At 69.7% G+C, this 56,335-nt stretch carries 52 protein-coding genes and 9 pseudogenes (1 of these 61 cut by a window edge); 34 read left to right on the top strand and 27 right to left on the bottom strand.

The features are described 5' to 3' along the window. The 4 genes from putP to IF67_RS0114360 form a co-directional block, all read left to right on the top strand. Positions 1-833: the 3' portion of a sodium/proline symporter PutP gene (putP, locus tag IF67_RS0114375; protein ID WP_037839383.1), read on the top strand. The gene continues 667 nt to the left of window position 1, outside the view; 833 of the gene's 1,500 nt are visible here — the last part of the coding sequence; the start codon falls outside the window, past its left edge; its stop codon occupies positions 831-833. A gap of 259 nt (positions 834-1,092) precedes the next feature. Then, positions 1,093-1,725 (top strand): hypothetical protein, encoded by a 633-nt coding sequence (locus IF67_RS0114370; protein ID WP_234341096.1) that lies wholly within the window; start codon positions 1,093-1,095, stop codon positions 1,723-1,725. Then, on the top strand, positions 1,722-3,035 hold the full coding sequence (locus IF67_RS0114365) for a sensor histidine kinase (protein ID WP_030985660.1): 1,314 nt from the start codon (positions 1,722-1,724) through the stop codon (positions 3,033-3,035). The genes IF67_RS0114370 and IF67_RS0114365 overlap by 4 nt, the downstream gene beginning before the upstream one ends. Before the next feature lie 164 nt (positions 3,036-3,199). Next, on the top strand, positions 3,200-5,266 hold the full coding sequence (locus IF67_RS0114360) for a SpoIIE family protein phosphatase (protein WP_030985658.1): 2,067 nt from the start codon (positions 3,200-3,202) through the stop codon (positions 5,264-5,266). A gap of 142 nt (positions 5,267-5,408) precedes the next feature. Here IF67_RS0114360 and IF67_RS0114355 read toward each other — a convergent pair whose 3' ends face one another. The 3 genes from IF67_RS0114355 to IF67_RS0114345 all read right to left on the bottom strand — a co-directional run bounded on the left by IF67_RS0114355 (position 5,409) and on the right by IF67_RS0114345 (position 6,893). Beyond that, positions 5,409-6,053, bottom strand: a complete 645-nt coding sequence (locus IF67_RS0114355) for a LysE family translocator (protein ID WP_030985656.1) — start codon at positions 6,051-6,053, stop codon at positions 5,409-5,411. A gap of 363 nt (positions 6,054-6,416) precedes the next feature. Further along, the gene (locus IF67_RS0114350) at positions 6,417-6,644 is read right to left on the bottom strand and encodes a DUF6480 family protein (protein ID WP_030985654.1); all 228 of its coding nucleotides are present in this window, start codon (positions 6,642-6,644) and stop codon (positions 6,417-6,419) included. A gap of 57 nt (positions 6,645-6,701) precedes the next feature. Further along, positions 6,702-6,893 (bottom strand): hypothetical protein, encoded by a 192-nt coding sequence (locus IF67_RS0114345; protein ID WP_030985652.1) that lies wholly within the window; start codon positions 6,891-6,893, stop codon positions 6,702-6,704. A 173-nt stretch (positions 6,894-7,066) separates the two neighbouring features. On the opposite strand from IF67_RS0114345, the gene IF67_RS0114340 reads away from it, so the two are divergent. From IF67_RS0114340 to IF67_RS0114325, 4 genes and pseudogenes are all read left to right on the top strand, one after another. Then, on the top strand, positions 7,067-8,200 hold the full coding sequence (locus IF67_RS0114340) for a glutathione-independent formaldehyde dehydrogenase (protein WP_030985651.1): 1,134 nt from the start codon (positions 7,067-7,069) through the stop codon (positions 8,198-8,200). A 242-nt stretch (positions 8,201-8,442) separates the two neighbouring features. Beyond that, positions 8,443-8,853: an STAS domain-containing protein gene (locus IF67_RS0114335; RefSeq protein ID WP_051818038.1), complete on the top strand. Its 411-nt coding sequence runs from the start codon at positions 8,443-8,445 to the stop codon at positions 8,851-8,853. Positions 8,854-9,169: 316 nt separating this feature from the next. Further along, positions 9,170-9,718, top strand: a pseudogene (locus IF67_RS39145) (FMN-binding glutamate synthase family protein); the annotation flags it as partial. A 118-nt stretch (positions 9,719-9,836) separates the two neighbouring features. Next, positions 9,837-11,570: a thiamine pyrophosphate-dependent enzyme gene (locus IF67_RS0114325; protein ID WP_030985644.1), complete on the top strand. Its 1,734-nt coding sequence runs from the start codon at positions 9,837-9,839 to the stop codon at positions 11,568-11,570. 64 nt (positions 11,571-11,634) lie between these two features. Here the strand turns inward: IF67_RS0114325 and IF67_RS0114320 are convergent, their stop codons facing one another. From IF67_RS0114320 to IF67_RS0114305, 4 genes are all read right to left on the bottom strand, one after another. Continuing rightward, the gene (locus IF67_RS0114320; protein ID WP_030985642.1) at positions 11,635-11,823 is read right to left on the bottom strand and encodes a hypothetical protein; all 189 of its coding nucleotides are present in this window, start codon (positions 11,821-11,823) and stop codon (positions 11,635-11,637) included. Between the two features lie 117 nt (positions 11,824-11,940). Beyond that, positions 11,941-13,023: an NAD(+)/NADH kinase gene (locus IF67_RS0114315; RefSeq protein WP_030985640.1), complete on the bottom strand. Its 1,083-nt coding sequence runs from the start codon at positions 13,021-13,023 to the stop codon at positions 11,941-11,943. Positions 13,024-13,225: 202 nt separating this feature from the next. Continuing rightward, positions 13,226-14,335, bottom strand: coding sequence for a serine hydrolase domain-containing protein (locus IF67_RS0114310; RefSeq protein WP_107050223.1), 1,110 nt, complete (start codon positions 14,333-14,335; stop codon positions 13,226-13,228). Positions 14,336-14,633: 298 nt separating this feature from the next. Next, on the bottom strand, positions 14,634-15,281 hold the full coding sequence (locus tag IF67_RS0114305) for a DUF5701 family protein (protein ID WP_030985636.1): 648 nt from the start codon (positions 15,279-15,281) through the stop codon (positions 14,634-14,636). 136 nt (positions 15,282-15,417) lie between these two features. Here IF67_RS0114305 and IF67_RS0114300 point away from each other — a divergent pair, with 136 nt between their 5' ends. Then, positions 15,418-16,053 (top strand): TetR/AcrR family transcriptional regulator, encoded by a 636-nt coding sequence (locus IF67_RS0114300; RefSeq protein ID WP_030985635.1) that lies wholly within the window; start codon positions 15,418-15,420, stop codon positions 16,051-16,053. A 294-nt stretch (positions 16,054-16,347) separates the two neighbouring features. After that, positions 16,348-16,806 carry an SRPBCC family protein gene (locus IF67_RS0114295; protein ID WP_030985634.1) on the top strand — a complete coding sequence of 153 codons (459 nt, stop codon included), beginning with the start codon at positions 16,348-16,350 and terminating at the stop codon, positions 16,804-16,806. A 95-nt stretch (positions 16,807-16,901) separates the two neighbouring features. On the opposite strand, the gene IF67_RS0114290 is transcribed toward IF67_RS0114295, so the two are convergent. Beyond that, entirely contained in the window at positions 16,902-18,443 is a 1,542-nt protein-coding gene (locus IF67_RS0114290) for a DHA2 family efflux MFS transporter permease subunit (RefSeq protein ID WP_037839364.1), read from the bottom strand. Positions 18,444-18,562: 119 nt separating this feature from the next. On the opposite strand from IF67_RS0114290, the gene IF67_RS0114285 reads away from it, so the two are divergent. The 4 genes from IF67_RS0114285 to IF67_RS0114270 all read left to right on the top strand — a co-directional run bounded on the left by IF67_RS0114285 (position 18,563) and on the right by IF67_RS0114270 (position 22,832). Then, positions 18,563-19,522, top strand: coding sequence for an Lrp/AsnC family transcriptional regulator (locus IF67_RS0114285; RefSeq protein WP_030985631.1), 960 nt, complete (start codon positions 18,563-18,565; stop codon positions 19,520-19,522). A gap of 113 nt (positions 19,523-19,635) precedes the next feature. Continuing rightward, complete coding sequence (locus tag IF67_RS0114280) at positions 19,636-20,331, top strand: ATP-binding cassette domain-containing protein (RefSeq protein ID WP_037839362.1); 696 nt, start codon at positions 19,636-19,638, stop codon at positions 20,329-20,331. Next, a complete protein-coding gene (locus IF67_RS0114275) occupies positions 20,328-22,271 on the top strand; it encodes a YhgE/Pip family protein (RefSeq protein ID WP_030985627.1) in 1,944 nt (647 codons plus the stop codon). Before IF67_RS0114280 ends, IF67_RS0114275 begins: the two co-directional genes overlap by 4 nt. Before the next feature lie 75 nt (positions 22,272-22,346). Then, the gene (locus IF67_RS0114270; protein WP_030985626.1) at positions 22,347-22,832 is read left to right on the top strand and encodes a peroxiredoxin; all 486 of its coding nucleotides are present in this window, start codon (positions 22,347-22,349) and stop codon (positions 22,830-22,832) included. Between the two features lie 88 nt (positions 22,833-22,920). Here the strand turns inward: IF67_RS0114270 and IF67_RS0114265 are convergent, their stop codons facing one another. Both IF67_RS0114265 and IF67_RS0114260 read right to left on the bottom strand, forming a co-directional pair. Further along, entirely contained in the window at positions 22,921-23,373 is a 453-nt protein-coding gene (locus IF67_RS0114265) for a lamin tail domain-containing protein (RefSeq protein ID WP_030985624.1), read from the bottom strand. A gap of 169 nt (positions 23,374-23,542) precedes the next feature. After that, positions 23,543-25,517 (bottom strand): annotated as a pseudogene (locus tag IF67_RS0114260) (heavy metal translocating P-type ATPase). A 95-nt stretch (positions 25,518-25,612) separates the two neighbouring features. Here IF67_RS0114260 and IF67_RS0114255 point away from each other — a divergent pair. Beyond that, positions 25,613-25,999, top strand: a complete 387-nt coding sequence (locus IF67_RS0114255; protein ID WP_030985622.1) for an ArsR/SmtB family transcription factor — start codon at positions 25,613-25,615, stop codon at positions 25,997-25,999. Positions 26,000-26,019: 20 nt separating this feature from the next. Here the strand turns inward: IF67_RS0114255 and IF67_RS0114250 are convergent, their stop codons facing one another. From IF67_RS0114250 to IF67_RS0114230, 6 genes and pseudogenes are all read right to left on the bottom strand, one after another. Beyond that, entirely contained in the window at positions 26,020-27,204 is a 1,185-nt protein-coding gene (locus IF67_RS0114250) for a zinc-dependent alcohol dehydrogenase (RefSeq protein WP_030985621.1), read from the bottom strand. Positions 27,205-27,320: 116 nt separating this feature from the next. Then, positions 27,321-28,382, bottom strand: coding sequence for a 2,3-diaminopropionate biosynthesis protein SbnA (sbnA, locus tag IF67_RS0114245; RefSeq protein ID WP_030985620.1), 1,062 nt, complete (start codon positions 28,380-28,382; stop codon positions 27,321-27,323). Positions 28,383-28,603: 221 nt separating this feature from the next. After that, positions 28,604-29,674: a 2,3-diaminopropionate biosynthesis protein SbnB gene (gene sbnB / locus IF67_RS0114240; RefSeq protein ID WP_030985619.1), complete on the bottom strand. Its 1,071-nt coding sequence runs from the start codon at positions 29,672-29,674 to the stop codon at positions 28,604-28,606. After that, the gene (locus IF67_RS45975) at positions 29,671-30,675 is read right to left on the bottom strand and encodes a TauD/TfdA family dioxygenase (protein ID WP_078889448.1); all 1,005 of its coding nucleotides are present in this window, start codon (positions 30,673-30,675) and stop codon (positions 29,671-29,673) included. The genes sbnB and IF67_RS45975 overlap by 4 nt, the downstream gene beginning before the upstream one ends. 330 nt (positions 30,676-31,005) lie before the next feature. Further along, a pseudogene (locus IF67_RS0114235) lies at positions 31,006-33,786 on the bottom strand (non-ribosomal peptide synthetase); the annotation flags it as partial. Positions 33,787-33,792: 6 nt separating this feature from the next. Continuing rightward, entirely contained in the window at positions 33,793-36,327 is a 2,535-nt protein-coding gene (locus IF67_RS0114230; protein ID WP_078889432.1) for a Pls/PosA family non-ribosomal peptide synthetase, read from the bottom strand. Between the two features lie 589 nt (positions 36,328-36,916). Between IF67_RS0114230 and sigK the strand changes: the two genes are divergently transcribed. Further along, entirely contained in the window at positions 36,917-37,435 is a 519-nt protein-coding gene (gene sigK / locus IF67_RS0114225; protein ID WP_420708655.1) for an ECF RNA polymerase sigma factor SigK, read from the top strand. Beyond that, positions 37,435-37,710, top strand: coding sequence for a zf-HC2 domain-containing protein (locus tag IF67_RS46235; RefSeq protein ID WP_107050221.1), 276 nt, complete (start codon positions 37,435-37,437; stop codon positions 37,708-37,710). Before sigK ends, IF67_RS46235 begins: the two co-directional genes overlap by 1 nt. A gap of 234 nt (positions 37,711-37,944) precedes the next feature. On the opposite strand, the pseudogene IF67_RS46230 reads toward IF67_RS46235, so the two are convergent. Next, positions 37,945-38,220 (bottom strand): annotated as a pseudogene (locus IF67_RS46230) (zinc-binding dehydrogenase); the annotation flags it as partial. An 18-nt stretch (positions 38,221-38,238) separates the two neighbouring features. On the opposite strand from IF67_RS46230, the gene IF67_RS44875 reads away from it, so the two are divergent. After that, positions 38,239-38,751: a hypothetical protein gene (locus IF67_RS44875; RefSeq protein ID WP_234341094.1), complete on the top strand. Its 513-nt coding sequence runs from the start codon at positions 38,239-38,241 to the stop codon at positions 38,749-38,751. Between the two features lie 105 nt (positions 38,752-38,856). Here IF67_RS44875 and IF67_RS0114210 read toward each other — a convergent pair whose 3' ends face one another. Continuing rightward, positions 38,857-39,786, bottom strand: a complete 930-nt coding sequence (locus tag IF67_RS0114210) for a LysR family transcriptional regulator (protein ID WP_030985609.1) — start codon at positions 39,784-39,786, stop codon at positions 38,857-38,859. Positions 39,787-39,933: 147 nt separating this feature from the next. On the opposite strand from IF67_RS0114210, the gene IF67_RS0114205 reads away from it, so the two are divergent. Then, positions 39,934-41,181, top strand: coding sequence for an MFS transporter (locus tag IF67_RS0114205; RefSeq protein WP_030985607.1), 1,248 nt, complete (start codon positions 39,934-39,936; stop codon positions 41,179-41,181). A 125-nt stretch (positions 41,182-41,306) separates the two neighbouring features. On the opposite strand, the gene IF67_RS41400 is transcribed toward IF67_RS0114205, so the two are convergent. After that, a complete protein-coding gene (locus tag IF67_RS41400) occupies positions 41,307-41,507 on the bottom strand; it encodes a DUF1918 domain-containing protein (RefSeq protein WP_078889446.1) in 201 nt (66 codons plus the stop codon). Positions 41,508-41,652: 145 nt separating this feature from the next. Here IF67_RS41400 and IF67_RS0114200 point away from each other — a divergent pair. From IF67_RS0114200 to IF67_RS0114175, 5 genes and pseudogenes are all read left to right on the top strand, one after another. Continuing rightward, a pseudogene (locus IF67_RS0114200) lies at positions 41,653-41,934 on the top strand (RidA family protein); the annotation flags it as partial. A gap of 215 nt (positions 41,935-42,149) precedes the next feature. After that, positions 42,150-43,049 (top strand): aminoglycoside phosphotransferase family protein, encoded by a 900-nt coding sequence (locus IF67_RS0114190; protein WP_030985603.1) that lies wholly within the window; start codon positions 42,150-42,152, stop codon positions 43,047-43,049. A 204-nt stretch (positions 43,050-43,253) separates the two neighbouring features. Next, the gene (locus IF67_RS0114185; RefSeq protein ID WP_030985600.1) at positions 43,254-43,775 is read left to right on the top strand and encodes a DUF4396 domain-containing protein; all 522 of its coding nucleotides are present in this window, start codon (positions 43,254-43,256) and stop codon (positions 43,773-43,775) included. Positions 43,776-43,911: 136 nt separating this feature from the next. Continuing rightward, the gene (locus tag IF67_RS0114180; RefSeq protein WP_030985597.1) at positions 43,912-44,349 is read left to right on the top strand and encodes a MarR family winged helix-turn-helix transcriptional regulator; all 438 of its coding nucleotides are present in this window, start codon (positions 43,912-43,914) and stop codon (positions 44,347-44,349) included. After that, entirely contained in the window at positions 44,349-45,920 is a 1,572-nt protein-coding gene (locus IF67_RS0114175) for an MFS transporter (protein ID WP_063754348.1), read from the top strand. The genes IF67_RS0114180 and IF67_RS0114175 overlap by 1 nt, the downstream gene beginning before the upstream one ends. 187 nt (positions 45,921-46,107) lie before the next feature. Here IF67_RS0114175 and IF67_RS0114170 read toward each other — a convergent pair whose 3' ends face one another. Further along, positions 46,108-46,362: a hypothetical protein gene (locus tag IF67_RS0114170; protein ID WP_030985593.1), complete on the bottom strand. Its 255-nt coding sequence runs from the start codon at positions 46,360-46,362 to the stop codon at positions 46,108-46,110. A 1-nt stretch (position 46,363) separates the two neighbouring features. Next, positions 46,364-46,600, bottom strand: a pseudogene (locus IF67_RS42975) (hypothetical protein); the annotation flags it as partial. A gap of 17 nt (positions 46,601-46,617) precedes the next feature. On the opposite strand from IF67_RS42975, the pseudogene IF67_RS41395 reads away from it, so the two are divergent. The 3 genes and pseudogenes from IF67_RS41395 to IF67_RS42970 all read left to right on the top strand — a co-directional run. Beyond that, positions 46,618-46,797: pseudogene (locus IF67_RS41395) on the top strand (diadenosine tetraphosphate hydrolase); the annotation flags it as partial. 95 nt (positions 46,798-46,892) lie between these two features. Beyond that, the gene (locus IF67_RS0114165; RefSeq protein WP_420708653.1) at positions 46,893-47,804 is read left to right on the top strand and encodes a phosphotransferase family protein; all 912 of its coding nucleotides are present in this window, start codon (positions 46,893-46,895) and stop codon (positions 47,802-47,804) included. Positions 47,805-48,404: 600 nt separating this feature from the next. Beyond that, positions 48,405-48,572: a hypothetical protein gene (locus IF67_RS42970; protein ID WP_420708652.1), complete on the top strand. Its 168-nt coding sequence runs from the start codon at positions 48,405-48,407 to the stop codon at positions 48,570-48,572. Between the two features lie 80 nt (positions 48,573-48,652). Here IF67_RS42970 and IF67_RS0114155 read toward each other — a convergent pair whose 3' ends face one another. Continuing rightward, positions 48,653-49,030 (bottom strand): hypothetical protein, encoded by a 378-nt coding sequence (locus IF67_RS0114155; protein WP_030985588.1) that lies wholly within the window; start codon positions 49,028-49,030, stop codon positions 48,653-48,655. A gap of 239 nt (positions 49,031-49,269) precedes the next feature. Here IF67_RS0114155 and IF67_RS43710 point away from each other — a divergent pair, with 239 nt between their 5' ends. Then, entirely contained in the window at positions 49,270-49,446 is a 177-nt protein-coding gene (locus IF67_RS43710; protein ID WP_158713090.1) for a hypothetical protein, read from the top strand. A 40-nt stretch (positions 49,447-49,486) separates the two neighbouring features. Here the strand turns inward: IF67_RS43710 and IF67_RS0114145 are convergent, their stop codons facing one another. Beyond that, positions 49,487-49,846, bottom strand: coding sequence for a hypothetical protein (locus IF67_RS0114145; protein ID WP_030985586.1), 360 nt, complete (start codon positions 49,844-49,846; stop codon positions 49,487-49,489). A gap of 87 nt (positions 49,847-49,933) precedes the next feature. Here IF67_RS0114145 and IF67_RS45970 point away from each other — a divergent pair. Next, positions 49,934-50,026, top strand: a pseudogene (locus tag IF67_RS45970) (IS5/IS1182 family transposase); the annotation flags it as partial. A gap of 68 nt (positions 50,027-50,094) precedes the next feature. On the opposite strand, the gene IF67_RS43705 reads toward IF67_RS45970, so the two are convergent. Beyond that, entirely contained in the window at positions 50,095-50,244 is a 150-nt protein-coding gene (locus IF67_RS43705; RefSeq protein WP_158713089.1) for a hypothetical protein, read from the bottom strand. Positions 50,245-50,571: 327 nt separating this feature from the next. Between IF67_RS43705 and IF67_RS0114135 the strand changes: the two genes are divergently transcribed. From IF67_RS0114135 to IF67_RS0114125, 3 genes are all read left to right on the top strand, one after another. After that, positions 50,572-50,844 (top strand): DUF6355 family natural product biosynthesis protein, encoded by a 273-nt coding sequence (locus IF67_RS0114135; protein ID WP_030985584.1) that lies wholly within the window; start codon positions 50,572-50,574, stop codon positions 50,842-50,844. Between the two features lie 286 nt (positions 50,845-51,130). Continuing rightward, on the top strand, positions 51,131-51,892 hold the full coding sequence (locus IF67_RS0114130; RefSeq protein WP_030985582.1) for a MerR family transcriptional regulator: 762 nt from the start codon (positions 51,131-51,133) through the stop codon (positions 51,890-51,892). A 423-nt stretch (positions 51,893-52,315) separates the two neighbouring features. Next, complete coding sequence (locus IF67_RS0114125; RefSeq protein ID WP_030985580.1) at positions 52,316-52,771, top strand: GNAT family N-acetyltransferase; 456 nt, start codon at positions 52,316-52,318, stop codon at positions 52,769-52,771. A 180-nt stretch (positions 52,772-52,951) separates the two neighbouring features. Here IF67_RS0114125 and IF67_RS0114120 read toward each other — a convergent pair whose 3' ends face one another. Beyond that, positions 52,952-53,167 carry a hypothetical protein gene (locus tag IF67_RS0114120; RefSeq protein WP_051818036.1) on the bottom strand — a complete coding sequence of 72 codons (216 nt, stop codon included), beginning with the start codon at positions 53,165-53,167 and terminating at the stop codon, positions 52,952-52,954. Positions 53,168-53,212: 45 nt separating this feature from the next. Between IF67_RS0114120 and IF67_RS0114115 the strand changes: the two genes are divergently transcribed. After that, positions 53,213-53,752, top strand: coding sequence for a TetR family transcriptional regulator (locus tag IF67_RS0114115; protein WP_030985577.1), 540 nt, complete (start codon positions 53,213-53,215; stop codon positions 53,750-53,752). A gap of 81 nt (positions 53,753-53,833) precedes the next feature. Here the strand turns inward: IF67_RS0114115 and IF67_RS39140 are convergent. Then, positions 53,834-54,260: pseudogene (locus tag IF67_RS39140) on the bottom strand (VOC family protein). 247 nt (positions 54,261-54,507) lie between these two features. Continuing rightward, positions 54,508-55,068: a TetR/AcrR family transcriptional regulator gene (locus IF67_RS0114105; RefSeq protein ID WP_030985574.1), complete on the bottom strand. Its 561-nt coding sequence runs from the start codon at positions 55,066-55,068 to the stop codon at positions 54,508-54,510. A gap of 85 nt (positions 55,069-55,153) precedes the next feature. Here IF67_RS0114105 and IF67_RS0114100 point away from each other — a divergent pair, with 85 nt between their 5' ends. Beyond that, complete coding sequence (locus IF67_RS0114100) at positions 55,154-56,002, top strand: patatin-like phospholipase family protein (RefSeq protein ID WP_030985572.1); 849 nt, start codon at positions 55,154-55,156, stop codon at positions 56,000-56,002. Positions 56,003-56,335: the final 333 nt, after the last annotated feature.

Below are 56,335 nucleotides of genomic sequence, written 5' to 3'. Positions count from 1 at the left end.
GAGCCAAGGCCCACTTCGACGGCGCCCGGTGGACGTCCGGTGAGCCGCTCGGTGCGGTGGCCGTGATCTCCTTGCTCGCCTGGGGGCTGGGCTACTTCGGCCAGCCGCACATCCTGGCCCGCTTCATGAGTATCCGCAGCACCCGCGAGATCCCCTTGGCCCGCCGTATCGGTGTGGGCTGGGTGGTCGTCTGTCTGGCGGGCGCCTCGCTCGTGGGGCTGGTGGGGATCGCGGCGCTCGACCAGCCGCTGGAGAATCCGGAGACCGTCTTCATCGAACTCTGCGCCCAGCTGGTCAACCCCTGGATCGCGGGCATCCTGCTGGTCGCCGTGCTGGCCGCGGTCAAGTCCACTGCGGACAGCCAGCTGTTGGTCTCGGCGATGGCCCTCACCGAGGACTTCTACCGGGCGTTCGTCAAGCGGCGGGCCTCGGATGCGGCCATGGTGCTGGCGGCTCGTGTGACGGTGGTGGTCGTCGCGCTGGTGGCCTACGCCATCGCCCTCAGCGGCGGCGCCGTACTGGATATCGTCGCGTACGCCTGGGCGGGCTTCGGTGCCGCCTTCGGCCCGGTCATCCTGCTGTCGCTCTACTGGCCGAGCATGACGCGGGCCGGGGCGATGGCCGGCATCGTGACGGGAGCGGTCACGGTCGTCATGTGGAAACAGATCGATCCGCTCCTCGGGCCGCTCCAGTCGGGCATCTACGAGATGGTGCCGGGCGTGCTCGCCGCCACCGCGGCGGCGCTGGTCTTCGGGAAGTTCGTCGGCCACCCTCCGCGCCGCACCTGGTCGGGGCCCATGGAGAGGAAGGCCACCGCGGTGCCGGTCGGCTGAGTCCGCGGGTCGGTACGGCCGGCTGCCGGGTGCGGAGCCGTGCCCCGGCCGGCGCGGAGGGCCCGCCGCTGTGACTGCTCGTCCGGTCGCCGGACGCGGGGTGCGGGGTGCGGCTCCGGGGGCGGGGCGCATTATGATCCGAAGAGGCTCAGCCCGCACCACGACTGGAAAAGATGTGCCTCTCCGCCGCTCCTTGTCGCCCCCCGGGTATGTACGGGTCACGTCGTTCGCTCTCGCAGCGACGGGCATGGTCGCGCTGTTGAGCAGCTGTGCGGGGAGCGGAGAGCCGCAGAGCGCCGGCCGCACCCCGGCCGCCTCCGCCCCGGTGCGGCTGTGGCCCGAACGGAAGCCCGCGCCGCAGCCGGAGACCGGAAGGGGGGAGAACCTTCCCGCGGCCGTTCCCGGGGTGCCCCGCGTGCCGTCCGGGGACATCCGCAAGGCGAATCTGCTCACCGTCGTCAAGGCGCAGGTAGCCGCCGGTTCCGCCCTGGGCGGCGGGCCGCAGTTCGACTCCGGCACCACGAAGAAGATCGACGCCTGCGCCGCCGAGCCGGCGCATTGTCCGGTACGGAAACCCCAGTACCGCGACCTCACCGGCGACGGGAAGGCCGAACTGATCGTCGGCATCGAGGCTCCGGCGGACCACTCCCTTGCACTGTGGGTCTTCAAGCTCGACCACGGAGTGGTCACCCGGGTCATGGACGCCGGCGCGACTCCGCTGTCCGTGGAGGTCGCGAACGGTGATCTGATCCTGCGGGAGCCCACGGGCACGCCCGGGTACGACACCCGCACGGTCTATGCATGGGACACCCGGACGCAGACCATGGCCCTGCGGTCGATGGAGTTCGATCAAGCGGACTCCGCCACCCCCGTCCCGGAACGCGCGCGGTGAACGCCGGCCGGCCGCGGACGCGGCTGCACCTCCCCGCCTGGACGGCGACCCTCTACTGGAAGTTCGCCGTCTTCGTCCTTGTCATGTGCTGCGTCCTCGCCACGGTGGTCGGCGTCCTGGTGCACGTCCTGGTCGGTAGGCAGACCGAGAGCCAGGCCCGCACCGCGGCCCTGTCCGAGCTGGACTCCGCCGCGGAGTCGTACGTCGCCGGGGAACCCCTCGGGCGCAACGCCGCGGTGGACCCCGCGGACCTCCCCGCCTCCCTCCGCACCATGGCGCTACGGGGCGAGCGCGGCACACAGCTCGCCGACCACAGGGGCCGACCGGCGATGTGGGCCGTTGCCCCCGCCGACGGCAAGGCGCTGGCCGTCCATATCGACTACACCCAGCGCGACGCCGCGATCCGCGGGCTGGACCGGTCCATCGTCGGCTCCTCGGCCTTTGCGATCGGCCTCACCCTCGTCGTCGGGCTGTTCGCCGTCTCCCGTATTACCCGTCGGTTGCAGCACACCGCCCAGGTGGCCCGCAGAATCAGCACCGGTGATCTCGACGCCCGGGTGGACGATCCCCGTGTCCTGCGACCCGCATACGCCCAGGACGAGGCCGCCGCGGTGGCGGCCGCACTGGACGCGATGGCCGCCACGCTTCAGAGCAAGCTGCACAGCGAGCAGCGTTTCACCGCCGATGTGGCCCATGAGCTGCGCACCCCGCTCACCGGGCTGCATGTGGCGGCAGGGCTGCTGCCGCCCGGCCGCCCGGCCGAGATGGTGCAGGACCGCATCCGGACCATGAGCCGGCTGACCGAGGATCTGCTGGAGATCTCCCGCCTCGATGCGGAAGTGGAGCAGGCCGACATCGAGGTTCACCGGCTGGGGCCGCTGGCCGAGCGTGCGGTGCTGGCCACCGGGCTGGAGGCCGAGGTCCGCATCACGCGGGACGCCCGGGTGGAGACCGACCAGCGCAGGCTCCAGCGCGTGCTGGGCAACCTCGTCTCCAACGCCCACCGGCACGGCCGGCCGCCGGTGGTCCTGACCGTCGACGGCCCCGTCATCACCGTGCGGGACCACGGGGACGGCTACCCCGACCAGCTTCTCGACCACGGCCCCCAGCGCTTCCGCAGCCAGTCCGGCAGCGGCCGCAAGACCGGCCACGGTCTCGGGCTGACCATCGCCGTGGGACAGGCGCGTGTCCTCGGTGCCACGCTGCGGTTCTCGAACGCGCCGGACGGCGGAGCCGTCGCGGAACTCGTCCTCTCGCCGCCGGTCCCGGGGCCGCGGCTTCCCCAGCCGACGGGGAGCGGCGACGCCTAGAAAACGGCGCCGTTTCACCAGCTCGGCCCGGGTGCCCGTGGCCCCTGGCCCGACCGGCCGTCGGAGTGTCCACGTCCGGGCGACAAGCGCAGAATGAAGGGAGCCGCTCAGCCGTCCGGCGGGGCGGACCGGCCACTTTGCGCGGCGGGTGGAAGGGAAAGCCGGTGCCATCAGATCGGCCGAGCGACGAGAAGGCCCGTGGTCCGCTCTGGTCCGAGCCCGGGTCGCTGCTGGAACATGTGGCCGTCGCCGTGTTCGGCATCGATGACGTCAACCGGATCTGCTACTGGGGCCCCGGTGCCCAGGAACTCTTCGGCTACCACGCCGCGCAGGCGCTGTCGGAGCCCGGCGCCCTGCTGCTGCCCGGGCCGCCCGGGGGAGGCCCCGACGCCTGCACCCGCATGGCAGAGCGGGGCCGGACCCTGGGCTACTGGCGTGGCCGTCTGCACGCCACCCATCAGGACGGCACGGTCTTCGACTGCGGATTCCGTGTCTTCCCGGTGACCGGCGTCGCCGGAGGTTCGGTGGTCATGGCCCTGGCGAGCCGCGGCGACGAGCTGGACCGGGTGAAGACCAACCTCGCCTTCCTCGATGCCCTCTTCGAAACCTGCCCCATCGGCCTGGCCATGTTCGACGAGGAACTGCGTTACCTCCACCTCAATCAGGCGCTCGCCGATATGAACGGGCTCCCCATCGAGGAGCACCTCGGGCGGCGCCTCGCCGAGATCATGATCACCTCGGACGGCGGTGAGTACGAGCGCATGCTGCGCGCCGTCGTCGCGGAGGGCAGGCCTGTGGCGGGGGTGCGGGTGGGGATGCGCACCCGGGGCCATCCGGACCGGGACAAGGTCCTGTCGGTGAGTTTCTTCCCGCTCACCCAGGCCGTGGGCACGCGCCAGGGAGTGGGCGGTCTGCTGGTGGACGTGACCGACCGGGAGCAGGCCATCGTGGAGGCGACCGCCACCCGTCAGCGGCTGGCGCTGCTGGACCGGGCGTCCGCCCTGATCGGCACCACCTTGGATGTGAAGGTCACGGCCCAGGAGCTGGTCGAGGCCGCGGTTCCGGACTTCGCCGACGCAGCCGTCGTGGAACTCGTGGAGTGGATGGACGAGAGTGCGGCGTTCGACCCGGCCCTGCCGGTGAACACCCGCCGAATCGCCTCCGGCACCGTCCTGCCCCCTCCCGCGACGGAAGTGGTGAGCGGGCTGGAGACCGTGCACTACGCGCCGGGCTCCGCCATCCACCGGATGCTGCGGACCGGCCGTCCGATCTGCGTACCGGTGAACCAGGACTTCATGGTCCGGACCGTGCTGAACGACGCGCGCGCCCGGTTGCTGGCCGACAGCGGTCTGGACTGCCTCCTCCTCGCCCCGCTCATCGCCCGGGGCACGGTGCAGGGCATCGCAGTATTCGGCCGTTCCGCGGCCAGACCGACGTTCACCGAGGAGGACCTCAGCCTGGCCGGCGAGCTCGCTTCCCGGGCGGCGCTGTGCCTGGACAACGCGCGGCTGTACAGCCGGGAGAGAAACATCGCGCTCACCCTCCAACGGGCCCTGCTCCCCAGCTCTCTGGTGACCGGCCCGTACATGGACATCGCGCACCGCTACCTCCCCGGCAGCCGCGTCACCGAGGTCGGCGGCGACTGGTACGACGTGATCCCGCTGTCCGGCCACCGAGTTGCCGTGGTCGTCGGTGACGTCATGGGACACGGTGTGTCGGCCGCCGCGGCCATGGGCAGGCTGCGGATCGCCGCCAAGGCGCTGGCCCGGCACGACCAGGAACCGGACGAGCTGCTCACCGAACTCGACCAGTGCGCCGACGAGGCCGGCATCGAACTCGCGACCTGCCTCTACATCCGCTACGACCCCACCACCGGACGCACCCGGATCGCCAGCGCCGGCCACCCTCCGCCCCTCGTCCTCCGCCCGGACGGCCGGACCCAGCTCATCGACGAAGTGCTGGGGGTCCCGCTCGGCGTCGGCGGCTGTCCCTTCCGCACGACGGAGATCGAGCTGCCCGACGACGCCACCCTCGTCCTGTATACCGACGGCCTCATCGAGGCACGGGGCCACGACATCGACGAGGGGCTGAACGCACTCCGTACGGAACTGGGCCGGCCCGCGGCCTCGTTGGAGGCCATGGCGGACGGCATCCTCGCGCGGCTCGTACCGAGTTCCCCGAGCGACGACACGGTTCTGTTGCTCGCCCGGGTGCACCGTATGCAGCGGTGACGGCGCGCGGCGACAGGAAGCCGGAACCGGCCAGGTCCCGGAGACCACCCCACGTGATTCATGACAGCCCACGCTGACCTTGCCGGTGCTCGTGAGACAGGCCCCGGCGCCGGCTGCCGTCCGCCCAGCGGTCGCGTCGCGGTCAGTCCGCGCGGCCGGTGGCTGCCACCGTCACACCCAGACCGATCATGGCGAAGCCACCAGCCCCGCCGATCATCGACAGACGGCGTTCGGAACGCGCGAACCAGTGGCGGGCCGCCGAGGCCGTCAGCCCCCATACCGTGTCCGTGATCAGGCCGATGCAGATCGGGACCAGGCCCAGGATGAGCATCTGGGCGGGCAACCCGCCTGCCGCATGATCCACGAACTGGGGAAGTACGGCGGCGAAGAACACGATGCCCTTGGGGTTGGTGACGCCGACCAGAATGCCGTCGGCGATCGTCCGCAGATCGCCGCGGGCAAGCTGTCCGGGCTTGTCCACAGCGCCCATCTTCATGTCCTTGCGGTGCCGGAACGCTTGGACTCCGAGGAAGACAAGGTAGGCCGCGCCGGCCAGTTTCACGGCGAGGAAGACAGCGACGGACTGTTCGACCAATGACCCGAGACCGAGCGCCACGGCGGCCACCAGCAGATAGGAGCCCAGCACATTGCCCAGGACCGTCGCCAGTGCTGTGCGGCGGCCGTGCGCCAGAGCCCGGCCGATCACGAACAGCACACTGGGTCCCGGAATCACGATCACCAGCAACGACATCGCCGCAAACGCAAGCAGCCGGTCGGTCGACACCATCTCTCTCACCTCGGCGACCATTGAATCAGCTGAAACGCGATTCCTCACCTACTCGTCCGTCGATGAGCCGCCCCGGCCCGCAGGTGGACGGGCCGGCTCCCGCCGAGGCCTGGCCGAGCTCATGCGGAACGGGGCGCCCTCGCGCGTACCGTCGAGCAGGAGGGCGCGGATCGCGGATATCGCGCCGGCCACCGCGGTGTCGGAACCCACCGGGCTGGTCCCGCCCCAAGTCGGCGCACAGCCAACGCCGTTCGGGCCGGGCTCGTCGGATCTCGCGCCGTGATGGCGGCCGGGCCGCGGGGGAGGGGGCTTAACGGGCCCCTGCTGCCCTCTCGGGCCGTCGGCGCCCGGGCCCGCCGGCGGTCACAGCGCCACGATCACGGCGTATGCGATGAAGAACGCTGCGCAGAGCACGACGACGATGCCGAGGATGATGACCGGGCCGGTGGCCCAGCCCCGTGTCTGCTTGTCGCGGGGGCCGGTCTCCGCCCCCGTGCTGCCCTCGCCGGGCGGGGTTTCTCCGGGCGGCATGCCACCAGGGGGGACGTCGGGGGTGCGGTGTGGGTCCGGGTCGGAATGTTGGGCGCTCATACCGACAGTTTGCCCGATTTCGACCGAATTGGTTGCCCCGGCCCGTCGCCTCGCCGGTCAGCGGTCGGCGATGTCCTCGCGGAGGCCGTCGGAGAACTCCCACCACGACAGGGGGAGCCAGTCCCCGTTCACGAATGCATCGACGGTGGCGCCGCGACCGCGGACGGTGACCGTCGTTCCGGGCGGGTACGAGGCGCCGGACAGGCCGAGCACGGGGACGAGCAAGGTCCCGAGCCGCTGAGCTGCCATGTGTCGCCCTTCCTCTCGTTTCTCGGTGCGTGCGACATTGCGACACCCGGAGTGGATATTCGCTCTCACATTACCGGCTTGCCCCGTCTCGTAGACCGGAGAATCATGAGTGATAGGTCACGTTAAAAGTGGAGAAATGCGCGTGTTCTTCGCCGAGCGGGAGGTGGCAGCACATGAAAGGCGTCGTCTACAAGGGGCCGTTCACGGTGGCGGTCGAGAATGTCGAGAGGCCCAGCATCCAGCACCCCAACGAGGTGATCGTAAAAGTCACCTCAACGGCGATCTGCGGCTCGGACCTGCATATGTACGAGGGGCGTACGGCGGCCGAGCCGGGCATCGTGTTCGGTCACGAGAACATGGGAATCATCGAGGAAATCGGCCAGGGCGTCACCTCCCTCAAGGAGGGCGACCGTGTGGTCATGCCCTTCAATGTCGCCTGTGGGTTCTGCATGAATTGCGTCGAGGGATTCACCGGATTCTGCCTGACCGTCAATCCGGGATTTGCGGGCGGCGCTTACGGCTATGTCGCCATGGGCCCCTGGGAGGGCGGCCAGGCGGAATACCTTCGCGTTCCCTACGCCGACTTCAACTGCCTGAAGCTGCCGCCGGGAAACGAGCACGAGACCGACTTCATCCTGCTCGCCGACATCTTCCCCACCGGCTACCACGGCTGTGAACTTGCCCAGGTACGCCCGGGCGAGAGCGTCGCGGTGTACGGCGGCGGGCCGGTCGGGCTCATGGCCGCCTACTCGGCTCTCCTCCGCGGAGCGAGCAAGGTCTTCGTCGTGGACCGGGTTCCCGAGCGGCTGGAGAAGGCCCGGGAGATCGGCGCGGTTCCGGTCAACTTCTCCGAGGGCGACCCGGTGAAGCAGATCAAGGACCAGACGAAAGGCATCGGCACGGACAAGGGCGTGGACGCCGTCGGCTATCAGGCGATGGCGCACGGCGAAACCCGCGAGGAACCGGCGACCGTCCTGAACTCGCTCGTCGACACGGTCCGGGCCACCGGTGCCCTCGGCGTGCCGGGCCTGTATGTTCCGGCCGACCCGGGAGGCCCTGACGAGCAGGCCAAGCGGGGCATGCTCCTCGTATCGATCGGCAAGCTCTTCGAGAAGGGGCTGCGGATGGGTACGGGGCAGTGCAACGTGAAGCGCTACAACCGGCACCTGCGCGACATGATCATCGAGGGCCGGGCGAAGCCGAGCTTCGTCGTCTCGCACGAACTCCCCCTGGACCAGGCGCCCGCGGCATACGACAAGTTCGACAAGCGCATCGAGGGCTACACGAAGGTCGTCCTGCATCCGTAGACCTGGCGGCCACGCCACTTCGACGCGCCACTTCGACGCGCCACTTCGACGCGCCGCTGGGACGGGCCGGTCCCGGGCAGGACCGGCCCGTCGTGCTGATCCCACGGCCACCGCCACCGCCACTGTCACGCCGCGCGCTCGCAGGCAGCTGTGGGACCCGGACCCGGCACCCCGGCCGGCTCTGTCTGAACCCATGACGACGGGGTACGCGAGCTCCACTGGTCCACAGAAAGGCGGAGCTCGTGTCCCAACCGAACGCGTTGAACGTCGAAGTGAACGTCACCGAGCCGGAAGTGGCGGTGGTGACCGTCTCAGGGGACCTGGACGGTGAGACCGGGACCTCCCTGCACCACCAGCTGGCCAACCAGATCGTCCACGGCAGGCGGTATCTCGTGCTGGACCTGCGCGCCGTGCCGTTCATGGACTCCTCGGGGCTGAACATCATCATCCGCGCCTCCAACGAGACCAAGCGTCTTGACGGGAGCCTGCACCTCGCGGCGGTGTCCGATGTCGTGCTGCGGCTGCTCGATCTGACCGGGATCAGCGTGAGCACCCCGGTCCACGCGAGCCCCCAGGACGCCCTCGCCGAGATCGCGTCACAGCAAGCGGCCGGGCCCGAGCCGGCGGAAGGCATCCACTCCGCGCAGCGCTGACCTCGCCTGCCGTATGGCACTTGGAGTCCAGATCTGCCCACGGCCTGTCCGTGCCTGCCCGCAGGCGCATGGACGGTAGCCGAGTGACCCAGGAGTGTGATGGTGACCACGAGCCGTGGTGCCGAAGACGCGAGGAGGGACCGTGACGCGCGGTCACCGCACCCGGCGGCACGTCCCCCGCACCGCCCTTTCCGCCGGCCGGCGGTGGGAGGGCTTCTTGTCCTTGCCGCCTGCCTGGTGGTGCCGGCGCTGCTGACGTCGCCCTGGTGGTGGCTGCCGGCCCTGGTCCTCATGGCGCTCGGTGTGCTGGGCGTAGCCCTACGACATGGCGCTGCTGAACGTCTCGGCGATGAGTTTCGGATCCCTGTCGGCCAACGCGATCCTGGCCCTGAACAGGGGAGCCGCCATGGGCGGATTCGCCCACGACACCGGTGAGGGCGGACTGTCCGAGTACCACCTGCGCTCCGGTGGCGACCTGGTGTGGGAGCTGGGTACCGGCTACTTCGGCTGCCGGACCGCCGAGGGCGCTTTTGACGCGTCGGAGTTCGCCCGCGAGCACATCAAGTGCGTGTCGCTGAAGCTCTCCCAAGGCGCGAAGCCGGGCATCGGCGGTGTGCTGCCGGGGAACAAGGTCACGGCCGAGATCGCGCGGGTGCGTGAGGTGCCGCAAGGCCGGACGGTGATCTCCCCGCCGTACCACCAGGTGTTCTCCACCCCACGTGAACTGGTCACCTTCATCGCAAAGATGCGTGAGCCGGCGGGTGGCAAACCCAGGGGGTTCAAGCTGTGTGTCGGCTCCCGACGGCAGTTCCTCGCGGTCTGCAAGGCCATGCTGGAAGAAGGTGTGACGCCCGACTTCATCATTACCTGTACGACTTGGCCTGCCCCGGGGGTGCTGCTGGCCGAGCCGCCGCGTGACTGGGCCGCGGACTGGACCGCGGCCGACCCTGACCACTTCAGTGTCTGAGAAAGGACCCTTCTCCATGGCGCGCACCGTCGCTCACGTCCTCGTCGACTCGCTGGCCCAGCTCAAGGTCCGGCAGGTCTTCGGAGTGGTCGGGGACGCCCTCAACCCCCTGACCGACGCCCTCTCACGATCCGACGACCTGGAATGGGTCGGTTGCCGGCACGAGGAGGCCGCGGCCTTCGCGGCCGGAGCCCAGTCCCAGCTGACCGGCACCCTGGGCGTGTGCATGGGGACCGTCGGCCCCGGTTCGGTGCATCTCCTCAACGGCCTCTACGACGCGGCGAAGAGCCACACCCCGGTTCTGGCCATCGCCGGACAGGTACCACTGGCCGAGATGGGCAGCGATGCCTTCCAGGAGGTGGACAACGACCTGCTGTTCCGCGATGTCGCCGTCTACCGCGCGACGATCACCGCACCCGACCAGCTGCCCGTGATGCTGGAGAACGCGGTGCGCGCGGCACTGGCCCGCAAGGGCGTGGCGGTCCTGACGGTGCCCGCGGACCTCGGTGACCGGGAGGTTCCGCACGACCGCGCGCCGCGGTTCTCACTGCCGCCCTCCAGCAGCCGGCCGGATGATCCGGTGCTCGACGAGGCCGCCGAGGTTCTGAACGCGGCTGAGCGGGTCACGCTGCTGGTGGGCACCGGCGCCCGGCACGCGCGCACCGACGTGCTGGAGTTCGCCGAACGGCTGGCCGCGCCGATGGTGCTCACCCTGAAGGCCAAGGAAGGCTTCGAGGACGACAATCCGTACCAGGTCGGCCAGACCGGGCTGATCGGCAACCCGGCGGCGGCCAAGGCCCTGGACGACGCCGAAGTGCTGGTGCTGCTCGGCACGGATTTCCCGTACCGGGAGTGGTATCCGGCCGGCAAGAAGGTCATCCAGGTCGACCTCGCGCCCGAGCACATCGGCCGACGGGTCCCCGTGGACGTCGCCCTGGTGGGCGATGTCGGCCCCACCGTGCGCGGCCTGCTCGGCCGGCTGACCGGGCAGCCGGGGACATCCCACCTCGACCGGGCCCGGGACCGGTTCGACAAGTGGTACCGCTCGCAGCTCAAGCTCGCCGTTCCCGATCACGACCAGGGGCTGATCGGCAAGGCGCGCTCCACTTTGGACAACCGCGACCATCTGATCCGGCCCGAGGCGCTGGCCAGGGCGGTCGACGAGGCAGCGGCCGACGACGCCGTCTTCACCTCGGACACCGGTATGGCCACCGTGTGGCTCTCCCGCTTCATCCAGATGCGGGGGACACGCAGGCTGCTGGGCTCCTACAACCTCGGCTCGATGGCCAACGCGATGCCCCAGGCCCTGGGAGCACAGTTCCTCGACCGGGACCGGCAGGTGGTGGCGTTCTGTGGTGACGGTGGGCTGAGCATGCTGCTGGGCGATCTGATGACCCTGCGCACCTACCGGCTGCCGGTGAAGCTCGTGGTCTTCGACAACCGCCGGCTGGGCATGGTGAAACTGGAACAGGAGCAGGCGGGCCTGCCGGAGTTCGGTACCGAACTGGACAACCCCGATTTCGCCGCGGTGGCCAGGGCGCTGGGCATCACGGGCATCCGCGTCACCGACCCCGTCGACCTCACTGACGGCGTACGCGAGGCGTTCGACACCGACGGCCCCGTGCTGCTGGACGTGCTCACCAATCCGGACGAGATCTCCCTGCCTCCCAAGCCGACGGCGAAGCAGGGCTGGGGCTTCGCCATGGCGAAGGCCAAGGAGTTCCTCCGCAGCGAGGGGGGCACCGGCTGATCCCTCTTATGTGCCAGGGCCTGTCGTTGGACCAGCCGGGCCCGCGCCGGCCCCACGACAGGCACTAGCGCTTCTGAGCTCGGTACCGCTTGAGAAGGGCGGTGATCTTGACGTAGTCCGCCTTGCCGTTCAGTTCGCTGAGGAGATCGTCCGGGCAGAGTTCGTAGTGATCGCCCCACCACCGACGTCCTCGGTTGTCCCAGATGCGGTAACCACCCGGCACTCCTCTGGCCACGTACCGCCGCCTGCTCACGATGCCCCCCGACCCGTGCACCTGTGTCGCCCCACCTGCACGCTTCCTCCCGGCGCCGACAACGACCGCACCATAGCGCGCGAGCGGCGCGAGCAGCTTCGGGCGTTGAGGTACAGATCAGTCCACGTCCATCTCCACGTCCGTGTCCGCGGGCAGGGGTGGCAGGCGGAGGTGGGCCAGGTCTGCGGGAGCCGGGCTGGTGTGGGGCCACAAGGGGGTGACCCCGGCGTCGGCCGCCGCGGGGGCATCGGTCAGGCGCATGCGCTCACGCAGCCTGCCGTAGAAGTCGGTCGGTCCGAGCCGCACCACGCGCAGGCGCTGCGGAGCCGCGTAGATGCCGACCCAGTCACCGGGATCCAGGACGCCGCGCAACTGGCCGTCGACGCTCACCGCCGCGCGGCCGGAGTGCCCCAGGACGCGCAGGGCGACGGCCTCGTCGGGGGCGGCGACCACCGAGCGGTTGAAGGTCATGTGCGGGGCCACGGGGGTGAAGACGATGGCGTCGGCCGCAGGGGAGATGACAGGACCGCCGGCGGCGAAGCTGTAGGCGGTGGATCCGGTGGGGGTGGCGACCAGGACGGCGTCGGCGGAGTAGGAGGCGAGGAGCCGGCCCGAGAGGTACACGCCGAGGGAGACCTGACGGTCGCGCGCCAGTTTCTCCAGGACGATGTCGTTGAGTGCCGTCACGTTCAGGGCCACCCCCCAGTCCAGGGCGACGGCACACTCGGGACGCACCAGGGGAGGCGGGAGCGCGGGGCCCCGGCCGTAGCGCAGGAGGGCTTCCATTCCCACGGGGAGCCCCAGCGGCCGGGACGCCCGCATCGTCAGCATCAGACGGGTCTCGATGTCCACCTCGCCGCGGTGAACGGAGTCCAGCGCGCATTCCACGTCGTCGGCCGGGACTTCGGTCAGGAAGCCGAGGGTCCCCAGGTCGACACCGAGGACCAGCGCGTCGTTCTGCGCGGCCAGACGGGCTCCGCGGAGGAAGGTGCCGTCCCCGCCGAGCGTGACGATCAGGTCGGGGTCACCGGCAGCCTCGACTTCCGCCCGCGCATCCCGCCGTTGTTCGTCCTGGCTCCACACGTCGATGGCGACGCAGCCGACACCCTGGCGTACGCACCACTGTCGGACGACCTCGGCGGCCGTCACGGCGTCGGGGCGCCCTCCGTGGACGACGATGCCCACCCGTTGCACGCTCACGCGGCCTCCGCTCCCTCCGGGCTCCCGGTTCGGAGAACGACGGAGCCCTGCTTGGGGTATTTGTGCGCATTTACAGGCATCTTAACGGGGCGACATGATCTCCATGGGTGTGCCGATCCGTTCTCGCGAACAGGGTTCCCCGGCTCGCCCCGGAACGACGAGAACGTGATCCCTGCACACCGTCACCACGACCGGCCGGCCATCACCCGCACAAGGCGGCGTCGACGGCAGCGAGGACATCGGCGGGGCCCTGTTTGACGGGCGCCCGGTCGGCGGTGGCGGCGATCGTGACGGCGCGGCCGTCATCGGTGACGCCGGTGCGCGTGTGGTAGCCGGGGATGTCACCGCCATGGCCCCACATCAGCCCGCCGCAGCTCAGCGGGGTGCTGACCACGCCCAGCCCGTACCGGGCACCGGGCCACAGACCGGCGGGGACGGTGGTGCGCATCTGGGCGAGCTGCGCGGATTCGAGGAGCTTGCCGCCGGAGAGAGCGGAGAAGAAGCGGTTCAGGTCGCCCGGGGTGGAGACCATCTGTCCGGCGGCCCAGGCCCAGGAGGGGTCCAGCTTCGTGATGTTCTTCAGTGGCTCTCCGGGCTTCGCCGCGTAGTAGCCCTCGGGATGGGCTTCCCGGATGCCCTCCTCGCCCACGCCGGGGAAGTAGGTGTGGCGCAGCCCGATGCGCTCGATGACCCGGTGGGTGATCTGCTCGGCCAGCGGGCGGCCGGTGACCTTCTCGATGAGCAGACCGGCCAGGAGGTAGTTGGTGTTGCTGTACTCCCAGTCGGTCCCGGGAGCGAACCTCGCCCTGTGCGCCAGCGCCAGGTCGAGCAGGGCGCGGGGCTGGACGTAGGTGTGGCGCTCCTTGCCGGTGAAGTCGCCGGTGAAGTCGGTGTAGTTGGGCAGTCCGCTGGTGTGCTGGAGCAGCTGACGTACCGTGATGCGGCGACCGTCGATGCCCTCGCCCCGCACCAGGTTCGGCAGGTACTCCTCGATGGGGGCGTCGAGAGCGACTTTGCCTTCGCCGACCAGTTGCAGGACGACCGTGGCGGTGAAGGTCTTGGTGTTGCTCCCCGCCCGTACCTGCCCGTCGGCCGGTACCTTCGCCCCGGTCCTCAAGTCCGCGACACCGGCGGTGTAGTGATGGGTGTGCCCGTGACGGCCGACGGCGGCCGCCAGGGCGGCGGGGTACCTGTCGTCGTGGACCAGTCGGTCCAGACCCCGCTGCATGACATCACCGGAGCCGCGTGCCTGTGCCGCAGACGTCGGCAGAGTGCCGCCCACGGCCAGCGCGGCAGCCGTCACGACCGCCATCGTGATCAACCGCCGTGGCCTGGGCGACGACCTGCGAACTCGCCGCAGCTGACGGGAACGATCGGGCATGGAACCCCTCCTGGTGCAACCTGCGAGGCATGACGGTCATCCGGACTCGATCAGCCTGCGTGCTCGAGATCCCCCTCATCGATCCGGGCAGCGGGCCCATGCAAAGTAGGGATAACCCCCGGCACTTGGGCGGCCGACACGCACGTCATGCGCACGGGATCCGCACCGACCTCGTCCGGCCGCACGGTGGCGGCGTTCGTGCTCGTCGGCCGGTCCTCGCGCGTCGTCGTCAGCGGCTCCGGTCACCGGCCGAGGCCAGACCCAGCCAGGTGTGCGGGTTGCCCTCCCAGCACCAGCCGAGCTTCGGGGCGCCCTTGCTGATCCACAGGGCCGGGACCCTGCGGTCCCCGAAGCGGGTGCCACCGAGCGAGAAGCATTTGTTCTTGGCCAGCGCCTGGGGGTATTGGGTGACGAACGCTATGCCCTCCTCCATGGTGAGCGGGGTGCGGCCCCGCTCCGCGATCGCCCCCAGGGCGTCCTGGGGGACGACATTGCAGAATTCCTCGCCGCGGTCGATGTCGAAGGCGACGTACACCTCCCCTTCGGGGAGCGCCAGTTCCTCGATCGAGACGAACCTCTCCAGCTCGCCCGGGGCGTAGAAGCGCTCGATGACTCCGGGGCTCTGCTTCCCCGTGAGCGTGGTCAGCGGTACGGACTCCTCAAGGGGCACGAGTGCCCTGGTGACCACCAGCAGGAACGGCACCCAACCCTCGCTCGGCGGTTCCAGCGTCGCCGCCCGTGCGAGAACGGGTGCGCGCAGCGGGTCGACCAGAGTGCGGAACGCGGTCTCCGTCATCCCGGCGAGGGCGGGGTACCCCTTGTCGACAAGCGTCGCGACCTGGCGGTCGAACTCCGAGCCGGCATCGAAATCGGTCATGTGAGGCCTTCCTGGGAACGGCGGGACGGGGTAAGGAGGTGACGGAGCATCATGGGAATCGTGCTATGGATGTAAAATTAGCCCCGGCGTCATTAGTGCGTCAAGCGCAAACTTACGACACGTGTAAGATTCCTTCATGGGTATCGAACCGATGGGGCTTCGCGAGTCCAAGAAGCAGGAGACCAGGCAGCTCATCTCTGACCAGGCGACCAGGCTGTTCATCGAGAACGGCTTCGAGGCGACGACGATCGCCGAGATCGCCGTGGCTGCCCGGGTGGCCAAGAAGACCGTCACCAACTACTTCGCCCGCAAGGAGGACCTGGCCTTCGACCACCGCGAAGAGTTCGTCGAGGGCCTCGCCCGGACCGTGTCGGTCCGGGCGGAAGGGGAGTCGGCGCTCGTGGTGCTGCGCCGCGAGTTCCTTGACGGGGTCGAGCGGCACGATCCGGTGATCGGGTTCTCCGGCGAGGTCTTCGCCCGGATGATCGCGGACAGCCCCACCTTGCTGGCCCGCTTGCGCGATATGCACGACCAGCGCGAGGCCGCGCTCGCCGAACTCCTCGCCACCGAGACCGGAGCTGCTCCCGACGACATCACTCCCCGGGCGGCGGCAGCTCAACTGGGCGGCGTCCACCGAGTCCTGTTCCAGCAGATCCTGGAACTGACCCTCGACGGCTGGAGCAACCAGCGCATCGCCGAATCGGTGACCGTGTCCGCCCACCGCGGCTTCGATCTGCTGACGGGCTCCCTCGCCGACTACGCCGTGAAATAAGGGCGGCGGTCGCTACCGCCCACGGTCGCCTGCCGATGACCCCGCCACTTGGTTCGCCTGCCGATGACCTCGCCGCCGCGCACCGCCACCGCCCATCCGCCACCGCCCACCGCACACCCCGCTCGTCGGGCCCCTGCCCGACGGACACCTCGCGCGGACGGGCAGCCGCGAAAAACTCGAAAAACACCTGCGGCGGTGGTCTAGGAAGTGGGTGTCCGGGCACCCGGTGAACCACGCGAGATGCGCGTCGTGGGTTGCGTACCCGCGTTGAGCCACCACTGAGGAGGCGTAGCAATGAGCACGGTGAAGGAGACGGTGGACGTCGAGGTCCCGGTCCACACCGCCTACAACCAGTGGACGCAGTTCGAGGAGTTCCCGAAGTTCATGGAGGGCGTCGAGAGGATCACCCAGCTCGACGACCGGCACAACCGCTGGACCACCAAGGTCGGTGGCGTGCGGCGGGAGTTCGACACCGAGATCGTCGACCAGCTCCCGGATGACCGGATCGCCTGGCGGACCACCACCGGCGACACGCGGCAGAAGGGCCTGGTGAGGTTCCGGCGTCTGGACGAGAGCCACACGCGGGTGGAGCTCGTGATGGACATCGAGCCCACGGGCACGGCCGAGAAGGCCGCCGACATGTCGGGAACCATCGCCCGGCGCATCAAGGGCGATATGCGGCGCTTCAAGGACCACATCGAGCACCGCGGCGCCGAATCCGGAGCCTGGCGCGGCCGCATCACGCCCGGCTGACCCGGCCCGGCGGCGCGAGGGCCGCAACGACGGACGGCCCCCGGCGGGGAGATGACCCCGGCCGGGGGCTGTCGGCGGTTGGCCGACCGACCGGCCTAGCCGCCCACTTGGGCCGCCGCGGCCGGGTTCGCGGGGCTGCCGGCCACCGCGCTCTTCGGAGGATTCGGGCGGCGGCGGGTGAGCCAGAGCACGAGGGCGGCGCCGGTGATCGCCAGGGCGCCCGCGGTCAGGGCGAGGGTGTTGTGGGCGGTGGCGAACACGGAGTGCAGGGTGTGGCCGAAGGCGGTGCGCTGTCCGGCCGGGGTGGCGGCGAGCAGAGTGTCGGCTCCGCCGCCGGACAGGGTCTGCGCGGTGTTCTCCGGGTCCGGGACCACGCCGTTCAGCGACCGGTTCATGGTGGATACCGCCAGGGTGCCGAAGACTGCGACGCCGAAGGCGTAGCCGAGTTGTTCGAAGGTGCTGTAGGCGCCGCCGGCCATCCCGGCGCGTTCGGGCGGCACGGAGCCGAGGGCGAGGGCCGCGGCGACCTGGAAGACGAGTCCCATGCCGATGCCGCTCAGGGCCAGGCCACCGATCAGGGCGGGCCAGCCGGAGCCGGGGCCGAGGAAGCCTTCCGCCGCCACGCCGAGGCCGGCCAGGAGCAGGCCGAGGGTGGCGCCCAGGCGGGGGGAGGGCCTGGGCATCCACCGCCCGCTCAGTACCGCGACCAGCCCCGCGGCCGCCGCGTGCGGCAGCACGACCAGCCCGGCGCCGATGGGGGAGAGGTGCTGGACGGACTGGAGCCATAGCGAGGTGCAGGGCAGGACCCCGTATACCGCGCCTTCGCCGAACGCGATCGTGATCATTGCGGCGGTGAATTCCGGACGGCGGAACAGCGACAGGTCCAGCAGCGGATGGGTGCTGCGCCGCTGTAGGGCCACGAAGACCGCGCAGGCCACCAGCGCCACGGCCAGCGGCACCAGCGTCCCCGCCGAGGCCCAGCCGTGTGCGTGCGATGCGGTCAGGGCGTAGACGCACCCGCCCGCACCCAGCGCGCACAGCACCACGCCGGGAACATCCAGACGTCGCGTGGCGGCCCGGTCCGGAGTGGAGCGGGGGATGCAGCGGAACGTCATGACCAGGGCGAGAGCGGTCACGGGGACGTTGACGTAGAAGATCCAGCGCCAGTTGAGGGCCTGGGTGAGCAGCCCGCCCAGGATGGGGCCCAGCGCGGAGGCACTGGAGGCCACCGCCGCCCACACCCCGTAGGCCAGTCCCAGGCGGCGCCCCGAGTACAGAGTGCTGATCAGCGACAGGGTGGTGGTGAACATCGCCGCTGCCCCCACGCCCTGCACCAGCCGGGCGGCGATCAGCCACCCCATGTCCGGTGACAGGGCGCACGCCACCGAGGCCGACGCGAAGACGACCAGCCCCACGACATACACCCGGCGCCGCCCGTGCCGGTCGGCCAGCATGCCGGCCCCCAGCAGGGCGGCGGCCACGGCGAGTGCATAGCCGTCGGCGACCCACTGAAGCTGTGACAGCGACGAACCCAGGGACCCGGACAGGGACGGCAGCGCGACCAGCACGATGGTGACGTCGATGAGCAGCATGAACGTGCCCAGACAGAGGGCGGCCAACGGCCCCCAGATACGCATGACAAGACCCCCACGAAGACGATGACGGGACGACCCGCCCACCTTCCGGGCCTCGCCACACGTATCCCAAGCCATACCCTGGACCGCGGAACGATCCGGCACGGAAGTGAGGTACTGCGGTGGATTCCGGCGCTCTGAACGACCTCGACCATCGCCTGCTGGAGGCCCTCCAGCTCGACGGCCGGGCCCCCTTCAGCCACCTCGCCCGACGGCTGGACCTTTCCGAGCGCACGGTCGCGCGCCGTTACCAACGCCTGCGCGGCCTGGGCCTGCGCATCGTCGGCCAACCCGACCCCGCGCGCCTGGGACTGGTCCGCTGGCTGCTGCGCCTGCACTGCACACCCGACGCCGCCGGCACCATCGCCGAAGCCCTGGCCCGCCGCCCCGACACCAGCTGGGTCACCCTCGCCTCCGGCGGCACCGAGCTCTACTGCGCCGTCAACACCCGTACGGCCGACGAACGCAACGCCCTCCTGCTGCAAAAGCTCCCCCGCACCCCGCATGTGCTCTCCGTCAGCGCCCACTGCATGATGAGAATCTTCGTCGGCGCCACCAGCACCTGGCACGCCACCCGCTTCCGCCCCGCCACCCCCGCCGCCCTCGCGGTGGATTCCGGCACCTCCCGCACCCCGCTGGCACTGGACGACACCGACCGCACCCTGTTCACCGAACTGGCCCGGCACGGCCGCGCCACCCTGCCCGAACTGAGCAAGGCCACCGGCCGCTCACCCTCCAGCGTCCAGCGCCACCTCGACCGCCTGCGCACCGAAGGCGCCCTGCACCTCTCCGTCGACTTCGACCCCCAGCTCCTCGGCTACCACATGAGCACGCGACTCTGGCTCAACGTGGCCCCCGCCCATCTGCGCACCGTCGGCGAAACCCTCGCCACCCACCCCGCCATCGCCTTCGCCGCCGCCATCACCGGCACCTCCAACCTCGTCGCCAGCGGCGTCTTCCGCACCCCGGCCGACCTGTACGACTACATCGACCGGCAGATCGGTCCGCTGCCGGGCATCCAGAGCATCGAAACCGCCCCCACCCTGCGCGAGGTCAAACGCCTGGCCCCGGCCCTCCCCTGAACGGTGGCAGGCCGCGGTTCCGCCCCGTGCCCGGACGCCACCACCCACGTGAATCACGTCACAACTGGCGTGAGGCAGGGGTGGGTTGACCGGTCCGGGCTAGGACTTGCTGCATGACAGCGGCTGGAGTGGATGTGGTGGCCCGCGGGGCGAGCGTGCACGGTCGGAGAGGTCCGGTGTTCGAGGGGGTGGATGTGGATGTGCCGGCGGGCGGGCTGCTGGCCGCTCACGGCCCGGCCGGTTCCGGGCGTACCTCGCTTCTGCTGGCGCTCGCCGGGCGGATGCGGCTGTCCGGCGGGGCTGTCCGGGTCGGCGGGCACGTCCTGCCCGCCGCGGGTGGGCGGGTACGCAGGATGGTCGCCATCGCCCGGGCCGCGCCCGCGGTCGATCTCGAAGGGCGGCTGCGGGTGCGCGAGGTGATGGCCGAACGCTGTCTGACGAGCCCCGGCGTGACCGAGCGCGGCATCCGCGAGGCCTTCGCGACCTTGGACGTCGCCCCACGGGGGGCAGACCTGGTCGAGGACCTCGGCCCGGCCGGCCGGCTGCTGCTGGCGACCGCGCTGGCCCTCGCCGAACGGCCGGGCGCCCTCGTCGTCGACGACGTCGACGAGGGGCTGCCACCCGACGCGCAGGGACCCGTGTGGCAGGCCCTGCAACGGGTCAGGGACCACGGCTCCACCGTGCTGGCCGGCTGCCTCCATCCGCCGCCCCCGCCCACCCCCGGCCTGGTCGCGCTGTTATTGCCGCGACGCAGCCAGGACCGCCTCCCGGCCGAGACGACCACTGTCCGGAAGGACGCCGACACATGAAAGCCGTCAAGCTGGCGCTGCTCGAACTCCGGCGCTTCCGGGGGCCGATGCGCCGACTGGTCCCCGCCCTGCTCTGCCTGGTGCCGTTGCTGTACGGCGCCATGTACCTCTGGGCGAACTGGGACCCGTACGGCAAGACGGACCGCATGCCGGTCGCCGTCGTCAACCAGGACCACCTGGCACATGCGCGGCAGGGCAGCCGGGTGAACGCCGGTGACCAACTGGTCCAGCAGCTCAAGGCGTCCGGCACCTTCGACTGGCACTTCGTCGGTCCGGACGAGGCTCGGGACGGGCTGGAGCACGGCCGCTACTTCTTCACCATCGACATCCCACCCGGCTTCAGCCGCAAGCTCGCCACGGGTGCCGACACCCGTCCGCAACAGGCGGGCATCCGGATCGAACTCAACGATGCCAACAACTACGTCGCCGGCATCATGACCGAGGTGGTGCAGAACAAGCTTCAGGACCAGGTCAACTCCGCCACGCATGCCGCCTATGTGCGCAGCGTCTACGGCGAGTTGTCGGACGTGCGCGACAAGCTGTCCACCGCGTCCGACGGCGCACACCGGCTGGTGGGCGCGACCCGCGTGGCGCAGCAGGGCACTTCCACGGTCGCGTCGGCGACCTCCACCCTGCACGACGGTGCCGACGGCGTCGCCGCCGGGGCGCGGCAGATCGCCCGTGCCACCGGGCAGATCGACGACCTCTCCGGCCGCCTCGACCGGGCCGCCGCCGACCGCCTGCCCGGAGCCCTCTCCACCCTGGTGACCACCGCCCGGCTGACCACCGACGGCCTGGACGCGGTGCACACCGCCACCAGCGCCACCCGCAAGGGCACTTCACGTGCCGTGGCGGACCTCACCGATCTCGCCGACTCCCACCCCGAGCTACGGGACGACCCCGTCTACCGAACGGCGCTGAGCCACGCCCGCGACCTGGACACGACCGCCACCGATCTCGACGGCCGGGCCGCTGCCGCCGAGAACAACGCCCGGCGCTCCCTCCGTGACGCCGAACGCCTCCAGGACGACGTCGGATCGCTCAGGCGCGATGTGCTGGCTCTGCACACCCCGCTCCGTCTCGTCGACACCGGTTCGCACAGCGCCGCCGACGGTGCGCACGGCCTCGTCGAAGGGCTCGGCACCTTGGAAAAGGGCTCCGGCGCGCTGCGTGCCGCCGCCGACCAGGCGCACGACGGTGCCTCGGACGTCTCCCGCACCGTGGACGACGGCCTCCACAAGGTTCCCCGTACCACCCCCGACCAGGTCGCCCACGCCGCCGGAGTACTGGGCACGCCCGTACACATCGACCGGGGAAACCTGCACCCGGCCGGTGTCTACGGACGCGGCCTGGCCCCGTTCTTCTTCGGCATCGCCCTGTGGGTGTTCGGCCTCTTCGCCTACCTGTTGCTGCGTCCGCTCAACACGCGTGCCCTGGCCGGCCGGGTCGGCGCCTTCACCACTGCCGTCGCGGGATGGCTTCCGGCCGCGGTGCTGGGGGCCGTGGGGGCGCTGGTGCTCTACGGCGTCGTCGATCTCGCCCTCGGGCTCAGTCCCGTCCACCGCTTCTGGATGCTCGCGCTCCTGGTCACCGCGGCAGCGGCCTTCGTCGCCGTCGATCACTGCCTGCGCACCCTTTTCGGGGTGCCGGGCGACGTCCTGTCCCTGGTCCTGCTCATCCTCCAGCTCACCGCGTCCGGCGGGCTCTACCCACTGCCCACCGAGCCGGCCTTCTTCCAGGCGCTGAACCCGCTGCTCCCGATGACTTACCTGGTCGACGGATTGCGCGTCACCGTCTCGGGCGGGCTCACCGAGAACCTCCTGCGGGACTTCGTCGTTCTTTTCGCGTTCACCGCCGGCTTTCTCGCCGTGACCACCCTCGCCGTACGACGCCAACGGGTGTGGACCGTCGGGCGCCTCCATCCCGACGTTTCCCTGTGAGGACAGGGACCGACCGACGACCGTACTGCCCCGCCTTCCCGTCACCGCCGCTTCCGCATTCGATTGGACCGCCTGATGGCCTCAGCACCGCACCTCGGCACACCCGTCCCCGACTTCACCCTGCCCGGTGGTGTCCTGACCGGCGACAGCTTCGAGCGTCGTGACTACACCCTCTCCCTGCAACGCGGCCGCCCGCTGGTGCTGGCGTTCTATCCGGGCGACGACACCAGCGTGTGCACCAAACAGCTGTGTTCCTACTCCAGTGGCCTCGAGCAATTCCAGGACCAGAACGCGGAAGTCTGGGGCATCAGCCCGCAAGACGTGGACAGCCACGAGCGGTTCGCGCGCAGGCACGACCTGCGGATGCCCCTGCTCGCCGACACCGATCGCCAGGTCACCCGTACCTTCGGCATCGCCGCCCCCGGAATCGGACTGCGCAGGGCGGTCTTCCTCATCGGACCCGACGGCACCCTGCACTGGAAGCACGTGGCGTTGCTCGGTGCCGGCTTCCAGCCCCTCGACACCCTCACTCGGCATCTCGCCGGCATGACATCCATCTGACACTCGCCCGGGTCCGCGTGAGTCCGCCGTGGGCCCGGTATGCGACGGCGCCCCCGCCCGGTGGGCAGGGGCGCCAAGTGCGGGACGTTCAGCACATCTTGTAGTCGGCTCGCGTGGAGTTGTAGGAGCAGCTGTCGACCGTGCCGCCGGTCGACTTCTTCAGCGTGGCCGAGTCCCGGTCGTTGTTCCACACGTAGGCGCCGCGGCCCTGGTAACGGTGCGCCGCGGTGTTCGTGCCCTTGCCGGTGTGGACGGTGACTGTCTTGCCGGCTCCGAGCGAGTAGGAGCCGAAGGTGTACTTGTGCCGGGAGGCGTCCGTCAGTGTCCAACCGGTGAGGCTGACGGCCCGGCTGGTGGAGTTCTTGATCTGTACGTACTCGGCGTTGAGGCTCGTGGCGGAGCGGGTGTCCGAGCCGGGGCTGTCGTAGTAGATCTTGTAGAGGTGGACGGAGCCGGCAGCCTGTGCGGGCACGGGCAGCAAGGCGGCGCCGGCGCAGGCAGCCGATAGGGCAGCAGCGGCCAGAGTACGAAGACGGAGCATGAGAGTCCTTCTGTGTCAGGCCGGGCACCCCCCACTTCGGGCCCGGCAGGCGCTCAGATTACGGACCCAGTACCGGAAAGGGCACCGACGTTACCCAGTCGCGACATATCAAGACACAACGGTATCGCTCAAAGTTCAACAAGTTCTGGGCGCTTGCTCGGGTGCTTGCTCAGGTGCTGCCCTCGGCGGCGGAGTTGGTCCAGGCGGCATCGCGGAGCAGGCGCAGACCGTTGAGGCCGACGATGACGGTGGAACCCTCGTGCCCGGCGACGCCGAGGGGCAGCGGCAGAGTGGCGAGAAGGTCCCAGACCACCAGGCCCGTGATGACGATGCCGGCGATGACGAGGTTCTGCACCACCAGGCGGCGGGCCCTGCGCGAGAGAGCCACCACGGTGGGGATGGCGGCGAGTTCGTCACGGACGACCACCGCGTCGGCGGTCTCCAGAGCAAGGCCGGATCCGGCTCTGCCCATGGCGATGCCGGTGTGGGCCGTGGCCAGGGCCGGGGCGTCGTTGACACCGTCGCCCACGACCAGCACATTGCGGCCCTGCGCCTGCCACCCCTTGACCGCGGACACCTTGTCCTGAGGGAGCAGTCCGGCGCAGACCTCGGTGATACCGACCTCGGCGGCCAGATGCGCGGCGGCGCGCTCGTTGTCACCGGTCAGCAGTACCGGCGAACGGCCGGTGAGCTTCTTGAGCGCGCCCACAGTGGCTGCGGCGTCCGGGCGCAGGCGGTCGGCGATGCCCAACACCCCGGCGGGGGCGCCGTCATGCAGGACGAGAACCGCGGTACGGCCCTCGTCCTCCAGAGCCTGCACCACGGTGCGGACGGGGTCGGTGGCGGCGAACGGGAGCCGGGCCGGTGATCCCACCTGGACGGTGTGTCCGTCGACGGTGGCGGTGACACCCTCCCCGGGGACGGAGCCGAAGTCGGCGGCGTCGGCGAGGGGCAGGCCACGTTCGCGCGCGGCGTCGACGACGGCGCGCGCGAGCGGGTGCTCGCTGGGGTGCTCGGCCGCCGCGGCGAGGGCCAGCAGGACGTCCTCGCCGAGGCCGGAACCGGGGAGCGGGCGGATGTCGGTGACCCGGGGTGTGCCTTCGGTGAGGGTGCCCGTCTTGTCCAGGGCGACGGCGTCGATCCGGCCGAGACGTTCCATGACGACGGCGGACTTGGCGAGGACGCCGTGACGCCCGGCGTTCGCCATGGCCGAGAGGAGCGGGGGCATCGTGGACAGCACCACGGCACAGGGAGAAGCGACGATCATGAAGGTCATCGCGCGCAGCAGTGCAGGCTGCAAGGCGGAGCCGAACGCGAGCGGAACGGCGAAGACGGCGAGGGTCGCGGCCACCATGCCGATCGAGTAGCGCTGCTCGATCTTCTCGATGAACAGCTGCGTGGGCGCCTTGGTTTCGGAGGCTTCCTCGACCATGGTCACGATCCGGGCGATCACCGAGTCCGACGGGTCGCGCTCCACCCGTACGTGCAGGGCGCCGGCGCCGTTGACGGTGCCCGCGAACACCTCGTCACCGGGCCGCTTGGCCACCGGCAGCGGCTCGCCGCTGATGCCGGCCTGGTCGGCCTCGCTCGCGCCGCGCAGGACCTGGCCGTCGGCCCCGATGCGCTCGCCGGGCCGGACGAGGACCGTGTCGCCCACCGCGAGGGAGTCCGTCGGGACGCTCTCCTCGCCGCCGCCGGGCAGCAGCCGGGTCGCGGTGGTCGGAGCGAGGTCGAGCAGGCCGCGGACCGAGTCCGCGGTGCGAGCGGTGGCGACCGCCTCCAGGGCGCCGGAGGTGGCGAAGATGACGATCAGCAGGGCGCCGTCGAGGAACTGGCCGATGGCGGCGGCGCCGAGCGCGGCGACGACCATCAGCAGATCGACGTCCAAGGTCTTGCCCTTGAGGGCCTTCAGGCCTTCCCACCCCGGCTCCCATCCGCCTGTGAGGTAGACGGCGGTGTACAGCGGACCCCACAGCCACCGCGGGGTGCCCAGCAGGTCCAGCGGGAGGGCGAGCAGGAACAGCAGCAGCGCGGTCAGCGCCCATCGGGCTTCCGGCAGTGCCAGGACGCGTGCGGCGCCGCGGCGGTGCCGGGCGTGGCACGGCGGAGGGCGGCGCGGGCCGCTGATCCAGGACAGAAGGCATGACAAAGCAACCCTTCGCGGGCGGACTGGGGGCGACGGCACCACCATACAGGAACACCTGAATAGTTCTTCATGTGTCATCGGTATGATGTCCGCATGGGCCACGGAGTCGACACCACCAGCAGCGCCACCACCCGCGAGCGCCTCGACGCGGTCGGCACCGCCGACGTCGCCGCCACCCTCCAGGCCCTCGCCACTCCGTCCCGGCTGCACATCCTCGCCCGGCTACAGGAAGGCCCCTGCTCCGTCAGCGACCTCGCGGCCGCCGTCGACATGGAACCCTCCGCCTGTTCCCACCAGTTGCGCCTGTTGCGCAACCTCGGACTGGTCACCGGTGAGCGGCACGGTCGCTCGATCGTCTACGCGCTGTACGACAACCACGTCGCCGAACTCCTCGACCAGGCCCTCTATCACGTCGAGCATCTGCGCCTCGGAGTCCGCGACACCCGGGTCGCGCCGCAGGAGCCGGCCGTCGCCGAGTGACCTGACGCCCGGTGAACGGGTCAAGGCGTCAGAACAGTTTTGATCATGCCGTCTTCCTTGGCCTGGAAGGTCTGGTAGGCCTGGGGCCCTTCTTCGAGCGGCAGTGTGTGGGTGGCGAAGTCCTGCACTCCGAGGACGTCCTCGTCGTCGAGGAGGGGCATGATGTCGTCCACCCAGTGCCTGACGTTGGCCTGGCCCATGCGCAGCTGGACCTGTTTGTCGAACAGGGTGAGCATCGGCACGGGGTCGACGGAGCCGCCGTAGACGCCGATCAGCGAGATCGTGCCGCCCCGTCGGACCGCATCGACAGCCGTGTTGAAGGCCGCCATGCTGTCCACACCGGCCCGGCTCAGCACCTTCTCCCCGATCGCGTCGGGCAGCAGGCCGGCGAACCGCTGGGCGGTTCTCGCCAGCGGAGCGCCGTGCGCTTCCATGCCGACCGCTTCGATGACGGAGTCGGTGCCACGCCCCGCCGTGAGACAGCGGATCTCCTCGCCCACGTTGTTGTCGTACTCGTTCAGGTCGAGAGCGTGCACGCCCCGGCTGCGGGCCCGGGCGAGACGTTCGGGTACGAGGTCGACGCCGATGACCTTGCTCGCGCCCTGATGGAGGGCGATACGGGCCGCCATGTCGCCGATGGGGCCGAGACCGAGAACGGTGACGGATCCGCCTGGTGGGATACCGGCATAGGCGACGGACTGCCAGGCGGTGGGCAGGACGTCGGAGAGGTAGACGAACCGCTGGTCCGGCGGGCCGTGCGGCACCTTGACGGGCAGGGTGTTGCCGAAGGGGACCCGCAGCAACTCCGCCTGACCGCCGGGTACCTGGCCGTAGAGCTTGGAGAATCCGAACAGCGCGGCGCCCATCCCACGGTCCTTGACCTGCGTGGTTTCGCACTGCGAATGGAGCCCCTGCCCGCACATCCAGCAGGTGCCGCACGAGACATTGAACGGGACGACGACACGGTCGCCCACCGAGACCTCTGTGACCTCGGGGCCGACCTCCTCGACGATTCCCATCGGCTCGTGCCCGAGGATGTCACCCTCATCCAGGTACGGCCCGAGCACCTCGTACAAGTGCAGGTCGGAGCCGCAGATCCCGGTGGAGGTGATCCGCACGATGATGTCCGTCGGGTCCTTGATCTTCGGGTCGGGAACGGTGTCCACCCGGACGTCACGTTTTCCATGCCAGGTCAGGGCCCTCATCATCACTCCTTGTGAGTAAGTCTCCTGGCCACCGGCCATGTGGATGCCGGGTGGCTCGCTTTCCACCATGCGACGGTGGGCGCTCCACCGCAGGACGGGCCCGTGGCGTCCGGACCTCAGGCGTCGTGGCGCCGGCGCCGTTCGCGCGGCTGCGACTGCGGCTCCGATGACCGCAACGGTGGCATGAGGCCGATCGCGTCGACGTCGGTGCCGCTCGGAAACTCGGAACGCAGCACGTCCTCGCCGTACAGGTCCTGCACCCAGTTGTCCTGGTAGACGGTGTCGAGGTAGCGCTCGCCGAGGTCCGGGGCGAGGGCCACCGCCGTGAGCCCTCGTGTGTCGTGGCGGGCCAGCCAGTCCGTCGCGCCGCTGACCACTGTGCCGGTCGATCCGCCGAACACGAAGCCGCGTCTGGCCAGTCGACGGCAGGTGCGGATGGTGTCCGCCTCGGCCACCCGTACGACCTCGTCCACATACGACTCGTCGAGCAGCGGCGGACGGACGCTCATGCCCAGGCCGGGGATCATCCTGCGCCCCGGGTTACCGCCGAAGGCCACCGACCCGACACTGTCCACGGCGATGATCTGCACCGGCCGGTGCCAATTCCGGAAGTAGCGGGCACAGCCCATCAGGGTGCCGGCGGTGCCGGCTCCGACGAACAGCAGGTCCAGCTGCGGGAAGGAGCGGGCGATGGCCGGTGCCGTGGTGCGGTAGTGCGCCTTCCAGTTGCTCGGATTGGTGTACTGGCTGAGCCATACACACCGGTCGTCGGAGGCACACAGACTGCGGATGTAGGCGAGCCGTGCGCCGAGGAAGCCGCCGTTGGACTCCTCGTCGGCGACGACGTGCACCTGGCTGCCCAGAGCCTCCATCATCAGCCTGGTCGCCAGGTTGCAGCGGGAGTCCGTCACGCACAGGAACCGGTAACCCTTGCTCGCTGCGATCATGCTCAGCGCCACGCCGAGGTTTCCGGACGAGGACTCGACCAGGACCGAGTCCGGCCTGAGGTCTCCCTCCCGTTCGGCGGACTCCACCATCGCGGTCGCGGCCTTGAGCTTGATCGAGCCGGCGAAGTTGAAGCCCTCACACTTGAGGAACAGCGAGTGCCCGAAGATCGGCCGGAGGTCGACGTAGAGCTCTTCCTCGTTGAACGCGTAAGGCACGGATATGACTGGCACGATGGTCTCCTCATCTGCGGCAGAGCGCCTTCAACAGTCCGTCCGCACGGGGCGGCGGGCTTCGCTCTTCCGGGCGGGACCGTGTGGTCGACCGGGCCGGACGGGGCGCCGTGACAGAGCCGCGGTGTAGTGCGCTGGTCTGCGGCGATGTGGTTGCTGATCGTTCCGGGCGAGGGTTCGGCATGAGCCTCCTTGCCGTGGTGGGCCGAGGTCCGGGCCGCTCATCCGTAGCGGCGCAGTTCGTGGAAGAAGTCGTCGACGATCTGGAGTTCCCCGGACCGGACGACCTCGTCGTAGACGTACTTGCCGACCGCGAGGTCGAGCACCCCGAGGCCGAACGGCGAGAAGACGGCGGGACGGTCCGCCGGCACCGTCACACGGCCGGCCATCACGTCGTCCAGCGTGCCGTGCAGGAAGTTCCGGTTGCCGGTGAGTTTCTCGGTCAGATGCGGGGAGGTGGAGGCCCTCAGACAGTGCTCGATGTCGTCGACGATGTTGGTCGAGGCCAGCAGGATCCGCGGGGCGAGGTCGCGCAGCGAGACATGTACCACCACCGGGTGGTGTTCGAACCAGGAGACCTCGTCGACATGCGGCTGAGGGGCCACGGTGGCGAAGACCACCAGGTCGCTGGCGCGGATCAGGTCCTCGGCGCTGTCGTGCACGGTGACCCGACCGGTGGTGCCGCACTGTTCCAGGTAGAGGCGGAAGCCGGCCGCGCTCTCGGCGGACAGGTCGTGCACCCCGATCTCCTCGAACGACCAGCCCGTCCCTTCCAGGAAGGTGTGGATGTAGCGGGCGATCAGGCCCGCTCCGAAGAATCCGACCCGGGTCGGACGGAGTCGCCCGCGGCTGAGCCAGTCGGCTGCCGACGCCGCTGACGCGGCGGTCCTGGTGGCGCTGATGATCGAGCTCTCCAGGCAGGCGAACGGGTAGCCGGTGTCGTAGTTGTTGAGGATCAGCACGGCCGAGGCCCTGGGGATCCCGGCTGCCACGTTCGGCGGGAAGCTGGAGATCCACTTCAGTCCGTCCACCCGTGTCTGTCCGCCGATCGAGGCGGGCAGCGCGATGATCCGGGAGGACGGGCGGTCGGGGAAGCGCAGGAACGAAGAGGGCGGGTTCACCGACTCGCCTGCGCCGTGCAGCCGGTAGGTGTCCTCGACCACTTCCACGATCTGCTTCTCGCGTCCCTCCAGTGCCTTTTGCACCTGGGCTCCTGAGATCACCGCGAAAGACGGCACGGGGCGCGGCTCGGGGGGTGTGGGCTGCGTGAGGGTGGGGCGGACGGTGGTCATGGGAGGGTCACCTCCACAGTCGGCGAGCAGTCGGCCAGGCGCACCGGATCGGCCAGCGCCACGACCACGTCCCTCGGTCCTTCGAAGGGCTCCCTGCTGTGCGCGGTACGGACGTTGTCGATGAGCAGAAGGTCACCGGCCTCCCACGGCCGACGGGCGGTATGGGCCTCGTACACCTCGTTGAGCAGGTGCACGACGTCCTCCGTGACGGGGTCGCCGTTTCCGTAGCGGGTGTTGAACGGCAGCCCGTCGGGACCGTATTCGTCGATCAGGTACTCCCGTACTTCGGGAGCCATCGTCCACTCGTTGAGGAACGCGATCTGGTTGAACCAGCAGCGCCGGCCGCTGACGGGGTGGCGCACCACGGCACTGCGGCGTTGTCTGGTGCGCAGTGCGCCATCGGGCTGCCAGGCGCACTCGATGGCGTGGGCGCGGCAGTATTGCTCGATGGCACCCCGGTCCTCGGTACCGAACGCCTGCTCCAACGACGCCCCGATCTCCTCGTTGTAGCTGCGGGTCAGCAGCCACCCCTCCCGCTCGAACCGCTCCGTCAGGGCTGCGGGCAACGCGTCGAGTACGGCCGTCGAGTCGGCCACCGCGGTCGCGCCGCCCTCGGTGGGGGCGCCCAGGCACACGAACAGCATCAGGCCGGGGAACTCCAGGGTGTAACTCAGCTCGTGGTGCATGCACATTGGCTGGGTCGGCGGCCACTTCGACGAGGAGTACACGCCTTCGGAGTAGGTCTGCCGCAGGGCGAAGGCCTCCCTCTCGGTCACCGGGGCGACGCCCAGGCCCTGAAGAACGGCGCCGACCTCCGCCGGGTCGCGCAGGCCCAGGCCCCTGACCACGACCGAACCGTGCTCGGCCACGACGGCGCGCAGAGCGTCCCGCCGCGCGGCTGCCCAGCTCGCCGCACCGTCGGTGAGCCCGACCCGCAGCATCGGCGGCCTGCCGGGTTCCCGTTCCAGTTCTGGCAGTGAGATCGGGAGTGAGGACAGCATCGTGGTGCTCCTCTCAGTCGCGGCCCGGGAAGAAGCAGGCCGTTCGAGATCGCACAGCACCGCCTGTGCAGCGTCTTTCGCACGGGTTTGCAGGAAGAAGTGGCCGCCGTCCGGCAGCTCGTGGAGGTCAACACGCTCGGCCAGCCGTTGCCGGTCGAGGTACCGCCGCGCGAACCCCGCCGTGTGCGGGTCGTCGGCGGCGACGACCACGGTGAGCGGCGCGGACAGCTTCACCGCCGGCGGGGAGTCCACGGCGCTGCCGGGCAGCTGCGCGCCGAGGAACACGCGCCGGACTTCCACCCCGCGCTCCTCCAGGCGCTGGGCCGTCGCCACGGCGAGCGCCGTGCCCGAGGACTGGCCCCACAGCCGGAGCCCGGTCAGGCGGAGGCTGACGATCTCGTCGGCGACCTGCTCGGCCACCTGCGTCATCGGCGCGGTGGGCTCACCCGCCGCGACCGTGCCGGGGGCGGGCAGCGCGACGGCGTAGAGCGTAGGTCCGGTGCCTTGCAGGGCCTCGGCCAGCGTCTGGAACTCGTCCGTGTTCCCGCTGACGGAGGGGAAACACACCAGGGAACCTGCCTGGGCGGCACCTGCTTCCGACAGGGGGCGCACTATCCCGGGGCGCGGCTCGGACCCACCGTCGACCTGTCCGGCGAGATCGGCCAGGACCGGGTGACGGGTGAGGTCCTTGACGGAGACCAGCCGCCCCAGGGTGACCGCGAGTTCCACCGCCGACAGCGAAGTGCCGCCGCGGTCGAAGAAGTTGTCCTGCCGCCCTATCTGTTCCTGCGGGATGCCGAGCACCTTGGCCCACGCCGCGGCCAGCCGCCGTTCCGTCGGCGTGCGCGGTGCGTGGTCGTCGTCCCCGGCCGCGTCGGGTTCCGGGGCGTCGAGTTCCCCGGCGAGTGCTTCCAGCGCCTTCTTGTCGATCTTTCCGTTGGCGGTCAGCGGAAGACTCTCCCGCCAGAGGAAGACGGACGGGACCATGTACTCCGGCAGCAGCTCGCCCAGCCTGCCCCTCAGGACATCGGCCTGCCGGGCGTGCCGGCCGGAGTAGAAGGCCACCAGCCGTTTGCTGTGTCCCGCCCGTCCGGTGACCACTACAGCCCCGTCACCGACTCCCGGCACGCGGAGCAGCGCGTTCTCGACCTCGCCGATCTCGATGCGGAAGCCACGGATCTTGACCTGGCTGTCCTTGCGGCCGAGGAACTCCAGCTTTCCGTCCGGAAGCCAGCGTCCGTGGTCGCCTCCCCGGAAGAGCCGCTGCCCAGGACGGTGCGGATCCGGCATGAAGGCCGGCCGGGTGCGCTCGGGATCGTTGATGTATCCCCGGCCGACGCAGACGCCGGAGAAGACGATCGCCCCGGGCGCGCCGAGCGGTACCGGTGCCAGGTGTTCGTCCACGACGTAGACGTGCACATTGTTGACGGGGCGTCCGACCGGAACCCGCTCGGTGTCCGGTACCCCGTCCATGACCTCGTGGTTGGTGTCGTCCGAGGTCTCGGTCAGACCGTAGGCGTTGACCAGCCTGATCCCGGGCCGGGCCGTGAACCAGCGGTGGACCAGCTCCTTCTTCAGCGCCTCGCCGGTGACCGACACGCACCGCAGGTCCGGCAGCTCGCGCGGCCGGTGCTCGAGGTAGGACAGCACGACATCGAGGTAGGAGGGGACCACCTGGAGCACCGTGACCCGTCCGTCGGCCACCGTGTCCAGGAAGCGCCGGACGTCCAGCACGGCCGCCTGCTCGACCAGCACGGTCCGACCGCCCACCAGCAGCGCGGAGAGCAGCTGCCACAAGGAGATGTCGAAGCACTGGGGTGCGGTCTGGGCGACCACCTGTCCCTCGTCGACCGCCAAGTCGTCGATCTTGGCGTAGAGATGGTTGAGCATGCCCATGTGCTCGCACATGGCGCCCTTGGGCTCGCCGGTGGAGCCGGAGGTGAAGTAGATATAGGCGAGCTGGTCCGGGTCGACGCGGACACCGGGATCGCTGTCGGGGTGGTCCGCTTCCCACACGGCGTCGAGGAAGAGGGTGCGGACCCCGGGCACCGATGCGAGGGCCTGGTCGAGGCCGGCGGCGCTGCCGGGTTCGGTCAGCACATGCCGGCACTCGGCGCGCGAGAACATGACGGCGATGCGGTCGGGCGGAAAGTGCGGCTCGATGGGCAGGTACACACCGCCGGCCTTGAAGACCGCGATGACCGCGGCCATCCACCCCAGACTGCGCTCGGTGACCACCGCGACGACGCCTTCGCGGCGCAGCCCGCCCGCCAGCAGGGCGTGCGCCAACCGGTTGGCATGGACGTTGAGTTCCCGGTAGGTCCACTGCCGGTCCCCTTGTACGGCGGCGACGGCATCAGGGTGCGCCCGTACCTGCTCCTCGAACACTTCGTGGAACCGGCGGTCCGGCAGCTCCCGGCTCGGTCCGGCCAGCCCTTCGAGCTGGAGACGGAGTTCCTCCGCGGACAGCAGGGACTGCCGCCGGTGCTCGGCATCCGGGTCGGCGGCGATCAGTGTGAGCGCCGTGCGGTAGTAGCCGCCGACTCTGGCCGCACAGTCCTTGTCGAGCACGTCGGTCCGGTACCGCAGGCGCAGCACACCTTGACCGCCGTCGCGGGAGACGTCCACCCACAGCACCGTGTCGCCCGCCGGACCGCCGCCCTCACCGAGGAGGTCGAAAACGGTCTCGGGGGACTCCCCGGCACGACCCGGCTCCGGACCGGGCCCACCGACCGGTTCCCGGCGCACCGGCAGCTCTGCCGCTGCCCGGTGAGCATCCAGTACGAGGTCCCGCCACGAGCCGGACGCGGTCGTCAGACGGCAGGGCAGCGGTGTGCCGCCCGGCGCGGCGGGACAGCCGGTCGTGACCTCGTGGTCGCCGGACAGCGCGGCGAGCACCTTGGCGTGCGCGGCCAGCAGCACCGAACTCAGCGGCACCTCCAGCCGGTCCGCCAGCTGACGCAGCGTCGCGAGAAGGGGAGCCGGCAGGGCCGTCCCGTGCTCGGCGGTGCCCGGTACCGGGGCGTGGGTCCACCGGGGGATCCTGGTGAACGCGCCGTCGGCCACTGCGCCGCGCTCGTACGCGGCGTTGGCTTCCGTGGATGCTCTCATCGCCACCTACCTCCAGCCCTCGCCGGCGTCCCGGCCACCGGTCTCCCGGGCCGGATTTCCGCCCCATTGCGCGTGTGGCGGGACGACCTCGCCCTTCATGAGGAAGGAGTCGGGCGCGAGAACCGCGTCGTCACCCATCGCCACGCCGTAATGGACGAAGGCGCCGACGCCGAGCGTGCAGCCCGAGGCGATCGTGCTGCGGTCGGACTTGAAGGTGCCGTCCTCCTGCGAGTGGCACTGGACGACGCTTCCCGTGTTGAGAGTGCAGCCGTCGCCGATGGTGACCAGCGACCGCTCGGTCAGGTAGCAGCCGTCGTCGAAGACCTTCCTGCCGATCCGGACCCCCAGCAGGCGCCAGATCACGTTCTTGAAGGGGGTGCCGTTGAAGATCAGCAGGTACGACTCCGAGGGCACCTTCCAGAAGCGTTCCCGCCGCCAGAAGCGCAGATCGTAGATCGAGCAGAACAGCGGGGTCAGCGGATGGAGCGCCGTCACGGCCCGGTCGACCAGCACGAAGTACACGGCGGCGGACAGCACGACCAGGACATTGCCCAGCGCGATCGCCCAGGCGCCGAGGGTGTCGTAGAGCTCGGCGGCGACCGCCACGAGCAGGGTGACCCACAGGAAATAGAGCCACCGGACCAGCAGATAGAGCGCCATGGTGGCAGCGTTGTGCCTGTTCTTGGCGGTGAGACGGCGGCCCAGTTGCTCGCCGCTCCTCAGCTCGTCGAACGTGCTGTCCCGCTGGACCGAGCGCGGAATCTCGAAGCTGGGTGAGCCGAGAAGCCCGACACCCTCCCGGATCTCGCCGTCGACAGGGACCAGGACCTTCGTCGCGAGCAGGCAGTTGTCGCCCGTCCTTCCCCGTGAGGGGTAGGCGATCCTGTTGCCGAGGAAGTTGCGTGGGCCGATCGATGTCCGGGACACCCGGAAAGACGTGTTCGAGAAGTCGGCGTTCATGATCGACAGACCGTCGGCGACCATGGTTCCGGTCCCCACGGAACTCAGGTACGGGGTCTCGTGTTTGACCTCTGTGCCGAAGTTCGACCCGGTCTGTTCGATCCGGGAGAGGTCGTACCCGAGGCAGCGCCGCAGGTAGTGCACGATGCCGGAGCTGTCGCCGAACAGCCGCATCAGGAACTTCCGGTTGGTCGTGAGGGCGATGATCCGGTGCACCCCGTAGTGGAAGCCGTACAGCGGATAGACCTTGCCCGGAGTGATGGTCCGGCTGAGCAGACGGGGGACGGTGGCCTGGAAGAGGAGGCCGAAGGGCACAGCGGCGAAGAAGAGCAACGACGCCGCCACGGCGCGCACATAGAACATCCAGTCCGTGAGGGCTGTGGGGCCCGGTTCCAGGACCGCGGTGAGCTGCGGCGCCTCGGCCAGCAGAATGCCCACGCCGCCGACCGCCAGGGGCACGTACACGAGCAGCACGGCCAGCAGCTGCAAGGCGCTGTGGGCCGTCCTTCTCCAGGCGCCGCAACCGGCCGGACCCACAGCCCGGTAGTCGACATCGCTCCGCTGCGCCGGTGACCCGTGCCAGTGCTCACCGTCCGGCACCACCTGCCCGCTGTGCAGGGACGAGGCATGGCCGAGCTGAGCCCCGTCGCCCAGCGAAGTCCCGATGTCGAGCACGGTGGCCTCGCTGATGACCACGTCCTTCCCGAGCACCACCGCGCCGGTCTGAATCAGGCCGGCATGGGCCCGGTAACAGCTGAAGAACGAGTCCTTGCGGATGACGGTGCCGTCGCCGACGGTGAGCAGATCGGTGCACACCGGCAGGTTGCGTGAGAAGACCGCGACGTCGCGCCCGATTTTCGCGCCCAGGGCCCTGAGATAGAGCGTGTAGAGCGGCGACCCGACGAACAGGACCAGCGGGTCCGAACGGATCAGCGTCTTGACGACCCAGAAGCGGACGTACGAGAGGCTCCAGACGCGGATCTGCTGGGGCTTCCACCGGCCGATGAGGACCCACTTCACCAGGATCGGCACGGCACACAGCACCAGGAGTCCGACAGCGCCGAACAGGACCGACCGCACATATACGTCGAACGTGCCCGGCCCGGCGGCGATCCACGTATAGCCCCAGGTGCCGATGAGCGCGATGAGATACGCATAGCCGAGGAACGTCAGGAGCTGGAGCGCTCCGCACAGGACGTACTCGGACGTGCTGGCCGGAGCCGGAGCGGCAGCCGGACCCGGGGGAGGGGCCGGTGCCTCGACCGGGGGAGAGGGGGCGGGGGCTGCCACAGCCGCCGCCAGGGCATTGATCGTCGGATTCCGGTAGACGTCCTTCATCGAGACCGACGGCAGGTCGGCACGCTTCCTGACCCGCGCACAGAAATGCGCCATCACCAACGAGTCGGCGCCCAGGTCGTCGAAGAAGTGACGGTCGGCCGATACCTGCCCCGCGCCCATGACCTCAGCCAATGTTGCGGCGAGGACCTCCGCGAGACCGGTGCTGGGGGCATCGACAACGCCCCGATCGGTTGAGGACTCCGCTGGGTCTGAGGTCAATTCGTTGACCGGCTTTCCGATCATGCGAGCTCCCTGGAGAAGTTCCGGCCACCGTCGTATCCCGCTCCGGCAATCACCCCTGTCCCGTAGCTGCTCGATTCGCGCCGCACGGGCGCGTCCTACGGTGTATTCGATGCTCGCGCGTATATGGATTGGTAAAGAGGGGTTTTTTCTCATATGTCGGGATTTTTGTTCGAGGGCTGGACGGGCCGAAAGACCTGTCACGCCGGGTGGAGAGCCCCGGCTCGCGGCCGACCGCTCAGGGATCGGCCCGCTGGGTGCGAGTCGCCGGATGTCCGGCCCGCACGTGGCTGCGTCGTCACCATCGTGCCGCCGTTCCGAGTGCCCGGCGAGGCCCCCGCGCCCCGGAGGACGACCGGCTCAGCCGTACGGGCCCCGACCGGCTGCGCTCTCCGTGATGGGGCGTCAGTGTGAGAGAGCACGGCCGACGCGTGGCAACACATTCCGGCGCACGCCTTCCCGGAGCCACGGTCTTCACCGCATTCAGGATGGGACGGTTCGACACACTGTGAGGCGAAGGTCGCACACTGCAACCGAGGGGTACCGGCCGCCGGAGCGGTCTGCCGCTGACCGTCGCGTGGACGGTCTGCTCGTGCAGGTTGCCCAGGGTGACCAGAAGTCGTTCGCCGACGTGTACGACGCACTCGTGGTGCCCGTGATGGGCATGGCCAGCCGGATCCTGCGTGACGAGGCGCAGGCGGAGGAGGTGACTCAGGACGTGATGATCGAAGTGTGGCGGACAGCCGCCCGGTTCCGTCCGGAGCGCGGCGCCGCGAAGTCGTGGGTCCTCACGCTGGCCCACCGGCGAGCGGTGGAGCGGGTGCGGTCCGTGCAGGCCAGTACGGACCGTGAACGGAGAGCCGCGCAGCTGCACCACCAGACCCCGTTCGACGAAGTGGTGGAGGCCGTCGAGGAGCGGGAGCAGCGCGCCCGGGTGTACCGCTGCCTGGCCGGCCTCGGGAACGTGCAGCGTCTGCCGCTGGTGCTGGCCTACTACCAGGGGCTGACCTACGCGGAGGTCGCCGAAGCTCTGTCCACACCCCCGGGCACGGTGAAAACGCGGATGCGCACCGGACTCCAGAAACTGCGCGCCTGCCTGGGGAGCGGCTGATGACTGCCGCCGAGGATCCGTGCCTGGCCGTCGGCGCATATGTCCTGCACGCCCTTCCGCCCGCGGAGGAGGCCGCCTTCGAAGAACACCTGGCCGGCTGCGACGGCTGCACCCGGGAGGCCGCCGCGCTGGAGGCCACCGTCGCGTGTCTGGCCGAAGCGGAAGCGGTCACCCCGCCCGCCGCGCTGCGCCGGCAGGTGCTCGACCGGATGGCGGCCACCGACCAGGAACACCTGAGGGACGAGGTGCCCGCACTGGGACAGACGCTCAAGTAGGCGGCGTCGTGGCGTGGCGCGGACCGAACCGCGACGCCGTGCCCGCCCCCTCCAGTCCAGGTCGGACATGTCGAGTACGAAGCGGTAGTGGACCTCGTTGCGCCGGAGGCGGTCGAGGGCCTCGTTCACCCGCGCCGAGGGGAGCAGCTCGATGTCGGCGGTGATGCCGTGCTCGGCGCAGAAGTCCAGCATGGCGGCGGTCGCGGGCCTGCCGCCGCTGCCTGCGGAGCTGAGTTTCTTGCGGCCCACCAGCAGCTCGGTGGTCTCCACGGTGACCGGGCCGAGGTGCCCGAGGTGGCTGAGAGTGCCGTCCATGGCCACCAGGCCGAGGTAGGGGCCCAGGTCGTGCGGGGCGGAGATGGTGTCGATGACGACGTCGAACCGGTCCCGGGCCGCAGCCATCTGTTCCGGGTCAAAGGACACGACAAAGCCGTGGGCGCCGAGGCGGCGCGCATCCTCGGCCTTGTCCGGCGAGCGGCTCACCACCGTGGTCTCGGCGCCGAGCGCCACGGCGAGCTTGACCGCGAGATGACCCAGGCCGCCCAGTCCTGCCACGGCGACACGGGTCCGCGGGCCCACGCCGAGAGCCCGCAACGGCTCCCAGACGGTGATCCCCGCACAGAGCAGCGGTGCGGCGGCCGCAGGGTCCAGTCCCGCGGGCAGCGGATAGGCGAACCGGTCGCGTACGACGTACTCGCGGGAGAAGGCCCCCAAGGTGTCTACGACGAGTACCTCCGCCGCCCCGACCTCATCCGGCTGGCCACCTGGGCGCGCCTGGAGCGACGCCCGGCCGGCCATCTGGTCGACGACCCCGACCGCCTCGACGACGGCAAACTGCGCGCCATCAGCGAGGCGCAGGCCGCCGGGCTGGTCCGCAAGGGGGACCCGTTCGACCTGATGGCCATGGTGATCGCCATGTCCATGGCCTGGTCACCGGTCAGCAACGTCTATGCCGCGACCGCCGAGGAGCCCGACGCACTGCACGACCGGCGCCGGGCCCTGCTCCGTGAGAGCGTCCACCGCGCCATGACAGCCGCCTGAAGCGTCCGGTCCGGATTACCGGTCCCACCCCAACGGCCCCGCCGATACGGTCCCCGCCGATACGGCTCATGACGTTGTGGCCGCCGGGCCGAGCGACGGGATTGCTCACTGCGCCCATTTCGGTACCCAGGTCTCGGCGTCGCACCGGCCGGACCGTAGGGAGCCCAGGTAGGTGCGGAGCGTGGCGAGCGCGGGGTGCGGGTTGTCGCCGTGCCAGATCAGCGAGTGCGGGTAGACCGGTGTCGGGTCGTGCACGGCGATGCGCCGCAAGTCGTGGTCGGCGGGCCAGACGAGGCGGGTCTGATCGCCGACGAAGGTCGCCAGCACCGAGGAGTCGGCGATCGTGTCGAGAAGCGGCTCGGTGCCGAAGTCGGGGCCGGTCACCTCGATGGTGAGCCCGAACGCGGCGGCGAGGTCGTCGTAATAGGCGGCCCACTCCGTACCGGCGACGATGCCGGGCATCCAGATCCGGTGCCCGGCGAGGTGGGCGGGTGTGACCGCGCGGGCGGCGGCGAACTCGTGGGCCGGTCCGGTGAGGAGCTGGACGGGCTCGTCGTGGACCCGGGCGGCCTCGATGCCGTCGGGCAGCTGCCGCGCGGGCAGGGTGACGGCGCGGAACGACGCGTCGATCGTGCCGGACCGGACAGCGGCGATGGCGGCGTCGGCGTCGAAGAGCGTCACGACGTCGAGTGCGGTCTCGGGGTGCGCACGGTGGAAGCCGCGCAGCAGGCCTGCCGGCGCGAGCCGCCGTCCGATCACGTCGATGCGCAGCGCACGACTGCCGGGCCGCACGGAAGCGGCCGCCCGCTCTTCGGACTGGAGGAGGTCGCGGGCGTGCGGCAGGAACGCCTGCCCGTCGATGGTGAGCCGGGCTCCGCGCGCACCGCGGGTGAACAGCCGCACACCGAGATCCTTCTCCAGCGCGGCGATGCGCTTGGAGACGGCCTGCTGGGTGATCGACAGGTCGGCGGCGGCTTCCTGAAATCGCCCCCCGTCCACTACGGCGACGAAGGTGCGCACGGCATCGAGATCCACGCCGACACCCTAGATGCACAACCCATGGTTGTGGCTTCCCAGGCGCTGCGGTTGTTTGCTCAGCCGACCTGCCGCTGGCTTTGATGTATCCGGTCAACGCGGGGTTGTGGAAGCGCGACGGTGAGACGACGAGGGGGAGTGCCGGGAATGGGGGCCAGACGGTCGCTGGGGCGGCAGTTCGGATGGCTGTGGGCGGCGTACACGGTCAGCACGTTCGGCACACGGCTCGCGTTCGACGCGTTCCCCTTGATCGCGATCCTTGTCCTGCATGCCGGGCCGACCGAGGTGTCGGTGCTGGCGGCCGCGGGACTGGCGATGGGGGCGGCAGTGGCGGTGCCGCTCGGCCCGTGGGTGGAGTTCCGCCGCAAGCGACCCGTGATGGTCGCGATGGACCTGATCCGGTGCGCGGCGTTGTTGAGCGTCCCCGCCGCGTTCGCGCTCGGCCGGCTCAGCTTCGTCCAGCTCCTGTTCGTGTCGGTCATCGTCGTCGCGGCCGACATCACCTTCAACGCGGCCGGCGGCGCCGGCCTGAAGGCACTCGTCACACCGCAGGACCTGCTCGTTGCGAACGGGCGGTTCGAGGCCACGAACTGGACCGCCACCGTGCTCGGACCGCCGCTCGGCGGGGCCGCGATCGGGCTGTTCGGTCCGGTGGTGACGGTGGTGGCCGATGCGGTCAGCTACCTGCTCTCGGCAGTGGGGATCCGGGCGATCGGCGGCAGCGAGCCGCGCCCCGACCGCACCGACACACGGCCACGCCTCCGGGCCGGCGACCTGCTCGACGGGTGGCGGTACATCCTGACCCACCCGACGCTGCGCCCGCTGTTCTACAACACGATCCTGGTCAACAGCCTGATCATGGCGTCCGCGCCGCTGCTCGCCGTCCTCATGGTCGGGCACCTCGGGTTCGCACCCTGGCAGTACGCCCTCGCCTTCGCAGTGCCCTGCCTCGGTGGCTTGATCGGCTCACGGCTGGCCCGCCGGCTGGTCGCGCGCTTCGGGCAGCACAAGGTCATGCTCACCGTCGGGGCGCTGCGCGCGTGCTGGTCCCTCGGGCCGGCCTTCATCCGCCCCGGCGTTGCCGGGCTCGTGCTCGTGATGACCGTCGAGCTCGGACTGATCACCTGCATGGGCGTGTTCAACCCGGTGTTCAGCACCTGCCGACTGGACCTGACAGGGTCGGACCGCGTCACCCGCACCCTGTCCGCCTGGTCGGTGACCGGCAAAGTCACCACCGCGATCGTGACCGGACTATGGGGCCTGCTGGCCGGCATCACCAGCCCCCGCACCGCGATCGCCCTTGCCGGTCTCCTCCTCCTGACCACCCCGTTCCTGCTTCCCCGACGCGACCACGCGCCGCAGCACGAGCGAGAACTGGCCCCGGGCTGCACATGACACACCGCAGCGCGTGACGGGCCTGCTGGCCATCGCCAGTTGTGACGTAGCGCCGTGGCGGGCGGGTTTCACCCACCACGGCGCTCACCCCACCTCTCGCTCCGAGTGGAGGGGGCTTTGGTGGGTCAGGCGGGCCCGGGTGCCGTGCGATGGTCAACCATGCAGTCCGGTCCCGGGCTCATGATGGTTTCGTGGCCGTTTTCCGCCCTCACCCGGAAGGGCGGCGTCCCGTTCGGGCCGAGAACCTCGACAATCTCAACGACTCGATCGTGCTTGCCCACGACTCGACCGTGCATCACGAGGCGGTCCCCTTTGGAGGCGTGCATCGTTGCGTCCCTCTCTGCCGTTTGCGACACCGCTGAACCTTCCGGCATCACCCGATGTCGCAGAGCGTAATGGTTCGCGTACGCAATGGAGGCGCCACTCGCGGTCGACGGCGGCCCCGGCTCGGTGCCGGGCAGGGGCCGCGCCACGGTCGGCGAAGGTGACCTCGCCGTTCAGGTCGAGCAGTGCTGCCTCAACGTCGGCACCGCCCTGGCCGAGGTCGGCGGCTCCTTCGACGGCGTGGCGAAAATTACCGTCTACGTCGTCGACTGGACCCCCGACAAGATGCCGCTGTTCCTGGAGGGGGTCGCCCGGGCCGCCGCGAAGGTGGGGGGCACCCCGGTACCGCCGGGCACGCTGCTGGGTGTTGCGGCACTGGACGTCCCCGAGCACCTGGTGGAGGTCGAAGCCACCGCGATCCTCGACTGAACAGGTGCTCTTCGCCCTGGACTTGTACGTCACCGCCGGGCCCTCGAACGGTGTCAGGCCTGAGAGGGACTCCGCCCTGGCTGAGACGCAGGACAGCACAGCCGGCGGAGATAACAGCCACCGGAGATAACAGCCAACGGAGATATATGCGTTGACGGGGGAGCCTCCGGACCGTTTCATCAAAGCCGGTTGCTCACTCCGTCAGGAAGGTGCCCATGGGCACTCGCAAGATGCACGCCGACGAGGCGGATATCGACACGTCGTTGGTGCGCGCGCTGCTCGGCGCGCAGTTCCCGCACTGGGCGGAACTCCCCATTGCTCGGGTCGAGTCCGCCGGCACTTCCAACGCCATGTTCCGACTTGGCGAGGACCTGGTCGCGCGCCTTCCCCGCATCGCCGGAGCCGTCGGCGACGTGGCGAAAGAGCACCAGTGGCTGTCCCGGCTCGCCCCGCACCTTCCGGTTGTCATCCCCGTACCGCTCGGCAAGGGAGCGCCGGGGGAGACCTATCCCTGGCACTGGTCCGTCTACCGCTGGATCCACGGCGAGACCCCGACCGCCGGGCGCTTGGCCGAACCCGGCCTGCTTGCCGGGGACCTGGCGGAGTTCATCGCCGCACTTCACCGGGTCGATCCCACGGACGGGCCCCCGTCCTATCGCAGCGAAGCGTTGGCGACACGAGATACGGGGACACGCGCCGCGATCGAGAGAGTGTGCGAAATCGTCGACGCCGACGCGGCTACCGCCGCCTGGGATGCCGCCCTGCGGGCCCCGGCGTGGCCCGGCCCGCCCGTCTGGATCCACGCGGATCTGCAACCCGGTAATCTGCTGACCGTCCGTGGACGGCTCGGCGCCGTCATCGACTTCGGCTGCCTGGGTCTGGGGGACCCCGCCGTCGACCTGATCGCGGCGTGGTACCTGTTGCCGGCCGACGCGCGCGGCATCCTCCGCGCAGGTGCGCAGGCCGATGACGCGAGCTGGGCGCGCGGGCGCGGCTGGGCGCTGTCGATCGCGCTCAACGAACTCTGGTACTACCGGGATACGAACCCGGTCATGGCGGGCATCGCGCGGTACGTCATCGACCAAGTCCTCACCGATCACCAGCACGCCGGGTGAGGAGCCGCGCTCCGTCTGGGGCAGCATCATCATCTGGGCCTTGAACCACCCGGCCGATGCGATCGACACCCCCCCACACCTCTCGCCACCCCACCCCACCCCTCTTGGTGAACTCGAAAGGTACGAGATACCCCCAGTGGGTATCGGTTTTCGGGCGCGGGCCGCAGGAACGGACCACACTGGACGGGAAGGGGGATGACGGTCATGGATCACGCCGCACATCACACCGGCACCGCTCACGACCCCGCCGCGCACGAGACGCACCCCGACCATGGCGGGCGCCGGCCAGGTACAGCGACCTGGGGCGCCGCCGCCAAGGCGACACTGCACTGCCTGACCGGATGCGCCATCGGCGAGATCCTCGGCATGGTCATCGGCACCGCCCTGATGTGGGGCAACGTGTCGACCATGATTCTGGCGATCGTCCTGGCCTTCGTCTTCGGCTACTCCTTCACCCTGTTCGCGGTGCGCAAGGCCGGCCTGGACTTCAAGAGCGCCGTCAAGGTGGCGCTGGCGGCCGACACCGTCTCCATCGTGGTGATGGAGCTCGTCGACAACGGCATCGTCGCCCTGGTCCCCGGCGCCATGGACGCGCACCTTTCCGACACCTTGTTCTGGACGTCGCTGTGGGGCGGGTTCGCCATCGCCTTTCTGCTCACGACCCCGGTCAACAAGTGGATGATCGGCCGCGGCAAGGGGCACGCCGTCGTCCACGCATACCACTGACCGGGACGAGACCACGTGACGTTCCTGCTCGGGGGCTGCCCGGAACTGGCCACGCCCAAGTCCATCCTGACGCGCTGTCAACGAATTTAGGAAAGCTGGGTTGAAAACCCAACCTGTGAAAGCTAGCTTTCGCATCATGGTGGACGAACTGAAGGTGAACGCGGTGGGTTCGGCGCTTCAGGTGAGTCTCGGTCTGTTCGTGCGACGGCTTCGCCAGCCGGTCCAGGGCGAGCTCACGCTTCCTGAGGTGTCGGTCCTCTCGCGCCTGGAGCGGGCCGGGTCGGCCACGACGAGCGAACTGGCCAGGGCCGAGCAGATCACGCCGCAGGCAATGGGGATGACGCTCGCCGGGCTCGAAGCGCGCGGCTTGGTGGAGCGCCGCCCCGATCCCGCCGACGGCCGACGGGTGGCCATGTCGATGACCAAGGCCGGGCAGCGGGCGCTGCGGGACAGGCGCAGCGCCCGGGCCGAGCAGCTGGCGGAGGCACTTGTCGCCGGCGGGTTCACCCGCGCCGAGCTGGAGACCCTGATGGCGGCGGCGCCGCTGATCGAACGGCTCGGCGAGAGCCTGTGATGCCGACGTCGCCCGGCACCTCGCACGCCACGAACGCGTACTCCTGGCGGTTCGTGACGCCGCTGCTCACCGGATCGGCGATCAACGCGATCAACAGCTCGCTCATCGCGACCGCGCTGGTGCCGATCGCGGCTGCCGTCCATGTCTCCGTGGGTCGGACCGCGGTGCTGGTGTCGGCGCTGTACCTCGCCAGTGCGGTTGCCCAGCCGATGGGCGGGAAGCTGGCGGAGGAGTTCGGGCCGCGCCGGGTGTTCCTGGTCGGCGTCCTGATCGTCCTGGCAGGCGGGATCGTGGGCGGGGCGGGGCAGAACCTGACCGGCCTGGTCGTGGCCCGGGTACTGATCGGGGTGGGCAGCTCCACCGTCTACCCTTCGGCGATGCTGCTCATCCGCCGCCGGGCAGCGGCGGCCGGGCTGGACGCGCCGCCCGGCGGCGTGCTCGGAAGCTTGATGATCGCCGGTGCTGCCACGTCCGCCCTCGGCCTTCCGCTCGGCGGCGTGCTGGTGGACGCCTGGGGGTGGCGGACCACGTTCCTCATCAACCTCCCCTTCGCGCTCCTGGCCCTGGCCATGGCCTTCTTCTGGATTCCTTCCGACCTCCCGGTCGAGGGGCCGCGAACGCTTCGGGAGGTCGCGGCACGCCTCGACGTGGCGGGCATCGTCGGCTTCGGCGGGGCGATGGCAGCCCTGTTGGTGTTCCTGATGGGACTGCCGCGCGCCGACTGGATCGCGCTCGGCCTGGCCGTCGTGGCCGGTACGGGGCTCGTGTGGTGGGAACTGCGGGCGAGCCGTCCGTTCTTCGACGTACGGCTGCTGGGCACGAACCTGGCGCTCACCCGCACCTATCTGCGCTTCGCCTTGGCGGGGCTGTGTGTCTACACCGTCCTCTACGGCCTCACCCAGTGGCTCCAGGCCGGCCGCGGCATGTCCTCCGAGAAGGCCGGGTTGCTCCTGCTGCCCATGAGCGCGCTCTCCGCCCTGCTCGTCCGGCCGATCTCACAACGGAACCTGGTCCGCACGCCGCTTGTCGTCGCGGCTGTGGCCTGTCTGGCCGCCTCTGTCGGGGTGTGCGCGCTCACCACGAGCACCCCGATCGCCTGGATCGTGGTCATCACCCTGCTCTTCGGCGTCACCCTGGGCACGACCATCAGCGCCAACCAGACGGCCCTGTACACCCAGGTCACAGCCGACCGGATCGGTACCGCTGCGGGACTGTTCCGAACTTTCGGCTTCCTCGGCTCGATCGCGTCGTCCGCGCTGATCTCCGTCGTGTTCCACACTCAGGTCAACGATCACCGCCTGCATGTGATTGCCCTGATCATGGTGCTCGTCAGTGTCCTGGGACTGATCATCGTGGTCACGGACCGCAAAATCATGACCCGGGCTCCGGTGCGCCCAGATGACCCAGCTCCGGTGCGACGGGAAGACCCGCCGGCCGGGCATCGACGACGGCCCGGCCGTGACGGGGGCGCGCCCGCTGGCTCGGATCGTGATGCCGGTCCTCGACGCGCCGGGGCCGGCACTCGGATCTCCGGCAGCCGGCGACAACCAGGCAGGGGTAGGAGTCTGTGACCGTCAGCCCAACTGCGCTGCTACGCCGAAGGTGTTCGCGTGTCCGTGTCCGTGGCCGGACGGGGTGGCCGGGGAGAGGGGCCAGGCTGCCGGTGACGACCGAAGGTCCACCCCCTACGGAGGGCCTCCCGCCCCTGCGCGCCGCCGACTTCGACAAGGGCGAGGAGGGGTGATCCGTGATGACGGGTCAGGCGCCATTGGTCCGCGTCGCGGTGGCCACGAGGGTGGTGTAGCGCATCGTGAAACTGCCTCCGAACGCGTCGATGGCGGCGCCGATGCCCGCCAGCGCTTCCGCCAACTTGGCCGACGGTTGCTGGGTGTGGAGGCCGGTAGTGGACAGCTGGTCCAGCCACTCGTCCCGGGTGTAGGGCCGGTGTGGCGGGGGAGGGGCGGACCCCCAGGGCCAGGAGGCGAACACCTTCTTCTCGGGCCGCTTGGGCAAGGTGGCTTCGGGCGCCGGTCAGCTGGCGGCGCACCTGGGCGAGGCTGGTGCAGATGCCTGTGGCGGATTCGGCCATCGACGTCAGCAGTTCGCTGTGCAGGGTGCTGCCGTCGCCCGGGGAGGGCAGCTTCGCGGCGTGGGCCAGAACGGCGTCGGCGCACGGGGCCGGCTGGCCGGTGTCCTCGCGGACGAGCTGGAACTCCTCTCTGCGCGGAATAGCCCATGGCTGATCAGCCATGGGTAGAGTCACCGATGGTGACTGATGACTGGCGGCAGGACCGGATCGGCAGCGCACTTCGGGGTGAGAATCCGACAGTGCTCAAGGGGCTGAAGGGGGCCGGGTTCGCGGTGATCGGAGACGTTCAGCTACTTCCGGGATACTCGGTGCTGCTGGTGGATGATCCTGCTGTGCAGCGACTGTCGGAGCTCTCCCGCATAAACCTTCGCGCGTGCCGCCCTCCGGATGATGAGGTGGCACGGTGACCCACCACGATGAGGCTGCGGCTGTCCTACCGTTGACACTGGCTTGGGTGAGCCGGCACCTGGAGGCCGGCGAACGGATCGTCAGAACTGAGGCGCTGCACGGCGGCATCACTGCCGAAATGCGGAGGCTGACCATCAGCACGCGGGACGGAAGCACCCGTGACCTGGTGTTGCGGAGCTTCGTCGACCCGTTCTCCGCGGGACACGCCGAGGACTGGCTGCACAGGGAGGCCGGCGCCCTGACCCTGCTCCCGGGGACCGGAGTGCCGGCTCCTGGACTGGTCGCGGTTGATCCGACCGCCGCGCATTGCGAGTATCCATCGCTCCTGATGACACATCTGGCAGGCCGGACGTTCCTCGACGATGAGGGATTGGAGACGCGCGTTCCTCTGCTGGCCCGTCAACTCGTGGCGATCCACGCGTTGCGACCCGCCGAGCGGCCCCGGGAGTATGTGGCGTTGACGACCGCCGACACCGTCGTGACTCCAACAGGTGCCGACGCGGCGGCCTGGGTCGCGGCCATCGACGTGATCCGCCGGCCCGCGCCGCCCTATGAAGGGCGATTCCTGCACCGGGACTTTCAACCCGGCAACGTGCTGTTCGACGTGCCGCCCCCAAGGCCGGCAGATGCCCGGATCACCGGCGTCGTCGACTGGGCAGCGACCTCCTGGGGTCCGGCGGATCTCGATGTGGCGCACTGCTCCACCAATCTCGCGCTGCTGCACGGCCCGGCGTGGGGTCTGCGGTTCGCTGAGACGTATGAGGAGGCCGGCGGGGTGCTGGCCACGGCCGCGAGCGAGCGGCTGTACTGGCAGGTGCGGGACGCACTGGCGTGCTCAGAAGAAGTGCAGTTGGTGGCGCAGCCATGGCGGGAGGCGGGGAGGACAGAGCTGACGACGCGAGCCGTGGAGGAGCGGCTGGATGTCTATGTCACCGCCCTGATGGACGCGCTGGGCTGAGCCATGGTGCGATCCGGCCGTAGTGCCGATAACCGGCGGCGGGTGGTAGGAAGCGCTGTTTTCGGCGACGCGTTCCACATCCGCGGCGCCGTCCGTTGGCCGTGGGGCCCCCGAGCAAGAGTGCCCGGGGTCGGAACGGCACAAGGGCCCCGCCTTCATGAGGCGGGGCCCTTGTATATGGAGCGCCCGGCAGGCCTTGCACCTACATTTCCCGCCGGCTGGCGGGCGTCTTTCCTTGGACCACAGACGCGTGACTCCGTGCGGTGTGCCGGAGTTACATCATGATCATACAGGGCCTGCGGGCCAGTGTGTTGCCCCATGTTCTCATCAGTGCCTGTTCCCGATCTCGGACGAGCGGTCCGGGCCCCGCCCCTCCCTGAACTGTCCTTCGGCTGCTCACTGCCGCCAATGGAGCCCGCCGACCTGGGCTTTGTGGTGTCGCAACACCGCATGCGCTTCCATACGGTTTCTTCGCCCGGCTCGGCCCGCGCTTCCTGGCCGCCTGCACGGCCACCTACCTGGGAAGCCCCGACGCACGGGCCTACGTCATCGACGCGTACGGTCACCCCAGCGCCTGAGCACGGCAACGCCGCTGTCGCCGTGGAACCGGCCCAGGCCGGCCTTGCCGCGCTCCAGGCCCCCGGCCAGAGGACCCGCCTGAACCATCTCGGCGTCGAGGTCGAGAGCACCGAGGTCACCGCCACCACCCGCCGCAAGCACGCCGAACTCGCTACGTTCGAGGAGATCGACACCTCCTGCTGCTGCTAAGCCCACCAGGGCAAGGTGTGGGTGCTGCCTGTCCGTGCCTGCTCCTACTCGATGTCGCGCGAGGCGAGGCGAGTGCGAGGTCACCGATGGATGACCCGGCGGATCACCTCCGGGGTCCACTCGACGTACTCGACCTCCGCGCCGTCGGCGTGGCGGGCGTAGAGGAAACGCCCGGTCGGGCCGCTCGTCGTAGGAGTGGTGACGGTGGCGTCGGCGGCCTTCAGGGTCAGTGCGAGGGCGTCCAAGTCCTCGACGACCACCGTGGCGGACGCGTGCGCGTACTTTGCGCGCTCCTCGGCCGGACCTGCGATGACGAGGAAATCACCGATGGCGGCCAGTTCGACAGAATGGAACGCCAGCCGCAGGTCCGGCTCAGCGCCGGTGAGTTCCGCAAGGAGCGGCAGCGCGCGATCGAGGTCGTCGGTCCACAGGCGGGCGTACGTCTTCAGGATGCTCATGAGCGGCTCCATGCCGGGTCGGCCGCGGCGGGGTGCCCGGCGGCGCAGTGATCTCTTCTGGTTCGTCAGAAACCCTAGGTGGGTGGGCTCTGACGTGGAAGAACGCACTTTCCGGTGACAGGGGAACCTTGTGGTTACGGTGGTTGCCGAGCAGCTCAGGCGTGCGCCCGACGCCAGGGACGTAACGCGCGCGGACGTAATGCGTGCTGACCCGCTGGCGGGGGGACATCGTTTCCGGAGTGGGCACCAAGAGGGCGCCGCCATGTGCCGACGCCCGCTTTGCCGTGGCGGGCGTCGGCACATGGCAGCGCGAGACGGCCCACGGCAAGGCCGCTTGGACCCGCCGGTACCTGGACCGGGTCGAGGCGGCCCGTCGGCGCTTCGATGCGCAGGACAAGGAGCCACTCAATAACTGATCACGTCAGAATGAGTCTGTTGCGGTCCGGGGGACGACCGTCAGTCGTCGAGGCGGTGAAGGACCTGAGTGAACTCGTCGGTCTCGATCAGGCCGGCGAGCACTTGGGTCATGTTGCTTATGCCGGCGTCGCGGACGATGAGACCGTCGGGGGACCAGAAGTAGCGGCCTCCCAGCGATTCCCCGCTTGCGGCCCACCTCCTCATCAGGATCTCAACCTGGGCGAGGGTGATGATGGTCGCGCTCCAGCGGGAGCCGTCGTTGAGATCCACGAAGACGTCGACATTGGCCACCGACTCCAGGTCCTCGCCGGTATTCGGCAGGAATGCGGCTTCGAAGTGTTCCGTGCGGACGCGGTACCAGGACCCGTCCCAGCTGCCCGGATGTGCGTTGTGGCTCATCGGGCGAGTGTGCCGGGCTGAACGGTCCACCTCAACTGCGTTCTTCTGGGCCGCTTCCGGCCATGAGCGGCGGCCTTGTGTTTGATGGCCGGCGGCATCCATGTACCTTCGAACATCGCCGCCGACCATCCCCGCATCACCAAGGCATGGGCCGACACCGGCTGCCGCACCAAGGCCGTATAAGCCGCCGGCTCACCCGCGAAGCGACCCCGAACCGGCGCGACACATGACCACCGCGCACAGCATCATCACGAACTCGTCGGCCCCTGCCGCAACACCGTAAATCGCTGATCCAGCAGATCAACACACTCATGCAGGCTCGGCGTCGGCAGACCGGCATGCTCACGCATCAGAGCAATGGCATGCACGTTCCGCCCGGCCGAAACGAGGCTGTCCACCAATGCGTGCACCTCGACGAGAGCCGGTCCCACAGAGCGTTCTCCATACCCGCATGGAACCCCACGGGCCACCCTCGAGAGCAACCGTCATCCGCTTGAACCACAGCCTTGCCAAACACCCCACCAGGACAAGACGCTCGTTAAGTCCTCCTCCACCCCGAAGACAGGAGATGAAACGATTCGCCGGGTGAACGGTGCGGTGTTTGACCACCAGGGAGGGGTGGCATGGCCATCCTTGGGCGGGTATCCAACTCATCAGGAAGAACGCGCTCTTTCCAGCGCTTCCTCCCATGGCCAAGGAGTTCTCCCTTGCGTGTTCGTCGAATGGTGACCAGCGCCCTCGGTTCCGCTGCCCTAGTCTTGACCTCCCTGGGCGCGGTGACCGCCGCCGCGAGCCCCGCGGCTGCCAACCCGTGCGGCTTTTACAAGACCGGCTCCGACGCCTTCTACAACCACTGCACCTCCGACCGTTCGCGGGTCGTCATCAAAGTCGAGGTCGCTCGGGCGCCCGACTACGAGTGGTGCGTCGGGCCGGGCAGGACTTGGCTGGGCTCTGCCCACAAGATTCAGGGCGCCCACTACACGGGCCGCACCTGCTGACGAGCCGTCGTTCTGAAGGGCGGGATGGAGCGCCGTATGGGTGCCAGTCAACTGGGACAGGCACTACGACCAGCGTGTTCTGCGCAGCGTCGCCCACAGAGACGGGGACAGTGGCGCAGGCCGCGCAGGGCCGGGGCCTCGTGCCCCACTTCCGTTCCTGACTTCAGGACGTCGCCCTGATCCACACGGTCGGTCCTGGGCTTGAAACTGCCGTAGCGGCAGCTTCTACCGTACTGACCAGGGCCGGAGAGACCGGCCCGGTGATGCATTCGTGAGGGAGGCGGCGATGGCCTGGCCGACCGCGGAGGTCGCCCGGATGTCGGGCGTGACGGCCCGTACGTTGCGGCACTACGACGAGATCGGCCTGCTACCGCCGGCCCGGATCGGCAGCAACGGCCACCGCTACTACGAGGAAGCCCAGTTGCTGCAATTGCAGCAGATCCTCGTGCTGCGGGCGCTGGACGTGGGGTTGCCTGAGATCAGCCGGATCCTGGCCGCACAGGTCGACGAGCTGGAGGCCCTGCGCGGCCACCACCGGCGGCTGCTCGCGGAGCGGGACCGGCTTGATGTCCTGGCCGGCACTGTCTCCCGCACGATCACTGAACTGGAGCGATCCAGGGTGGAAGGCAGACCCACGACGAGCATCAACCGCCCGGAAAACCTGTTCGAGGGCGTCCGGCCCGCCCAGTACATGGAGAGCCTGCGGGACTTCCCGGAACTGGCCGGGGCCATCGAGCGGCGCACTTCGACGATGAGCCAGGCCGAGATCGAGGCCGGGCACCGCGAGCGCACGGCACAGATGATCCGGCTGGGCGAGCTGCTGGCCGCCGGTACGCCCGCCGATGCCGAAGCGGTGCAGGCCGAGGTCGATGCCCAGTACCGGGCGCTGGTCGAGCTCCGAGCGGTCTCCGCCGAGGAGTATCGCGCGATCGGGCGTTCCTGCGTGGAAAACGAGCCGTGGCGCGCTGCCTACGAAGCGATCGCGCCGGGCCTGGCCGAATACCAGAGGGATTCCATCGAGGCGTACGCCACGACCCGGCTGAGCTGAGCCGGACCGGGCCGCAACCGGGGAACGAGCGCGCGGTGGCGGCCCTCTCCGGATCGGCGTCTTCGCCGGTTCCGTCGCCAGGCCTCTCGTTGTCAGGCTGCCCGCTGCCCGCTGCCCGCTGCCCGCTGCCCGCTGCCCGCTGCCCGCTGCCCGCTGCCCGGCGACCGGGGACGCCTCCGGGAGTGTTTCCGTGCACGCCTCCCCGGAACCATCCCTCTGTGTACGCCGCCATGCACGTCGGCTGTGCCCCCCTGCAAGCGCGATCGGTTCGCGACGTGGCCCCGGCCCCAAACGCCGGGGCCACCCGAAACACGTGGCTTCACTCCTCAAGATCGACATAGTCTCGACCGGCCTACTTAAGAAGCAGATCCGACATTCGTGGTGGCACTCAGGCCCCGGGATTTGAGAGAACGGGCGGGCGCGTTGAGGATCGTGGTAGATGACCTCTCCGGGCCGGAGATCGCCAAGTTCCTGGCCGAACATGTCGAGCAGATGCGGTCCCTCACGCCCTTGGAGAGCAAGCATGCTCTCGACCTCGACAGTCTTCGGAAGCCCGAAATCACGTTCTGGTCGGCCTTGGACGGTGACAGCCTGGTGGGCTGTGGTGCGGTCAAGAGGCTGGACGCGGGCCACGCGGAACTGAAGTCGATGCGTACCAGGCCGACGCGGCAGAGGAGTGGGATCGCCTCGCAGTTGCTGGAGCACATCCTCAGCGAAGCCAAAGCCATGGGGCTTACGCGGCTGAGCCTGGAGACCGGCTCGGCCGAGTTCTTCCAGCCCGCCCGAAGGCTGTACGAGAAGTTCGGCTTCCAGCTCTGTGACCCGTTCGCGGACTACCAGCCCGACCCGAACAGTACGTTCATGACCAAGATCCTCTGACCGCCCTGAATGATCGGAGAGGCAGTCAACGGGCCTCCTGCTTCGCACCCGCCCCGGCGATCCGCTGCCCAGAGAGTGGCCGCGGCCACCGCACGAGCCGGATCAACGGATCTGCGGGGGTCGGAAAGGGTCTTCATCGCCGTTGCCGTTCTCCTCTCCTCCGCCGTCCGTCTCTTCGGTTCACAGGAACCGGGCCGCGATCTTTTGGGGAGTCAGGTAGACGGTGATCAGCTCCGGGAGGTTGGCGGACGACTCCGGGTGGTGTTCGGCGTAGATCTGGCCGGTGTACTTGACGGCCAGTTCATCCATCCGCTCCCGGCTGCCCGCGCTCTCGAACCGGGCCGTGCCACTGATCACCGGGTACCCGTACGGCTCGTCGGGCGGGTTGACCGTCACGCTCAGCCGTGGATCGCGCCGGAGGTTGCGGACTTTGCGCTTTCGATGAGAGCTGATGCGGCACGCAACCTGGACGCGGTCCTACAGACCGGAGCACGCCTTCTCGCGCTCGACCCCGGCGCGAGTGTCGCGGCGATCGCGGAGGCGGCAGGTGTCGACCGACGGACCGTCTACCGTCGCTTCAAGACCCGCGAGCCACTGAGGGCCGGCGTCCACGTGGCCAAGCTCGACGCCTGCGAGAAGGTCGTCGCCCAGGCCCGGCTGGACGAGGCTCCCGTGGCCGTGGCGCTGCACCGGTATGCGGAGGGCGTCATCACCGTCAGCAGACAGTGGCCGGTGGACTTGCAGCAGGTGCAGGGCGAAGCGGCGGCTGCCCGCCTCCGCCGGCTGTTCGAGCAACTCGACGCCTTCATGCTCCGCGCCGTCCATGAAGGTTCCGTCCGGCCCGGTCTTCCGGACCGATGGGCGCGCTCCCTGCTCGTCCATCTCACGAACGTCGCGGCGCACGAGATGCCGGAGCTGACCCCTGCGCAGGGAGCCGACATGGTGGCCCAGTCCCTGTTCACCGGACTCGGTCCCACCTGACGCGGCCGCAAGGGGCTGTGCCGAGTCAGTGGTCTGAGCCTGGGAGTCTGGTCGTTTCGTCACCCAGGCCAGGTGCGTTGCTCAGACGACCAGCTCGCCGATGCCCAGCATGTTCCCCTCGCTGTCCCGGAACCAGGCGCCGCGTTCACCCCGTGCACCCTTGCTCGGGTAGTTCCCGTCGATCTCGGCGATCCCGCGCCTCGTGCGGAACCCGGGCACGTCGACCTCCTCGAACACCACCCCACGCCGCTTGAGTTCCGACACGACTGTCTCGATGTCGTCGACTTCCCATGCCATCTGAGTGAAGGTACCGGGCGAGGCTCCCGTCGATCGGAACACGACGAAGTCCACGCCTCCGCACCGATAGAGCAGCCCACCGGGCCGTTCGTCGACGGGCTCCAGGCCGAGCTGCTCGGCGTAGAAACGCCGCGCCCGGTCCAGGTTCCTGGGCCGGAAGCCTGGTCGCTACGTGCGCCCCTGCCAGAAGGTCCCTGTGATCTGCATTCATGGCCCCCACTCTGCCGTGAGCGGTGGCTGGAGTGGTGGAGGCAAGATGCTTGGTGACGGCGCAACGAGATCAGCGGAAAACATCTACCGAATTCGGGCGGGCGACGGAGACGACGGTAGCGGTGGCAGCGACCGCCCAATGCGATCGCGGCATCGCTCCGACTCGGCGGTGTTCCCGGCCCTGACATCGGTCCGGCTTCCGTCATTTCCCGGGTGGTGCCACCCTGGCAAAACCTTGCCAGAACCGCTTACTGGTTCAGGAGTTCAGCGAAGCGGTCCAGCGCACGATCGGTGCGGTGGCGGTCGCCGGTAGCTGTGAGATCGAACAGCAGACCCCGGACAACGGCCATGACCAACGTGGGCGTGACGGTGTCGTCAGGACCGGTGGAGACGTCGCGGAAGGTGGCACCGAGCGTGTCGAACCAGTCCGTGATCGCCTCGCCCTGGTCGGGGTAGGTCTCGGGGTGAACCAGTCCGTCGGCGTGCACCTCGAAGAACAGCCGGACGAACGGCGCACGGTCGTCTGCGCTGATCCACGCCCAGATGCCGTGCAGCCGCTCCTGCACAGAGCCCGTCTTTGGCGGAAGGTGCTCGGCCAGGCGCACAGCACCGCGGCGACGGGCCTCGGCGAGGACCGCCGCGACCAACTCCTGTTTGCTGCCGAAGTCGTAGAGCAGCATCCGTGGGCTGGTGTCGAGGGCTGCGGCCAGTGGCCTCAGGCTCAGCCCGGCCAAGCCGTGCGCCAGCACATAGTCGGTTGCCTGCGCCAGTGTGCGCTCGCGACGGGCGGGGTCAGCGGGTCGCCCCATGGTGGACTTCCTCTCAGCGACTCGGAGTTGAAACAGCATTAGCGAGTATATGGTACGACTGTTTCAATAACGAGGGGAGATCTCCTTGCGCAACTTTGACCGAGCACTCGTCCTGGGTCCTGGGAGTCACGTCGGCACCGCCTGGATGGCAGGGCTGGCCTACGGATTGCGCCGCGATGGCGGGGACTTGGGCGAAGCCGACCTGATCGTCGGGACGTCGGCCGGCGCGATCGTCGCAGCGCTACTCGCCACCGGCCAGGACCCGGGGCGGCTCGCGACGTCGGCCCGCCAGCCAGCTCACCGGCTCAAGGTGGACCCCAGGCGAATGGGCCAGGTGTTCGCCGTACTCGGCGACCGCAGCCTGGAACCCGGCGAGGCCAGGCGTCGCGTCGGCCGGCTCGCGCTCGACAGCACCGACCTCCAGGCCGAGGAGACGCTGATCGCGGGCCGCGCCGCCTTGATCGGTGCGGACGCGTGGCCGGAGCGGCGACTGCTGATCACCGCCGTGGACGCAACCACCGGTGAGCCCGTGGTGTGGGACCGCGACAGCGGCGTGCCGTTGGTGCACGCGGTGGCAGCGAGTAGCGCCTTCCCCGGGGCCGCGCCGCCCGTTGCCATCGACGGCCGGCGGTACATGGACGGTGCGCTGCGTGCGGGCCCCAACGCCGACCTCGCTGTTGGAGCCCGCACGCTGGTCGTGGTCGAGCCGATGGCCCACCTGTTTCCCCGGGAGCCACTCAACCAGCAGCTGGCGGCCGTGGGGGCATGCGCGATGGTGACCATCGGCCCCGATCCGGCCTCGGTACGCGCCTTCGGCTCGGACATGGGCGACCTGGCAGCCTGGGAACCGGCCTACCAAGCGGGTCTTCGCCAGGCAGGCGACGTCGACGCGCAACTCCGCTCCATGGGGAGGGCAGAAGCCGCCGCGGGCTGACCGCCGATCAGGTCGGTGATGTGTGGGCGCTGGCAGCCCACCGGAGGGGTCGCCGCGCAGGCCGGCCCCTCTGGCAGCACAGGCGAAGGTCTCCCCGGTGATCACAGAGCGTCGCAACTCGATGATCACCGAGACCTGTGCCTGTCCTACTCCCGGGGTAGCCCACCACGCCTATCTGCGCGACCTCTTAACCACCGGCGCGTCGCCGAGGCCTAGATGATTGAGTCCGATGTTTGTGCTGGCCGCGACCATGGCGAAGGGCGCCCGTTGGCTTGTGTGTGACGACAAACCTGGACGCCCTTCTGGCGGCACTGTACGTGTTCATCGACGACC

It is taken from the genome of Streptomyces sp. NRRL S-1813 (assembly GCF_000719605.1).
In the GTDB taxonomy this organism is placed as follows: Bacteria; Actinomycetota; Actinomycetes; order Streptomycetales; family Streptomycetaceae; genus Streptomyces; species Streptomyces decoyicus.
Note: the sequence above shows the minus strand (reverse complement) of the source record. Positions and strands in the feature narration are given on the sequence as shown.

Bases quoted from the DNA above. Each gene is read 5' to 3' on its own strand.
- IF67_RS0114355 (WP_030985656.1), bottom strand. From the start codon at position 6,053: ATGGTGTCGACCGACCGGCTGCTTGCGTTTGCGGCGATGTCGTTGCTG.
- IF67_RS0114350 (WP_030985654.1), bottom strand. From the start codon at position 6,644: ATGAGCGCCCAACATTCCGACCCGGACCCACACCGCACCCCCGACGTC.
- IF67_RS0114345 (WP_030985652.1), bottom strand. From the start codon at position 6,893: ATGGCAGCTCAGCGGCTCGGGACCTTGCTCGTCCCCGTGCTCGGCCTG.
- IF67_RS0114340 (WP_030985651.1), top strand. From the start codon at position 7,067: ATGAAAGGCGTCGTCTACAAGGGGCCGTTCACGGTGGCGGTCGAGAAT.
- IF67_RS0114325 (WP_030985644.1), top strand. From the start codon at position 9,837: ATGGCGCGCACCGTCGCTCACGTCCTCGTCGACTCGCTGGCCCAGCTC.
- IF67_RS0114310 (WP_107050223.1), bottom strand. From the start codon at position 14,335: ATGGCGGTCGTGACGGCTGCCGCGCTGGCCGTGGGCGGCACTCTGCCG.
- IF67_RS0114305 (WP_030985636.1), bottom strand. From the start codon at position 15,281: ATGACCGATTTCGATGCCGGCTCGGAGTTCGACCGCCAGGTCGCGACG.
- IF67_RS0114300 (WP_030985635.1), top strand. From the start codon at position 15,418: ATGGGTATCGAACCGATGGGGCTTCGCGAGTCCAAGAAGCAGGAGACC.
- IF67_RS0114295 (WP_030985634.1), top strand. From the start codon at position 16,348: ATGAGCACGGTGAAGGAGACGGTGGACGTCGAGGTCCCGGTCCACACC.
- IF67_RS0114290 (WP_037839364.1), bottom strand. From the start codon at position 18,443: ATGCGTATCTGGGGGCCGTTGGCCGCCCTCTGTCTGGGCACGTTCATG.
- IF67_RS0114280 (WP_037839362.1), top strand. From the start codon at position 19,636: ATGACAGCGGCTGGAGTGGATGTGGTGGCCCGCGGGGCGAGCGTGCAC.
- IF67_RS0114275 (WP_030985627.1), top strand. From the start codon at position 20,328: ATGAAAGCCGTCAAGCTGGCGCTGCTCGAACTCCGGCGCTTCCGGGGG.
- IF67_RS0114270 (WP_030985626.1), top strand. From the start codon at position 22,347: ATGGCCTCAGCACCGCACCTCGGCACACCCGTCCCCGACTTCACCCTG.
- IF67_RS0114265 (WP_030985624.1), bottom strand. From the start codon at position 23,373: ATGCTCCGTCTTCGTACTCTGGCCGCTGCTGCCCTATCGGCTGCCTGC.
- IF67_RS0114255 (WP_030985622.1), top strand. From the start codon at position 25,613: ATGGGCCACGGAGTCGACACCACCAGCAGCGCCACCACCCGCGAGCGC.
- IF67_RS0114250 (WP_030985621.1), bottom strand. From the start codon at position 27,204: ATGAGGGCCCTGACCTGGCATGGAAAACGTGACGTCCGGGTGGACACC.
- sbnB (WP_030985619.1), bottom strand. From the start codon at position 29,674: ATGACCACCGTCCGCCCCACCCTCACGCAGCCCACACCCCCCGAGCCG.
- IF67_RS45975 (WP_078889448.1), bottom strand. From the start codon at position 30,675: ATGCTGTCCTCACTCCCGATCTCACTGCCAGAACTGGAACGGGAACCC.
- IF67_RS0114230 (WP_078889432.1), bottom strand. From the start codon at position 36,327: ATGATCGGAAAGCCGGTCAACGAATTGACCTCAGACCCAGCGGAGTCC.
- IF67_RS46235 (WP_107050221.1), top strand. From the start codon at position 37,435: ATGACTGCCGCCGAGGATCCGTGCCTGGCCGTCGGCGCATATGTCCTG.
- IF67_RS44875 (WP_234341094.1), top strand. From the start codon at position 38,239: ATGACCCAGGCCGCCCAGTCCTGCCACGGCGACACGGGTCCGCGGGCC.
- IF67_RS0114205 (WP_030985607.1), top strand. From the start codon at position 39,934: ATGGGGGCCAGACGGTCGCTGGGGCGGCAGTTCGGATGGCTGTGGGCG.
- IF67_RS41400 (WP_078889446.1), bottom strand. From the start codon at position 41,507: ATGCACGCCTCCAAAGGGGACCGCCTCGTGATGCACGGTCGAGTCGTG.
- IF67_RS0114190 (WP_030985603.1), top strand. From the start codon at position 42,150: ATGGGCACTCGCAAGATGCACGCCGACGAGGCGGATATCGACACGTCG.
- IF67_RS0114185 (WP_030985600.1), top strand. From the start codon at position 43,254: ATGGATCACGCCGCACATCACACCGGCACCGCTCACGACCCCGCCGCG.
- IF67_RS0114180 (WP_030985597.1), top strand. From the start codon at position 43,912: ATGGTGGACGAACTGAAGGTGAACGCGGTGGGTTCGGCGCTTCAGGTG.
- IF67_RS0114175 (WP_063754348.1), top strand. From the start codon at position 44,349: ATGCCGACGTCGCCCGGCACCTCGCACGCCACGAACGCGTACTCCTGG.
- IF67_RS0114155 (WP_030985588.1), bottom strand. From the start codon at position 49,030: ATGAGCATCCTGAAGACGTACGCCCGCCTGTGGACCGACGACCTCGAT.
- IF67_RS0114145 (WP_030985586.1), bottom strand. From the start codon at position 49,846: ATGAGCCACAACGCACATCCGGGCAGCTGGGACGGGTCCTGGTACCGC.
- IF67_RS0114130 (WP_030985582.1), top strand. From the start codon at position 51,131: ATGGCCTGGCCGACCGCGGAGGTCGCCCGGATGTCGGGCGTGACGGCC.
- IF67_RS0114115 (WP_030985577.1), top strand. From the start codon at position 53,213: ATGAGAGCTGATGCGGCACGCAACCTGGACGCGGTCCTACAGACCGGA.
- IF67_RS0114105 (WP_030985574.1), bottom strand. From the start codon at position 55,068: ATGGGGCGACCCGCTGACCCCGCCCGTCGCGAGCGCACACTGGCGCAG.